The following is a 57,671-nucleotide window of genomic DNA, read 5'->3' as shown; positions in this document are numbered from 1 at the left end:
ATTGGTAATGGCATAATAATACTCTGTAGCATTGTCGGCACAAATGGTTCCGTTGGTATCTTTAATTACCGGGTTGGGCAACGGACTTACATCTACTGTGGCTAGGGTATCTATTCTGGTGGTATTACAAACAAGGGAGCCACTTGAATTGTCTACCTCATGAATAAAAGCCCGAATGTATACCTTTTCGGTACTGGTAAGCGAGGGAGTAAACCTATAATTTAGCGTGGCATCTGACTGCCCAATTAACCCTGTATTACAAATCACAAAAGGTCTTGAAGAAGATACAGGACCACCTGAAGAGCTTAGCCCATTGACCTGCTCCAGGGCTTGAATGTATACGATTTTATTGCTTGTTTTAGAAATGATTTTTTGTACCTCAAATGCATCAGGTACGTTGTCATCTTTACAGTAACCTGAGGCAAGCCCCGACACTGAGGTAGGGTTGGTCACATTGATTGTCACTGAGTCGGCACCTGCACAACCACTGCCGTCGGTATAGGTATACCTTAGTTGATGTACGCCTACCCCCACCAAACCAGGGTTAAACTGAGTGCCAACTACACCGTTGCCCGAAAACACTCCTCCTGTAGGAGCCCCGGTTAAATCAATGGCTACACCATTGGAAGGATGAGCCGCACCATCTGCCAGGGCTCCACCACCACCACTAATCGCCATTGTCAGGTTAACCACTGGCAAAGGGTTGATAGTAATGGTATATAACGCAGAAAAAGCTCCCTCTCCACAGTCTGTATTTACCCCTCTTACCTTAATGTCTACACTGGTAACCGAAGTAATTGCACTGCTGGCAGTCAAGGTTATCAAACTATTGGTAGTTACTACAGTATCTTGGTGGGCTGCGCCTGCTTCTGCCAATTCAGTTGGCAACACCCACTCATAATTAGTAGCTCCTTCTACCGAAGAAACAAAAAAAGTAGCGGACTGCCCGGCACACAAAGTGTTAGAGGTAAGCGCCTCTATAGTACCCGCAGTAGGTACCGATTTGATGGTGACATTTTGCTCTAGCCATGCTCCAGCACACCCTTCACTGCTTACCCCTCTTACCCTTACTACACCGTTGACCGCGTCGGAGGTAGCAGTTAAAGCAATGGTAGAATCGGTAGAAGACCCAGCTACATTTACTCCAGCTGGCAATTGCCACTCATAAGTAGCCGCACTGGGAATAGAGTCAATAGTAAAAGTGACGGGAGTACCTACACATAGCGTACTTACTGAAGCTACAAATGCAGGGGCTTGCGCCGGAACAGTCGCGGTATTGACAGTAGCAAACACCGTAGAAGTAGTGACCCCTTCTATATATGCAGTGCCAGAATTAGGCGTCAGGTTTACCGATGTTGCTGCCGAGGCATTGGCTGATACCTCAAGACCACTAATGGTCATAATGTTGTTTTGGGATTCGGTATCAGTTGCAAAGTCATAGTTGATTCTCAAGTTACCTGCACCGCCAAAAGAAGTTGAAAAGCTGCTGGTTCCTGAGGTATTGGTCACCGTTACTGTGGGGCTCCCTCCCAAGGTAAAGTCTGTATTGCTTAACGATAAGATCAATGTATTACTTCCTCCCGAATTGTGCCTAAAATCAGACAGAAATCTTTCTGTTACTACTATATCAGGCAATGTCTTGGCAGATCCTCCCCGGCATATAGTCACCAACGAAGGTGTCACGTCTACCCCGGTGGGGTTAATGGTAACATGAAATGGAGCAGAGTACGCCCCGTCTACGCAACCCGTTTTTTTGCCTTTCACACTAATGCTTACCGCTGTTGCAGCACTTACGGTTTGGGTAGTAAGGGTAATTGCATTGGTAGTGGTATTGACTACCCCAGCCGTACCTCCATTGAGCTCCGCTGGCAAGTCCCAATCATAGCTGTTTACTCCAGCGATTGCATCTACTGAAAAAGTAATCGATTCGCCCGAATAAACCACGCTGGGACCTACAATATTGGTTGCCTGTACTGGTGGGTCAATGGCGGTAACAGTCGCAAAAACAGTGGTTCCATCTACATTTGCCAACCCACCAGTACCACCAGTAGCTTTTAATTCAGCCACCCCGGTGGCACTGCTGTTGGCAGTTATTTGCAAACCACTTATCACCATCTCGTCAGTAGTGGCATCATACCCCGAAGTAAAATCATAGCTAATCTCTATAGAGTGGGCATTTACCGTAGTTGGTACCCCAGGCGAAACTCCATTGACCATCACAGTAATGGGTCCTGAGAAAGTATAATCTGTGCTACCCAGCGATAAAACGAGGTTACCGCTGGTACTAAAGTCTGTTTTAGCTTGTTCGTTTATCTTAATATCGGGCAATATTTGGGTACTGCCCCCCTTGCAAAGCTCCAGGCTGCCTGGTGTAACCAATACACCTACCGGATTCACTGTAATAGGGTAAGAGACATACGCACCATCGCAACCACTGGTAGTATTTTTACCCCTTACCCTTAAGTTTACAGTTGACGTGCTCGTAACCGCGTGCACAGTCAATGCTATAAAGTTGTTGGTACCAGTGTTGGTAACGGTGGCAGTACCTCCGTTAAGCTCTGCCGGAATGTCCCATTCGTACTCATCGGCATTGGCAATGGTAGGTACGTAGTAATTGACTGTCTCTCCGGCAAATACATTGTTGGCACCCAGAATAAATGAGGGGGTACCAGGGTGTACTTTTAAATTAATATTTGCCAGAGTTGTAGCCAGTGGAAACCCTACTATATCGCCAATGCCGGCGGTTACGCTTAGGGTAGTAGACGAGGCAGTAGACGCAGTAGGGAGGGCTTCTACCTGTAACCCGGTAATGATGATACTATCCAGAGTTGCTCTATTGACAAAGTTGTAGTCAAACTTAAGCTTGTTGTTTTCAATGCGTGCATTAATTGTGGCATCACTTACTCCAGGGCTAATGTATACTGTAGGGGTACCCGACAAGGCAAAGTTGGTTTCATCGCCTAATGAAATCTCCATAGTTTCACCAAAAGTCCAATTCCAAAAGTCATCGATGTTATTCTCATAAATGATGATACTGTCAAGGGTTACAGCCCCCGTGCCTGCACACAATTCTACGGCAGGGGTTTGTACTCCAATGGCAAACAAGGCGCTTTTTTTAGCCCGTGTCTTTTCAGGGGTTTTTACCCTCCCATTCACGGTAAGTGCCAAAGTAATACAGGTCGCCAATAACAGGTATTTCGTTTTTGTATAGAGTAGGTTTTTGGCTTGAGCAATGAGTTTACCACGTGGTTTCATTCCTCTGGTTTTGAAAATGTGTAACATACGTTTTGTGTTGTTGTGTTAAACAGGTTATAGTAGGTAACAAACCAATATCAATCGGCTAGTTTAGCAAGCAACAAAGCCGCATTAATGCTGGAAATCGTTCAAATATTTGATGAATATTAAAATAAGTTGTCTCAGGTTTTGTCAGGCAACTGCCCTCTAAAAATACCATAAGCAACCTTTGATCATTGAGTATATGGGATACCGGTGGTACTTGCGCTCAATGATCTATTTATATAAACAAGGGTGGGCGTTGACAAACCCTAAAAGGTGGGTGGATAGGTGTTGAAAAAAACGGTGAAATGTAAAGGCTTTTTTTGTAGTATTTTGGGCAGGTGTGTAACATAGTTAGTCAATAGTTAAGCAAAAGAGCAGTTTTTTAAACTTTGGCATAATATTATTTCAATAAAGCCACTTCGACAAATTTAATACTATTTTTAAGTATTCAAATATTATTTTCAAGAAACGTACTGAAACCAAAACTTACCATATATGTGGCAGATGGCTTGAGCCAAGTTGACTCAATTGGTGCTTCCACAAAATGCTTTGCCTCCTGACAATATTTGCATAGTGTTGCCCATAAAAAAAGGGCATTGCCCCACTGAAAAACAGCCGCAATGCCCTCTACTCAATCAATACTTGAATAAGTACTAGTGCTTCTCGAACCTCAACTGAGAAGTTTTGCCTTTGTCAGCCACTCTAAGAATATACCAACCTCCGGCTAGTGCTTGCACATCTATAGAGACTCGTTTCTTGCCTTGGCTCCAACTTCCTTGTTTTACCAACTTACCTGTTACCGACCATATCTGCCACTGTGCTTTGGGCGATAGTTGCGTTTTGATGGCCACGTTCAAACGGTCAGTAGTAGGGTTAGGAAACAGTACCGCACCACCCATCAACAATTCATCTTCTACGCCAGTTACTTCGTGTTCACTTTGCCCTTCGTGCTGTCTTTTTACACTTACTCCCCCTGTACCTGCTTGCCAGATTTCTTTGGTTTCGTAATCTTCTACAAAAACAATTACTTTAAAACCAGTAGGGTCCAGATTGCCATAATCCCAGCTAAAATCAAAGGTTTGACTATCTCCTTGTACCCAGGGAGCCTCCCAGTAGGTTCCGGCAGCATCTGGTAACATTTTTCGGGTTACATTATAATATACCTGCCCATTGGCAGTAGCCGCTGAGTCTACCACTGCTACATTGATGATTATTTTTCGGTCAAAATTCAACAATGCCTGTATCTTGGTAGAGATGTTGAGTTGCCCGCCACTGGTAGCAGCATTGGTGATATCAATGGTAAAAGGTGCCGGAATAAGGGTGCGGTCAGCAAAAATATCTTGTGTCCATTGGCCAATCAGGGTATCTTTAAAATAACCGTCTACTACCCCTCTTGGTACTTCGCGTATTCCGTGGTGAAACGCTCTGGCACTAGGATCTTTTTTGTTTACTTCGTTCAATGGGTCAATGCCAGGAAAACCAGTATGGTGATGAATCTTCACAATTTCATCCTTATTCCCTGTTTTCGGAAAGTTTTTCGCCGTTAAATCATATTCGGCCGCGTTGGGCAATCCGGTATTGATAAAATACTCAAGCAATACCAATCGGTTTCTATTACTAACAATCACATTGTCAAAAGCAAAACCATCAAACTTGGCATTAGGCAGGTTATCGGCATTGCTACCAAACGACATTCTAAACCTAACCATTCGACTTTTAATGCCCATTGCCTGCATTTTTATCAAAGCTTCGGTGAGGCTATACCGGGCTACTTGCCATTTGCCATTGACTGGCAACAGTTTGCCTGACCACCCCTGACTGTCAGGGTTAGCGTTTACATCTAAAGTACTACTGGTCTTGCCGGGTGCACCCAATATAGGTTTGGTATTGTACCAATTGATACCCAACTCTCCGGTACCCAAACGGTGCCAGGTTTTACCATCATCAATGGTATAAAGTAAAGTTACTCCATCTGCTCCCAGGTCGGTATCAGACCAGTAGCTAAATGAAATCATCGGCTTGTTCAAACCAGCAATGTTAAAACAAGGACTTTCTACATAAGACTGCTCGTTGTTGTTGTAGTTGGCGTCAGTATTTATTCTGTGAGGGTTGCTTCGGTTGTCGGTTATCCAAGCATTGCCATTGGGGTTGCGAATAAGAAAACCATCGGGGTTTTTCAAAGTCCAACTGGTGCTATCCACTTCTACCCTGTCTACATCTACTACTCCGTGCGAGATCCACCCGGCAGTCCCATTATCAAAACCTTCTACATAAAACTGCTCTGAGTTGACCTCAATCACTGGGAAAATATCCAACCGGCGACGCAACTTGTAGGTAGCTACTTCGTCGTCAGTTTGAATAGACAATGTAACCCAATAAGTCCCAGGGTTTTGATAAGTATGTCCAGGGTTGGTTTCGGTAGACGTTCCTTGCCCATCACCAAAATCCCAGGAAATAGCTCCAACAACATCGCCTGGCAACTCTGATTTATTGGTAAACCTGGTGACACCACCTGCACAATGACCAGTAAAATCAAAGTCCATCTTAAAGCGTTTACTCACCGAAGCATTACAGCCCAGTTCGGTTGTAGGAATGAGTTCATAATTGATTACCTGGGGCAAAGTAGCTGACAACTGTTTTGCCGGATTTTGCTCTTGGCTGGTCGTACCATCTTTAAAGTCCCAAGACCATGTCCATGTATCATTGACTCCATTGGCAGTCGCCGAAAAATTCAACGTTCTACTATTATAATCACGGCTGGCTACCACCCTGATTTGTTTTGGGGTAGGCTCTATTTTTATAGTTACCACACTATCGCGGTTAGATGAGTTTTGACAACCACTCACAGCGCTTTCCAGCATAATTTCATATTCGCCCGCCCCCCATTTGTTAGGGCTAAACGAATTACCTTGAGTAAAAGGAGTAAAAGTAGACTCAGAGAGTTTTCTATAGTTAAAAACTACTCCTGAAGTAATCCGAGATTCTCCATCAAATGGAATCAATGTTACCAATTCTACATCGTCGCAATAAGAAGCTGACAAGCCAGTAAAAGACAGTTGAGGCAACGGAGTAACCTTAATAATTTCAGAGGCTGACTCCTTACGACAACCATTGCCATCTTCGAAAACATACCTTACTTCGTACTCTCCCACTACCTGGTTCCATACACTGGTAGGAGCATCTGGTGGTATTGGTGGGCTACTCGGAAGCGGACGTTGAGGATTAAACTCATTGGTCAGGTCGGGGCTTCCCGGTGTTACCATGGTTACATAGTCATTGTCGCTGTCTTCTTTTCGCTTGATTTGAAAGTAAGCCTTGGTAGCATCTAAATCGGGTACATCTAGTTTTCCTGCCCCTGTGGTTATTTCAGGAATCAGTGTAATTACTGGGCTTTGTACACAATACTCTCCATTACTATTGATGTTTTTGATAGTGATAACAGGCAAGGGTACAATTTGAAAAGTTTGGTTAGCAGATGTACCTGTACAGCCCGCCCCATCGGTAAAAGTATACCTTACCTGATAGCTACCTATGTCAGAAAAACTGGCTAACTCTATCACATTCCCATCAAGGGTAAACTCTTCTCCTTTAGGGTTAGTCACGGTAAAAGTTCCCCCTGTATTTCCCGCATCTGGTTGCAAAGCAATATCTCCCCCTTTTACACAGTATTTATTGTCTGGGTTGGGGGCTACAAAACTAAACGTGGGTACTATAGCTTCGCCTACAGTAAACGGTTGTGCTGCGGTTACTCCCTTACACCCTCCAGTAAGCTGATACTCGTAAGTGATCGTAAAACCTCCTAAACCTAATACAGAAGGGTCAAATTCATTGCCTGTAAACGATGTTTGCTCTATTCCACCTGCATTGAATATTCTAAATGTTCCGGTGCCTTTGCTAACATCTGGCAAAGCGCCATCTACCGAAGGAGTTAACTGGACGTTGGTTACAGCTTTACAATAGAAGTTGCTTAACCCGGTGAAAGATACCACCGGAAGCTTTTTCAGGGTAAATGTTTGGGGAGCAGATGTTTGTTGGCAACCCCTAAAATTAGTGTAGACATACCTTACTTCATATACTCCGGCAAGCTCGTTCCATTCTGTAGCAGGTGCATCGTTTGCAATGGCAGTTTCGTTGTGCGTGATTGGGTATTTAGGATTAAAACGTCTACTCAAACGCGTGCCTCCAAAACCATTGTCTTCTTTCATTTCCTTAAAGTCGGTAGGAGCTCGGCTACCCGATACCCTTCTTATCTCAAAAAATGAATCGTCAGTGCTTAAAGGTGCCCACCGCGAAAACCCATCTATTGTCACAAATAAAATAAACTCGTCTTCTTTTACACAACTTTCTAAATCGATGCCATTGATGTCTACACTCACGGTAGGCAAGGCAAGTATCTCAAAGGTATCTTCATCTGATACATCCTCACAACCACTAGAGTTGCGGAAGGTATAAATGACGTGGTACTCACCCAAACCAGTACCCTCTAATTCCCCAAGTGGAATGGTAGTAGTAGTATTGGTGGCACCTACTGCAAAATCTTTGGCGGTGGATGCTATCAGATTACCACCTCCGTCTAGTTGGGTAATGGTAAAAAATCCCCCAGCAATAGAAGACGTTAACACCAGGTTATCTGACGCACAATACTTTTTTGCAGCGTTAATTCCACTAAAACTGGCATCAGGCTTTGCAATGACCTCAATAGGGGTGCCCGATGACTCGTCCTGACAACCACCTGCCGACACAGTAAAAGTATATTTCACCACGTATTTGCCTATCCCTATAGATGATATGTCCAGGTCATCTCCATTAAAAACCGCAGATGGTACAGGCGTCCCGTCTGGATTTTCTAGTCTGTACACTCCTGTGCCTGACGAAATATCGGTAGCACCGTTTACAGTTGGCTGAAAAGATGCCTTAGGGTCAGTCACACAATACACCGACGAGGAAGTAGAAATCTCTGCTACCGGCAGAGCATTGATGGCCACTATCTTTTCGTCCGACCCTTCACACACTGCCGATGTTTTCGTGACTTCAATCTTTCCTACAGGTCCTGGTCCCCAATCAATGGTAGCCGTTAACTTATCTGGAGAAAGTGTATGTGATGCATCTCCCGTAATTGTCCACTCCACTACATCGCCAGGGTCGGCACTGATGGTGTACTGTATTCCCTGCGCATTTGCACAAACGGCATCTGCTCCTTGCATGTCAGGGTCAGAAGCAGTATCAATGTTTACGGGCAAATCAACCGAACCCGTACAACCATCACTGTTGGTGGTACTCAATGTGAGGGTACCCGATTGCCCCCCCCATTTTACTTCTACGATATTTTTATCATCATCTGACTCTATGCTACCATTGGTTACCGTCCATTTATAGTCATTTCCATCTCCATTCAAGCCTCTATAGCGAACAGTTGAACCAGCGCAAGCCGTGTTTTTGTCTTTTCCGTCTACCCTTTCTTCAATCGTTGGAACGGGTACCTGATTTACATTGACAGATAAAAAAGTAGCCCCCGAACAATTGGCGTTGGTTGAAGTTACTTTTACCTGTCGATTATTACCTGCTTGATCCCATATTATTTTTACTAGGTCACCTGTATTTACGCCATCTGCTATACGACCACCAAAACCTGCATCCCATCTGTAAGTATGTCCAGGTTTGGGTACTACCGAATAGGTATGCTCAGTGGTACCATCGGCACACACTGTAATCCCTGCGGTACTTCTGATAACCGGAGTTGGAATATCCTCGATTTTGATTGTTGCCAAAGTTTGTAGTGATACGCTACAGTTGGTACCTATTCCTATGGGAGTAATTGGGCTGGTTAGCTTAAACGGGTCTTTGATAATAATATCCCCTCTAGTAAACACCGTTACTACATACGCTTGTATTTGGTATTCGCCAGGGTCAAGTACTCCAGGAGTAAAAGAATAGTTAAACTGGGCTGGGTTAGTTGCCGGAGCCGAAGTATTGCAAGGAGGAGTATTGGTCATAATGGGTCCGTTGCCCCCTACAGTCTTCAAACTAGCATTAGGCAAAGCTTTTAGACCGACAATGTATCGATGAGAAAACTTTCCTATTTGAGGGAATATTCTGGTAATATTAAAGTTCTGTACTACCGTGTTTCCTTTACAATAACTTGCTACTATACCATTAATCCCACTAGATTCGTTTACTACCACATTTACCCTGGCTATAGAAGGGCAATCTGGTCCGTTGTCGTAGGTATAAGTAATAGGAACGGTAACACCATCGCCTCCGGAAACGGATACGGCAGAGGGAGAAAATTTATTCCCACTTACACCTGTACCCGAAAAAGTTCCTCCAGTAAGCACGCTGCCATTTGAATTAAGTATGGCACCCAACGAAACTGCTGCATCTTTGGTAGTAAACGCTTGCCCATCGGTTACTCCAGTAATGGTTACTTCTGGAGCAGAGTTTAGAGTAATATTCAGGATGTCTGAGAATGTTCCGGTGCCACAGGTACTACTTACACCTCTTACTTTTACTGGCAATGCAGTAGCACTTGCTTCTACCGAAGCAAGGTTGATAAAATTGGTATTTGTAGTAATTACATCTTCGGTAGCGCCTGTTACCGTAGTGCCCTCTGTACTGGTAAATTTGCCAGTAGGTACTACCCACTCATAGGTGCTGGTTCCAGGTATGGCTGCTACATAATACAAGTTGGTGGTTCCCAAACAAACCTGAGCATCTCCCGTAATCACAGACGGCTTTTCGGGGGTGGTGTTTACGGTTACAGCGTGGGTAGCCCAAGGGCTGGAACAACCGCTACTATTTACAGCTCTTACTTCAATATCACCACTTGCGGCGTTACTCCCTACTTCTACTGTAGCCGAAGTTGCCATAGTATTTTTGATACCCATGCCTACGGGTAGTTTCCACTCATAAGTGACGTTTGTGTTGGTGGCGTCTATAATATTAAAAGTAACCTCAGTATTGGTACATACTGACGCTTGGGGAGCATCAAAACTGATGGCTACGGGCGAGGCACCTATGGCAAGTTTTGCCAATGGGGTAGCATTACTAATGCCCTCAAAGTTGGCACTCCCAAGTTTCATGCGTATTTGCCCACTTCCAGAGGCAGTAGTAGCTTTTACCTTTACACCTCTGATAATTAAGCTATTAAGCTCTGTTTCTGAGCCCACAAAATTATAATTTACCTCTAAAGTATTAGAGCCTGTTTGTTGAACATCAAATGTTTTTTGCCCTACCCCCGAAGCAGTAGTAAAAATGGCCTCAGAGTTGTCAACATCAAAATCAAAGTCATTATTATTGTCAAACCCCAACCGCAAAGTCCCAGAAATTGCCGAGAAATCTGCATAAAACTTTTCACTCAATACTATGTCAGGAAGGTTAATCAATTGTTGGTTGTCACATAGGGTAGTGGTTTCACCGCTTACTGCTACTCCTTTGGTACTGATACTTACCTGTTTGGTTAGAGAAGAGCTGCTACAACTCCCTTTTTTAGCCACTACACTGATATTGGCAGACGAAATAGCACCATTGGCTGTTACCACAATGAAAGGATCGTCAAGGTTGCTGCCTGCCTCTAAGGTAAGCTGAGCAGGAAGCGTCCACTCATAACTATCAACCCCCGCTACTATGGGCGTTGAATACACCGCCGTTTCTCCCTGAAACAAGCTCAAAGGACCATATATCGTGCTGGGCTCGGCAGGGGTTTCTTTTACAGTGATTGTAGCAAATACTTCACTAGCAGCGTCTAAATCTAACTCTCCTGCTGTTCCTGTTCCTTCACTGGCATTCACTTTTAGCTCATAACTACCTGCGGCAACGCTGTTAGCTACTTCTACCTGTAAGTTAGAAATAGTAATAGAGTTATTTTGAGCGGTAGTTGTTGGAGGGCCAAAGTTATATCCAATAGTAAGCTTATTTGACCCATCTACAGAAGCAGTCACGTCTGAGGATGGACTACCATCTAGTTTGATCTCAAGAGAATTGGTAGCTGGAAACGTAATATTTGCACCAAACTCTAGTACTAAGGTTTTAGCGCTTCCTCCTGTATTAAAGTCACCATTCTCGCCAGTATCTTCATCAATCACTATATTACCCAAGGTAACCGGTGCTCCCTGACATACATTTGCGTTGGGGCGTAGCGTCACATTAGAAAAAGTAGCCTGTTGGCGCAATGTTTCTTTAAAACTCCAGTCTGCCCAACTCAAGTCAGTCAGGAGAAAAAAGCAGACAGTAAAAAAGAGAATTTTGGATGGAGACAAAACAGCAGCTTTGCCACGCCATCTGTTGAAGGTAGCCTCCTTTTTAGCGTAATTCATTAACATAGTTTTGTAGTTGTTTATGAGTGAGTAACAGGGTTTAGCTGATTAAAATCAATTGCTTTAGTAGTAGATCAGCCAACCAATATTTATGTATAATTAAAGATAAATTCGAGAAATAAATACCTGAATCTTCCCCTCAAAACAGGGGCGATTCATCGAAAAATGCGCATAAAATAGCCACTTGGCAAAACTCAATTACCAAAAATAAGCTCAATAAAATCCTTATAGTGATTTTATGAAATTATAGTACTTTTCAACAGTAAATGGGGATTAAAAAAAAGAATGGAATAGTTTTTTTGAGGTAGTAATTGTACCAAAACTGGTACTTTTAACAGAGTAAAATAATTTGGTAGTATCATCAATTAGCTTTATTTGGTTAGTGGGGCAGATGAATAGAGTTATTGGGTTATAAACAATCTAGCCTGATCATCTACTTTTATAGTATAGTTTCTTAGTATATTTATATAGTTGTCTGAATGATTCAACTACATCACAGCTTTGTATATATTTAATTTTAAATTGTCTTTTTGTATAAAGTTATCCTAATAGTTCTGTAATTAGTAGCAAATATAATTGTAATTCAATAAAAATCCTACAACTTGGCCTCTACATGAGCAATACTAATAATTTAAACACTGACTTACAGTCATTTACACCTCAATAAAATATCTTATTTTGCATACATTACAATCAAGTAGGTGATGCGACTTTTTCCCTGGTTTGTTTAAGGGAAAGCATAAAAGCCTGAATGCTTTTGAAAATATCAACGATGCAAAGGAAGATAAAAGACCAGGTAATTACTTGGACGTATGATTAAAAAAATTGGACATATCGTTAATTCGCTGTAAAACAAGGGGTTATTTGAAGTATTTTAAATATTTTTCACGTTCTATTTGAACTCATACACCTACAAAGTGCAAGGGTTTTCTTATTGCTACAGCACCTGCGCTCACTCAAAACGCCCTATTTAAGGGTACCAACCAGAAGCATCACTATCAAGTGCTCATTTCATAATTTTTATCAGCAATCGGTCTTTATCCTTATTTCTGATAGTTTTTTAAAAAAGAAATAAACCAATAAAAAAGGGCATTGCCCCATAAAAACAGTGGCAATGCCCTCCAATATATCTATAAAACTTACAAGTAAGGCGGCTGTTTTAAACCGCTTTGTACAATAAGTCAGGTGCTCTTAACACCAATACTTAAAGTTTTTCAAACCTCAACTGAGAGGTTCGCCCTTTATCTGAAATCCTTAAAATGTACAAACCTTGTGACAGGTTATTTACATCTATTTTCATTGATTTTTTACCTGTCCCCCACTGTCCATGCTTAAGCAGTTTACCAGTGATTGACCATATTTGCCATTGTGCTTTTGGCGACAACAACGTTTTTACAGTCACCGTTACCTGGTCTGATACCGGGTTGGGGAACAACAAGGCGCCAGAAGGCAACAGTTCATCTCCTACTCCAGTAATCTCGTGCTCACTTTGGTTTTCGTCCAATCGCTTTATGCTCACACTAACGGTTGCTGCCTGGTGTACTTCTCTAGAGTTATAGTCTTCTACAAACACCACTACTTTAAAGTTTGTGGGGTCTAAGTCGCCTATATCGCTCCATTCAAAGTTCAAGGTTTGACTTTCTCCGGCAGTCCAGGCACTTGTACGGTAAGTTCCAGCGGCATCAGGCAACATCTTGCGGGTTACATTGTAAAAGGTTTTCCCGTTGGCAGTAGCTTCAGCATCTATCACCACTACGTGCATTACCACTGGGTGGTCAATGCTTTCAAGGGCAGTGATCGTAGCCGAACCTGTCAGTTTTTTGCCTGTAACCGAAGGTTGTGTAATGGCTATACTAAAAGGCGACTCCACCAAAATACGCGTAGCCAGGGTATCTTGGGCCCAGGTATCCAGCTCAGTGTTATCTTGGGCATAGCCGTCTACTACACCTCTGGGTACTGCCCTTATGCCGTGATGAAACGCCCTTGCACTAGGATCTTTGGTGTTTTGCTCATTAAAAAAGTCCGCAGCAGGAAACCCAGTATGGTGATGAATACTAATCACTTCATTGGCATTGCCTCCAGTAGAGAAATCTTTGGCGGCTTTGTCCATGGCTTCAGCATTTGTTACACTTTCGTTGATAAAGTATTCGAGCAACACAGTACGGTTACGGTTGCTTATTCTAATGTCATCAAAAGCAAACCCTTCATAACTATTGGTTTGTGAGTTATCTGCATTGCTACCAAAGGCCATTCTAAACCTCACCATTTTTACTCCCTGATTAGCAGGCATATCGTTTAGCACGCTATTTATCCCAAAACGAGCCACTTTCCAGGTTTTTGTGCTCCTTACTTGTGCGTTGCCTGTCCATCCCTGATCACCACTGTTTACATCTGCTCCGATACCAATGCCTGGTTTGCCCAGCACCCCTTTAGCATCATACCAATTGAGTCCATCGCCTTGTTTACCCAGTCTTTTCCAGGTTTTGCCATCGTCTACAGTATATAACAACACTACTCCATCAGACCCAGGGTCAGTATCAGACCAGTACTTAAACGACAACATGGGCTTGTCAAGTGCTGTAATATCAAAACAAGGGCTTTCCACATAAGACTGCTCATTGTTGTTATAGCTTGAGCTATCACTAGAGTGAGGGTTGTCGTTATTGTCTGTAACCCAAACATTGCCTTGGTTAGCAGGGATATTTTTGCCTTTAGGAGTTTGCCATTTCCAGCTTGTGCTATCTTTGGGTATTTGATTTACTTTTACGCTCCCTTGTTGTATCCAAAAACCATTATTTGCCTCAAAGTTTTCAAAGTAAGGTGCTTGTGGAGTAACAGTAACGACTTTGAAAATATTTACCCGACGACGCAGCACGTAGGTAGCTATATCGTCATCGGTAGTAATAGTAAGGGTAACCCAATAAGTACCTGGCGTGGCGTACGTATAGTTTTGTACCGAATGGGTAGCCTCTGTACCCATCGTTTCCGTATTTTTATCTCCAAAATTCCAGGTAATGGTTTTAACCTTATCGTCGTTAAACAATTTACTCTTGTTTTCAAACGTAGTAACACCTCCTGCACAAAACCCTGTCACATCGAAATCAAGCAAAAACTCTTTAGTTATTTTTTTCTCACACCCCCCTTGTGCCTGGGTGCGTACACTTAGGTCATAACTTACATTTTTTGCCTCTGTGTTGCCAAACTCTTTCGTAGGGTTTTGCCCATTCAAGGCACTCCCGTCAATCAACCAACTCCATTGCCCACCCATACTGAGGTTGTTAGACGAAGCTGTAAACTGTATGCTGCTTTCGTGGTATACCTTAGTGGCAGTTACTTTAATATCTTTGGGTACAGACGTTACAGTGACCACTTCTGGCATATCAGAGCTGTTTGAACAACCATCTTCGGTGTGCGACACTGATATTTCATAAGTACCTGCTCCTACAGTTTCTGGGCTAAACACTCCATTCTGAATAGGTTCTGCATTTCCTTTAGAGCCATCAGAGAAGACCTTCTGATAAGTAAAGACTGCACCTGGCACAATATTTTGCCCGTCTCTGGCTTCCAATGGAACACTGGCCACGTCGTCGCAATAGGTTTTGTCCTTGTTTAAACCAGTAAACTCTATCTCAGGCAAACGTTTAAGAACAACTGTAAACTCTGCCGACTGATTGGCACAGGCCACACTACCCGAACCTCCATTGATATACTTTACCGAGTATTCACCATAGTTTGTGTTCCACTCTTGAGTAGAGGCATCCGGTGCTACTGGGGTTTCGTCAAATATAGGGTTGCTTACATCCAGCACATTGGTCAAATTTCCTGCAATGTCCTTTAATAGTTTAAAGTTGGTCATTCTACCTTTGGGTCCAGACAATCGCCTGATCATAAAATAGGTTTTACCATCTTCCAATACAGGATTTAACAACTCGTTGGTTCCTACCACTGGCACCAAATACACCGAAGGTGTTTCACGCACACAATAGCTGGTCAAATCTTCGGTGGTATTGTCTTCTTTTTTTGCTTTAATCAAAATCGCTTCAGGCTTGGTTACCTGAATAGTTCGCGAGGCGCTTCCACCACAACCAGTAGAATATGTATAAGTAATAGTGTACTCGCCACCTTCTGTAATAGATTGATTGATATTAAATGTATTGCTACCATCAGGCAAAGTCTTGATCACTGTCGAACCTTTTTTCACTTCAATAGACCCATCATTACTGCCAGGGATAGAGGCTACAGGTGCCGTAATTTTAGGCTCTAGAGTAATGTTACCCTGACTAATACAGTACACTGGTACTACTGGGTTACCTAAAGGATCAAAATCACTTTCTCCTGTAATGGATAGTAACAATGTAGGCGGCTCTTCAATTTTAAAAGTTCTGGGATCAGAATCTATAGAGCAGTTTCCATCATCGGTAGTATAACGATACACAATGTTATGCTCGCCTATCGACAACGCATTGGGCTGAAACGGATTATTAAAAGGAATATCATCGATGATCGTTCCACCAGCGTCTTTGATAAGCTCACGGAACTGACCTGTACCCGCAGGCAAAGTATTAGAAATAGCCAGGGTGATGTCACTGTTATCATTTTTACAGTATGAATTTTCCACAGCAAAAACAGGTTTCACTGGTTGCACAATCTCTATTGATACGTTTTCTACTCCATTACAACTTCCTTGATTTTCTTCAATGACGATGGTACCATTGGCATTATTTGCCCAAAGCACCGTGATCTCATCTACGGCTGTAATGGTTCTTGGGGTAGTAGAATTCTCAGCGTTTGCATCTTGTATAGTTCCTCCGGTAACTTTCCAGGTAAGCCCTGCTTGGTTGGTAAATGAAGATAATTTATACACCACCTCACTTCCAGCACAAGTTTTCTTTTTATTCCGGGCTTTAGCACCTGTCGATGGGTTAGCGTCTACTTCGGTACCCAATTGGGGTTTAAGCGAAGTACTTACTGTGATTGGTATATCGCCAGTAGTATTTGAGCAAGTGCCTTCAGAAGCAGGTGAAACCACCTCCAAAGCAATAATACCATCCAACACGTCCCAGGTAACATCTATTTGAGACACTCCAGAGGTTTCTCTTTTTATCCCATCGCCTTTGTCAACCGTCCACTTATAAGTATACCCCGCCCCAAATGGAGTACCACTCGCATCTTGCGCAGCTTTATAAGTGACAGTAGTATTGGCACAGGCATTGGTGCCCGCATCGCTTACAATGTGAGGAGTAGGCAAAGACTTGACTGCTACATTAAAAGTAGTTGCCGGAGTATTACAGTTACTTGGTGTTAAGGTATTTGTTTCGGTTACATCTACCTTATAGTCGTCTCCATTGGCTACTGTCCAGTTTACTTTTACTTCTGCTCCTTCATCAATGCCATCCACAAAAGTTCCTCCTTCTGGCAAGCTCCATTGATAGGTATGTCCCGATTTAGCAGGTATTTTATAAGTAGCTGTACTTCCATAACATACTATAGCCGAGCCACTAATTGCACCAGGAACAGGTCTTTTGTATACAGTAATTTTGTCAAGGTCTATAATATCAACATCACAAAAACTACCATCACGCACCTCTACTTCTACCGCTTGGATAGTTACTGATTCATTGACTAAAGAGGGATCAAAGGTATAGAACATATCTTCATCAGTGACCAGGGTGGCCTGAGTAATGATAGAAGGGTCGTTGCCACAACTACGTGGAATATTCGTGGCTATTTCTCCGGGCACCCCTACATCGGTGGGGTCTAAAGGATCTTTAGAAGCCAAACCAGGTACTGCTATTAGCTTATGAATGTATTTCTTCCTGCCTCTGGTATCGTCAAAAGTGACCCTTTTGATGCTAAAACTTTGCTTGGAGTCGTACTCACAATAAGATAAACTCAACCCGGTTTCAGTAGCTTTTACTACCACTACTCCTACCTCTTTGGTTACCGAGCAACCATTCTCTGTATAAGTATACTTGATAGTTTTACTGCCTAAACCTGCTTTTTCCGGGTCAAACGCGGTTTGATTTCCGTCGGTAGTCACTATTCCTTCAGTAGCAGCAAATACTCCCCCAGCGGGTTCACCTGTTAAGATGATAGGGTCAGCATTAGAAGCAAAGGTTTGTCCTTCGATCAGGTCATTGTCACCTACTTTTATTTGTACATCTGGTGTATCAAAAATAGTAATCTCATACTCAGCAAAAGTTTCGGTGGTAGCACAACCTCCTTTGATACCACGCACTCTCAGTTTTACATTAGGGGCATTAGTTCCGGTAGGAACACTGTTGGCGCTCACAGTTAATATATTGGCCGCAGTAGCAAATATACTGGCATCAGCATTGACATCCACATCACTTGTAGACAACTCCGTAGGAATCTCCCATTGATATTGATCTGCTCCGGCAATAGGTGGTACAAAATAGATAGCAGATTGTCCTTTACAAATAGAAAGTGCGCCTATAATGCTGCCTGGAGCATCAGGGGCAGTCTTAATAGTGACCGTTTTTTCCAACCAATCACCCTTACACCCCGCATTGTTTACGCCTCTCACCTTTATGGTTACATTGCCATTTTGGGCACCAGAGCTTACCTTTAATTCAATAGACTGGGTAGTAGACACTGGGGTAGTCACTGGAGCAAGCCCGGCAGGAAGTTGCCACTCATAACTATCTACATTGTTCATACCTGTTACCTGCAAAATAAAGTTGGTATTTTCACAGGCATCTGTTCCTGTCTCGAACGTTGTCTGATCGGCCGCAGAAATCGTGGGAGGCACTACTGACGACAAATCAGCTACTTTAGTGTTGTTTGCCAGGTTTTTCATACCGCCCGATGTGATGTCTACATTTAGTAGCTTGAGTTCGGTAGAGGTAGCATTGGTGCCTGCTTTTACTTGTACTTCCAGGTTTTTGATTACCAACGCACTCAATTCATTTTCTGAAGCAGCATTAAACTGGTAGCTCAACACTAACACTTTACGTAAATCTCCTACAACATTTTCTTCCTGAATAGTAGCCGTAAAGTTACCGTTAGATGCCACCACTTCTGGCGTTCCTGCCAGCACGAAATTGGCATCATCAGGTAAAAACTTGAGCGTTCCTACTCCAGTAAAATCTTTAATGAAGGTTTCTTTGATAGTAAAGTCAGGTAAAATACCAGAGAAACCAGCACATATTCCGTTGAGTGCTGAGGCTTCTATTACCGCACCTGAAGGTTTGATCGTAATACTCTGGGTAAATTCTCCTCCAGCACCACAATCGTCCGAAAGTGCTTTTACCTTGAGCAATGTAGGGTTCTGGGCTCCGCCTGGTACTGTATTGGCAGCAGTCACGGTGAGTTTGTTGGTAGTAGTGGTATAGATAGTAAGATTGGTATTACCAGGGACTCCAGTTACATCACTACTCGTCAGTCCATCGTTAGATAAAGTCCAAACATATTTGTCAGCACCCTCTACCGCCCTTACTTCATAGGTAGCTTGTTCGCCTACAAACAGTTCACTGGGACCAATAACAGTGGTAACCACATTGGGGGCACTGCGTACTGTTACTTGTTGCTCAAGCCAATTACTTTTACAACCACCCACGTTCACTGCCCTTACCCTTACTTTGCCATTAACGGCTCCGGTTCCTACTCTTAAGGTGACCGTTGGACTACTGGTGGATACTGGTGAACTGGTAGAGTTGGCAGTAATACCATCAGGAAACTCCCATTCGTACTCTGCCGCACCCGTCACTGCACCAATGGTAAAGTCTACATCGGTATTTGTACAAAGTACTGAGGCAGAAGTAGTAAATGATCCTGGATCAGGCAATGCATCAAGTCTTGACACCCTTGCCAAGGTAACCTTGTCGTTGATACGGAAAAAGTCAGAAGTACCTTTTGGAATGATTGCAATATTTGCATTAGTAGTATTAAAAGCTACCGCTCGTATTTTCAAACCACTGATAATCATTTTATTTAATGCAGCCAACGAGGCATTGTCAAACACATAGTCTATCTCTAGGCGTTGTTTGTTATTGCTAATTCTGGTGGTAAAGTTGCCCAAAAAGCTTCCATTGTTTTTTTCACTAAAAATAGTGACTGGGTTTCCCCCAAACTCATAACCAGTACTGGTCATTTCTAACCTGAAAGTGCCACTCGCAGCAGTATTGGGAGACCCACGCGAACTCAAGTCATCAGCATTGATCTCACTCAATACAATATCTCCTATAGAATGATAGTCTCCACCAATACACAAATCTTCTACTTTGAGGATGTTTTCTACTACTACTCCACTCAGGTTTCTTACATTGATGTATTTATACGTATCATTGCCCTCACTACATACATTGCGCCCCTTCAACTCGGCTAACACCCACGTATTACTGGACACTTCGCCCGCCTTTATCGTAAGTCTGGGGGTTTGGGTAATCACCTGGAACTTGTCAGTTCCTGCATCATTTACTACAGTGTAAGCATTTTCAAAAGGAATCAACAATTGGTCAAGTATCCATACGTACTCATCAGCACCAGTTATAGGGTCTGACGTCAAAACAGTTACTCGCCCTTCATATGGTTCGTTATTAAGCGTTGATATACTCCCTGGATTGCCTACTTTTTCTATCACAGTTACGCTATGGTTTAGCCAGGCACCTTTACACCCATTGCTATTTACCTTACGCACTTTGATAGTGGCATTGCCCAAAGGCACACTATTGTCTACATCAATAGTAATAGAATTTGCCGTAAGGCTGGCCTGAGTAATGCCATTAGGCAGCTCCCATTCATGGGTCATTCCAGTTTCAGCATCTACTTCCAAGGTTTGTCCATTGGTATTCAGGCATAAGCTTGCCTGCGAACTGGAAGAGATGGTAGGCTGACCAGTGGGAACTTCAATCGCACTAATATTGGCAAGTACATCATTTTCATCCAAACCAGCTATATCATTGGTAGTACCAGATTTCGGTTTTAATTCTACACTGGTGGCAGTTCCACCTGCTGTTGATTTTACTTGCAAGCCAGTAATTTCAATAGAGAGAAACTCGTTTACAAAACCACCAAATACATAATCTATCTCTAAAGTGTTACCTCTAATTTCTGTAGTGAAATTTCTTTGATATGTTCCTCCTCGATAATACTTGGTTTCGGGAGAACCTGCCATTTCAAAATCATTGTTAGAAAAAATCAAAATAAGCTTACCACTCTTATTTAATGCAAAATCTGTATTTCCCTCTTTAATGGTGATTTTACTTAAGGGTTTAGCTTCTCCTCCCCTACAAACTTCCAGGTTAGCCGCAGGGGTAATATTCACAGCAAAAAATCTCTTATACAAGGTAGTACCACTTGCCAGAGCTACACCACCTACCAGTAACAATAAGCTTGTTTTGATCAACAAACTTCGTTTGATTCGAGCAGCAAACCGTCCTCCCAGACTGGTTTTATCACTTCGTTTTAAATTTAACATTTTACGTTTTGTGTTTTAAAAATAGGTTATCATGTATTCACAGTGCTGTATCGAATTAATACACAATAGTTTGTATGCCTGATAAAGCCTGTTTTGTATATATATAGAATTACTAAAAAAAATCTTGGTAAAGTCTGTTCATTTCCATCAAGCGTGCTTTGAGCGAGTTTATGTAGCCGGATTTGATACATTTGTTACAAAACAATGATAAGATTATTTATAGATGTGATGATTTTAAAAAAGGGGAGAATAATAAATGCAGGGGTAGTTTAAACACAGATTTATTGACACTATCTTCAAATATTTGGATAACTAACATAAGCAGTACGTAAATTTGGCACTATCAACAATAATTGATAATTGTTGTACAATGATTCAGGATTTTTTAATTACAATCAGTTCGTGGTTGTTTCAAAGTTTGCTCAATTTTAGCGGTCACAAATGTACTCCAAAGTAGTTAATATTGCAACATATACAGTTAATGCTCGTATAATTAAAGTTAGCTCCAGCTACATTATTCAATAACTACTAAAAAAAATCATATTCTATTTATGGCAGTGCTATCAGTAGTTAAATTGTTGCAGACAAAACATCATCTCTCAACCTTTACTAAGGCCTAAACAAACAATTTCCCCACCTCAAAAAGGATATCGAGTCCGTAAAAATTATTTGTATTTTCTGGTTAATTTCACCATCATCGCACCGCACTCTGTTGGTGCTATAACACTGAGCTCATCCTGCATTTGAGCTTTCTGGCAAAGCCTTCTTTTTAAATGCAAAGTCAGGACATACCCATCACAAACCATTAGGAACATTTTATGTGTTCAGGTAGTTTGAAAATAAGCATTCGCTAAAACCATTAAAAATGAATAACAAAGTATACGACCTCATTATCATAGGTGGTGGTCCTTGTGGACTAGCCTGTGGCATTGCTGCCCAAAAAGAAAACCTCGACTACCTCATTATTGAAAAAGGTAGCCTTACCGAATCTATCAGGATGTATCCTCGAAATATGCATTTTTTCTCTACTACAGCAAATATTGCCATTGGCGATATACCATTTGCTGCTTCAGGGCGTAAGGCAAGCCGGGTAGAGGCGCTCCAGTATTATAGGGCAGTAAGCGAATATTATGCATTACAAACCCAGCTATATACCGAGGTAATCAATGTCAAAAAAACAAACCAATTATTTGAAATACACACCTCACGTAATGAGCCCCTACAGGCACGTCATGTAGTAGTAGCCACTGGGTATTTTGGCTTACCCCGACAACTCAACATTCCGGGCGAAAACTTGCCTCATGTCACACATTACTATGAAGAAGCTTTTCAATATGTACACCAAAAAGTGGTAATGGTTGGTGGGGGCAACTCAGCGGTAGAAGCTGCTCTTGACCTTTATCACCACGGCGTAGATCTTACAATGGTGGTACGTAAAGATGATTTTAAAAGAACAGCCAAATATTGGCTCATTCCCGATTTACGCAACCGGATTAAAGAGGGAAAAATTAAAGTGAAGTTTTACACTGAAATTGAAAAAATAGAACAAGATTGGGTATGGCTTCGCAACCACCAAACCAGCACCGTAGAAAAGTATCCAGCCAACTTTGTCGTTTTGCTGATTGGCTATACTCCCGATGGCCACTTTTTACAAAAAATTGGTCTGAAACTGAATGAACGAATGGTTCCAGAGTTTGACCCCAACACTTTCGAAACCAATGTACCAGGACTATATGTAGCAGGCACTGTTCAGTGTGGTATACATACCGAAAAAATATTCATAGAAAATGGCAGGCATCATGGCACCAATATCGTTCAACATATCAAATCCAAAGTTTTGGTTAACAAATAGTTGTTAAATCGTAGCTTTGTGGATAATATTGCAGCATTTAACAAAGTAAGTACCCATAATATTGGGGTAAACACCTCTAACAAACAGGTGTAATTACCTTATTATAAATAACTTAAGTATGTTTGCCGCTCATTGCTCGTTGCTTGGCGAGTTATCAAAACATTACTTGATAAGGTGCAATGAACATAAAATATCACTATAATAAGATAGCCTTATTTTAAATTACTTAGTCGAATGACAAAAATTATTGAATACATACAAAATTCGGAAAAACCGCTTTTTTCTTTTGAAATCATCCCACCACTCAAGGGACAAAGTATCCAATCATTGTTTAACTCTATTGAGCCTTTGATGGAGTTTAAGCCAAAGTTTATAGATGTTACTTACCACCGTGAAGAGTATGTATATCGTAACCGGGGCGAAGGTTTACTGGAGAAACATGTAACCCGTAAACGCCCTGGTACTGTAGGTATTTGCGCTGCTATTATGCATAGGTTTCAGGTAGACGCTGTTCCTCACTTGATATGTGGTGGTTTTAGCAAAGAAGAAACCGAGAATGCCTTGATAGACCTTAACTTTTTGGGGATAGACAATGTACTTGTGTTGCGCGGAGATGCCATCAAGTCAGAAGGAAGGTTTACCCCAGATCCTAATGGACATCAGTATGCTTCTGAACTACTAGAGCAAGTAGTAAATATGAACAATGGCGTATACATCGATGATGAAATCAAAAATCCGTTTCCCTCTAGTTTTTGTATTGGGGTAGCTGGTTACCCAGAAAAACACTTTGAGGCGCCTAACTTTACTACTGACCTTAACTATTTGAAAATGAAAGTAGAAATGGGTGCAGAATACATCGTAACTCAAATGTTTTTTGACAATCAAAAATATTTTGACTTTGTAAAACAATGTCGCAAAGAAGGCATCAATGTACCTATTATACCAGGACTTAAACCACTTACCAGCAAAAAGCAATTGACTGTTTTGCCTAGTATCTTTCATATAGACCTGCCACAAGAACTGGTAGATGAAGTAAGCAAATGTCAAAACAACGAGCAAGTTCGTCAGGTAGGCATCGAGTGGGGCATCAAGCAATCTAAAGAATTGATCAAATTTGGCGTACCTGTGTTACATTATTACTCGATGAGCAAATCTAAGGCAGTCAAAGAAATTGCAAGCGCACTTTTTTAGTAAGCCAACAGTGACAAACCATAGGTGTACAACCACAAAGTATAACCAAAGCTTGTACACCTATGGTCTACTCTTCTCGTTTTTTTAGCTGTATACCTAATGATCCAATAGTATGAAATACATAGAATGCCCAAGAGACGCCATGCAAGGTCTAAGTGAGTTTATTCCTACCCACCTCAAGGCTCAATATATCAATACTTTGCTTGAGGTAGGTTTCGATACCATAGACTTTGGCAGCTTTGTATCGCCCAAAGCCATTCCTCAATTACGGGATACCGCCGAAGTGCTCAATCAGCTTAAGTTAGACAATACTCAAAGTAAACTATTGGCAATAATTGCCAACAAAAGAGGTGCCGAACAAGCAGTTCAGTTTAATGAAATTAGTTATCTGGGTTTTCCTTTATCTGCTTCCGAGACTTTTCAAAAACGCAATACAAACAAGTCTATTGAGGAGGCTTTTAAACTAGTAGAAGAAGTACAACACCTTTGCCAAAAACATAATAAAACCCTGGTTACTTATATCTCTATGGGATTTGGTAATCCTTATGGTGATCCTTATGATGCTGAAACTATTGAGAAGTTTACCCAAACTCTGGTAGACCTTGACGTAAAAATCATTTCTTTGGCCGATACCATTGGAGTATCTAATCCCAGTAATATTGGCTTTTTGTACCAAACTTTGATTCCTCGCTTTCCAGAGGTAGAGTTTGGCGCACACCTACACTCTACCCCCCAAACCATTACCGAAAAACTACGAGCCGCTTATGAAGCTGGTTGCCGAAGGTTTGACGGAGCTTTGCGTGGATTTGGTGGTTGCCCAATGGCAGAAGACGACTTGGTAGGCAACCTTGCTACCGAGGTGGTGTTGGATTTCTTCGCCAAAAACTTTGAAAGCATTCCCGTTAACCAACAAAAATTTAAGGAGGCTTACGCACTAAGTGGTCAGGTATTTCCCATGCATTAAATACTTTGGGTGGCTGACTGGATGGCTAAATAACCATACACCAATTGTATGGTTGCCACACTCACCTCCATACATCATCATTGACTTTTAATCATCACACCAAATGGTTGTAGATATTTTTATTCCCTGCTTCATCGATCAGGTTTTTCCTAATACAGGAATGAACATGGTGAAGATTTTAGAAAAACTAGGTTGTGAGGTTCATTACAACCCCAAACAAACCTGTTGTGGTCAGCCCGGATTCAATGCGGGTTACTTTGAACACGCCACCGAAATAGCCGAAAAATTTGTGGGTGACTTCCCTCACCCCGACCGCTATGTAGTGGCTCCTTCTGCTTCCTGTATTGGTATGATCCGTAATCAATACGAAGACCTTTTACGCAATAGCACCAAACAAACACAGCTTCAACAACTTCAGAAAAACGCTCTAGAGTTTACCGAGTTTGTAGTAGATGTATTGGGTGTAGAAAAAATAGAGGGGGCAACACTTGAAGGTACTGCCACCTACCACGATGCCTGTAGTGCCCTACGCGAGTGTGGAATAAAAGAAGCTCCCCGTAAACTGTTGAGCAATGTGGCAGGGCTCGAACTGGAAGAAATGAAAGAATCGGAAACCTGCTGCGGATTTGGGGGAACGTTTGCAATCAAGTTTCAGGGCATATCAGTAGGTATGGCAGAGCAAAAGATAGACAATACTACAGCCACACAAGCCCAATACCTCATTTCTACCGATTCATCGTGTTTGATGCACCTGGACGGCTACATCAAACGTAACCGCAAACCCATAGAAGTCATGCATATTGTAGATGTGCTTGCCAGCGGGTGGTAATGCCAGGTATGCCTGTTTATCAAATCCAGCAAACGATATGATACGGTATTTGCCGAAGCTAAGTACATTGTAAATTAAGTAAGTTGTCATTCAGTTCGAGTTTATTTTGTTTGCTGGCGATCTTTACAAATAGAGCATAGCCAAAGCTACGCGATTTTTGTAAAGAGAAGTCAGAGGGCAAAAGAAGCCGAAAAAAGCATAAAATATTTATTTTACAGTGTACTAAGCTCGACTTTAGCCATTTAAAATTACTCCGCAATCGCCTAAATAAAACCAATGACCTGATTATCTGAGAGCCGTTACTTTTTTCTCCAGGTAAAAAAGTAACCAAAAACCCCGCAGCTGTATTTTGTTGTTGCTAAAATTTGTTTCATTACGCCGAAACAGCTCAAACTCGCTTCGCTCAAACAGTGATCTGTTTTAACGGCTTCATTACTCAAATTTCTTAACGCCAACAAAATAAGGCTGAGTCCAGCTGACGCAGCTACTGTTAATATTTGAGATGTTTTATTACCAATACCTTTGTATTTAATTTCTTACAGTTGTATAACCGACTTTCCGCACCTGTGTAGCTAAAACCGAGTAATTTATTAAACCACTGTTTATGAGGCGTTTATTCAAGGAGATAGTATTTCCTAACTTCTTGCCCCAGTAACCTAATGACCTTTGTATGCATCTCATTCATATTAAGAATGAGCATAGGTTGTTCTTGATTAACCCACAAGCAGTGAATGCCTCTAAAAAACTCGAAAATCCATTTCATTGTGGGTTTTTGAGTTTCTTTTTTAGTTTGATCCAGGACAAACTCCTTTTCCTGCTGCAGGTTTTTTCTTAATTCTCTCTCCAAAGCTGCATACACCATCAGCGACAATGCCATAATCATGAGTATAGCTTCAAGTCTCTCTGGCTTTTTTACAAAGAAGCTATCAGCAAGGAAAGCTTTATCTTTCAAAAACCTAAAACCTTTCTCGACATTAGATTGTCCTTTGTAAGCCAGTAGTTTATGTCCATTCCCCCACCTTTGTGCTGTATCATTGGAAGCAATCACAAACTTGCCCTGTTTTTGTCTTAGTTGTTCATAGTGTGTGAGTTTGGTTAGTGGACACCCTGTAATACGATACCCTATGGTCTGTTTTTGAGCTCCTTTGGGAGGTTTACCTGGTTTTTTAAACCCCTTGACTTGTTGAAAATTCAGGTCTTCTATTGACAAGTACTGGCACTTTTTTGAAAATTGTTCCCAGGCTTTTTCTGCATCCTGTTTACAGCTAAAAACCTTTTTGCAAAGCTTGATAAAGTCTTGGTGCTCTTCACTGCTTTTTTTTAGGTAACGTTTTTTCAAACTATGAACATCCCGCTTATAACCTGCCTCAGAAAAGACAACCATCCATTCTTGTCTTACACCTCCATAGCTGTTGCATACTTTCTGGTAGCGGTAGTTTTTCAATTTTTCTTCTGTGAAGAATTGCATATGCTCTGGCTGTACCTGTAGGAGTAATTCTTGAACAGCAGTAAGCTTGGAAGGAACACGGGTGATCCAATAATGCCGACCTGAGATTTTACCGATGGTTTCCTCAGTGTATAAGGCACTATCTGCCACCCAACATATAGGCTGACCATTATTCTGCAAACGTTCTACATAATCATCAATGGTTTGACCAAAGCTTGTTTGGTCACTTGTATTGCCATGCAAACCTTCCATAAGCAAAGGTATGCCTGAGGAGTTTTCTACTACCAAGTTAAGCATTACCTGATTTAGGTCAGGGCGGTGATCCCGGCTGTAACCTTGGGTGATGTGAAGGCAAGAAACCTCTGCTTCGTTAAGTTCACTATTATATTGCCCTTCCAACCCAAAACTGGTCGCATCCAAGTGGCGAAACTCTGAGTCTACTTCTTCTGACAAACCCAGTATTTCATAACTCTGTGCAGCCAAATGGCTGAATAACTCACTTACACCAAAGGCATACAAATCATCCAAGCAACGACCAAGACGATCATCATTGAACATTTCTGCGCTTAGATTTTCTCCTAATAAGTGAGCAACAGGCTTATCAGAAAAAAAATGAGGACTCAGGTATAAGCGACGCTCGGCAAAACCTAAACCATTTAAAATCAAGGCTTTGACGCAAGTACCTGTGCTTACTTGATGAAGCCCATTGGTGTTAGGTAAAAGCTCATCTATTTTAGAGCTCAAGTTTAAACGATCACACATGCCACTTACCAACCCTAAGTGGTCAAGGTTTTTACTTATGGGAAATGATTGCATACCAAAAAGTAAAACTTTTGGTCGACATAAAAAAATAATGCTTTTGCAATCAAGTGATTACATCAATTATTTGTTTTCCCGAACATACGTGCGGAAAGTCGGGTATAAAAAAGACGACTGTAAGAAAATGTTCGTATTATTATTTAGAGGCATTTGAAGTAATTTAGCCAATATCATAAAAGGCTAAAGTCGAGCTTAGTAGGAAAACTAAGTTACCTTTCAGTTAAGAGTTTGTTGGGGTTTTCGTTTTTGAGAGTAATTGTGATGAATTTGCTAGTAGTACTTTGTTAGGCAAAGTCGTGCTAGGACTCCAAAGGATGAAGCCCCAAGTTGTAGAGTAGTTTTAATGCCCCTGCTTAGCTTTGTTTACGTGCCTGGCACAAACACCAGGAATTGAGTTTACTGTCACGCATACCTTTCTCTAAATATTGATTATTCAAAAGCTCTAAAATCAGGGCTTTTATTGTTTTTTGTCTTTCTCACCCTTACAAAGCAATACTTTTATTTAAAGTGTACATATAAATTGTCAAACAAAGGCAATTGGTATGATTTTTTAGCATAGCAAACCAACGACTAATACACTTTTAGAGCAGCACTATCACACACTCTATTTGTGAACATTCCCTAAATAAAAGTAATTGACAACCAACATAAATAAAGTATTATCGCTAAATACTTGTGATTGCTAAAAATTAGTGATATAATTCATTTTGTAAAGGGGTATTCTCAGATGATACTGGCTGAAACTCAATGAAATCTGAGGATTAAATACCTGATTTATATTTTGTTGGAAAAACATTTATTCTATATCTTTGGCAGATAATAGGCAGGTGGACTACTAATATGAAATAGTTGTTATTTGTATATTGAGGGGAGGTTTTAGTCAAGTATTTGTTGATGTCATCTGTGATTGAATAGCTGGATTTATGCTTGAAATACACAAATATTATAAAATGTTGAAGGATGAGAGCATTATATTGTCTCACAACGGAGCATTAGATAGCGAAGTCATCGACCTTCTCTTAGATTTGACAGATAAAAAACTGACCAAATTAAAAATAAGAAGAGGAGTTAGAAAGAAAATATTTAACATACTCGTAGAATGCCTACAAAACACCCTTCATTATATCAAAGAATTCGACGAAGATATTCCCATTGTTCATTCGCCTTTCTTAATTGTTATAAAAAAAGAGAATAGCTTCATAATCTCAACCGGAAACTTTGTAACTGAGGACAGAGCTGAATTTCTGAAAACTAAGTTAAGCGAGATTAACACCCTTTCTCAAGAAGACCTACAAAAACATTATATACAAGCTTTGGATAAAAAAACCCTCCCTACCGAAGGTGGCGCTGGTTTAGGGCTGGTAGATATCGTGAGAAGGTCAAAACACAGGGTATTGTTTGATTTTCAGGAAATTATTACCTCCGGCGACCGCCTACCCAACGACAATACAAGTGATGTAGGTGTAATGGAAGACAAGGAAACTTACTTGCTCTTTAATCTTCAAATTGAAGTGGCACGTTAAATTTTGCATTTTGTAGAAATTTTTGATTGATTGTAATATATGGAAAATATTTCAATACAAGGTACTTCTAAAACTCCTAACGTAAACTTTGATGTGTCATCAGGTATATTAGAGATCAGTGGACGATCGATACCTGAAAACTCATATCAATTTTATGAGCCCTTGCTATCGTGGTTAGACAAATATGCATCTCAACCACAAGGAACCACCGAACTAACATTCAAACTGGATTACTTCAATACCAGCTCTTCTATGTATATTTTGGGTATTCTAAAAAAACTTGAAAAGTTATATCTTGCGGGGCATAAGGCAGAAGTAAAATGGTATTATGACATAGATGATGAGGATATGCTTCAAACAGGTGAAGACCTGAAACAGATAGTTAAACTACCCATTGATATGGTAGAACTGGATGCAGAAGAAGACGAAGATTAAAGGCAAATAACATTTGCCTTTTTTTTATCGCCCCCTTATCATTCATTTTATATATATAGGCACATTTTCTTCGTCCTTATCCATCCACTCAATAAGAGTGTAATACAAATATAGTAGGCTGCTTGTGCAAATCAGGTAAGCTCCCCTTCCATTGTCCTATAGTTTTAGTAGCAATAAAAGCCTCTGGCGCAGTAATGTTGGCTGCCACACACAACAAAGTATTTTTTCGGCAGTGTTGTACCAAGTCTTTCATCAATTGATTATTACGAAAAGGAGTTTCCATAAAAATCTGGGTTTGCTGCTGACTTGCCGATGCTTTCTCTAGCTGCTTAATCGCCTTGCTTCTTTGGTCTTTGGCAATGGGCAAATAACCCTTAAAAGCAAAAGACTGCCCGTTCATGCCTGAAGCCATTAACGCCAAAAATATAGACGAAGGCCCTACCAAAGGCACTACATCCACTCCCAACTGATGCCCAAAACTCACTACTTTTGCCCCTGGGTCGGCTATGCCAGGGCACCCTGCCTCTGAAATAATGCCCACATCTTTGCCTTGCAACAATACTTGAGTATTTTTTTTGATCTCATCGGTAGCAGTATGTTTATCTATCAGATAAAAGGTAAGCTGAGAAATATCAACCCCCAACTTAAGACTACTGATAAAACGACGTGCTGTTCTCACATTTTCCACAAAAAAATGGGTAATATCAGCCAATTTATGAATGGTATACTGAGGCAATACTTCTGCTTGAGTATCAGGTGCCAGTACGGTGGGTATCAGGTATATTTTACCTTTGTCAGACATAGAGTATATTAATTGAGAATGATATTTATCCTTGTAAAAACGTAAGTAACATTTCCAAAAACTCCGCTGGACTTTCGGCATGTACCCAATGTCCGGCATTCTCTACAGTTTGTAGTGTTGCCTGTGGAAAATGCTGATGAATCACCGCTTCATCATCCTCTTTAATATAGTTTGATTTACGCCCTCTGATAAACAAAGTAGTTCCTTCGTACTGCTTGTCTTCGGTAAGTCCTCCGCTTACATTGGTCAAATTTTCACCAATGACTGGTAAGTTAATACGCCATTCAAAGTTTTTCTCCTCATTACGATAAAGGTTTTTCAACAAAAACTGTCTTACCCCTACCTCATCTATATAAGCCGCCAATTGCTCATCGGCTGCTTTGCGCGAATTAACCTGGCTTAAATCAAGCGCATTTAGCCCAGCCACAATTTTATCGTGATGAATAGGGTAAGTCTTGGGAGCAATGTCCACTACAACTAGTTTTTCTATTTTAGAGGGAGTGTGGTTCACCGCATAGTTCATGGCTGTTTTGCCACCCATCGAGTGCCCAATCAACACAAAGTCTTGCAACTGGTGTTGTTCTACAAACTCGTGCAAATCGTCACTCATTGCCTCATAGTTCCATTGATCGCTCCAGGGCGAACGTCCATGGTTGCGTTGATCTATCAAGTATACCTGGTATTGTTCAGCAAGTTTTTTACCTATAGTAAGCCAGTTATCAGACGAACCAAACAAACCGTGTAAAATCAATAAGGGCGTGCCTTCGCCAAAAGTTTTATAGTGTAGTTCCATGTTTCTTAAAAATAGTTACAAGCTACAAGTCACAAGCTACAAGTATTTACAAAATAAAACTTGTCACTTGAAGCAGCTCTAAGTTTGAGCCTCAAAAGTAACAGATAAGCCTCGAAATAAAAAAGCCCCCTGCAAAAGGAGGCTTTTTTGTTGATTATTTAAGTAATTACTTTATCACTTGTAATTACTCTACCCAGCTTTTAACTGAGCTCAGCACAGTAAAACTGTAGCTTCGGTTTTTCAAAAGTATCGTCATCGCCTCAGCTCGTGGAGACACGAGCTGATCGAAACCCTGAAAAACACTATTTACAGACGCTAAGACGAGGCGATTTAACTTTGCTGAGCACCGATATTTATCGGCATCTAAGGACTCGTAAACTCGGTTGTGAAGACACAAACCGAGGCGAAAAAATAGTAGGATAGAGTAACTTGTAATTTCTTTGGCTTACTTGAAAATATAACGTACGCCAACTTGCATTTGCCATCTTGAGCTACGGAAACCGCTGTCGTCAAAGTTAGCATAAGCAGGATCGTTTTTTTGTACACCGTTGTAAGTAAACTGAGGAGTAGTGCCATCGGCTGCTCTTCCTTCGTAGTTTATCAACTGAAACTCAGAACTTACCGTGCGAAGTTGTCCCCACTCGCTGTTTAGCATGTTACCCCAGTTAAAAATGTCTAAGGTAAATTGTAGGATGTTTTTATGACCCTTGGCTGTTTTTACATAAAACTCTTGCAAGAAACGTAAGTCAATAAAGCTTAAGAAAGGAGCACGGTTCATATTACGTTCAGCATACTGCCCACGACGAGTGCTTAAGTATTTATCGCTTTCAATAAATGAATCTAATTCCGTCCATTGCTGTGCCGCAGTTTTGGTTACATTATTATTATCATCGGTAATGTCTACTAGGTTGATCTCAGAAGCATTACGAGGCACGTAAATCAATGAACGCTCACGAGAATCTTCGTTGGTAAGGTTACCGTTGTCGTTGTATATATAAGAATAAGGACGTCCAGACTGTCCGGTAAATACCAAGCCAATTTGAGAAGCACCAAACCCAGCATACTCTTTTCGGTAAGATACCTGTGCTAACACACGGCTACCTGCCGAAAAAGCAGAACGTTGAATTTCGTTCATATTGTTACGTCCATTCACTGTATGTAAACCTCTCCACTGTGAGGAGTTTTGAGAAGAAGTACCATCAAATACACTGTAAGAGTCACCATAAGAATAAGAAACAGCAAAGCTCAAACCATTGTCAAATGGCTTTTGAATTTGTGCCACAATGTTATAAGCATACCCTTTGTCGGTAGAGCTCGCCAATAAAATACGCCCATAAGTATCATCAATCTCATCACGACGATCATATACCGGACGGTTATCAGCTCCAGTTAAATTACTCGTAGAAGGCTTAAGATTTACGTTTTGATAAGTAGGTGCACTTAATACTTTGGTATACAAGAATTCAAGCGTACCAATCATTCCCCAAGGAAGCTTATAATCTACTGCAATGTCAGCTTTTAATACCTGTGGAATTTTGAAATCCTCAGCAAACAAATCTATAGAACCTGAGGGTGTTACATTGCCAGGGTCAATTGCTCCAGGAGATTGGCTGTTCACATCAGGGTTAAACACATCGGTACCATTAAATACACCACCTACGTTCAAACCGTAGTTGTTAAAAGCACCACCTGGCCATACCAAAGGTACCCGACTGGTAAACACACCCACTCCACCACGCAATTGTAGGGTTTGATCTCCGTTTACGTCATAGTTAAATCCAAAACGAGGAGAAATCATTACCTGTGGCTTGATAAATGACCCGGTTCTGGCACCTTTCAAGTCATAATTTTGTGACAACAAAGGAACCGTGGTATTGTTGAATGCCTCGTTGGTAGGCGTATTCTGAAAGATAGGAATATCAACTCTAATTCCTGCGGTCAGTTTTAAACGATCATTTGCTTGGTATTCGTCTTGTACATAAAAACCAATTTGCCCAGCGTTGAACTTAGCAATGGCTTGTGAGTTATCCCCTACTATATTGTCTACCTGCGAATAGTTTCTGCTATAATCAGTAGATGGCTGATCGGTTAAGAAATCGTTGAGGCTACTGAACTCATAACTTCCGTAGTTGAAGGCAATAAATAAGTTACCAATGCTATAAAACTCATTGTGCGTACCAATAGTGATGGTGTGTTTGCCTTTGTAGATCTCAAAGTCATTAGTAATTGTAAATACATCTTGAGTAAGCAGGTTGGCAGTAGAGAATGGCTCAGAGCCAAAAGTAATTGTTCCCTGACCATCACTTATTTCTACCCTTGGAAATGGGTTACCCGTAGGGTCACGATCATCTTTTACCCTGGTGTAGCCTGCGGTAAATTTATTGGCGTAAGAGTTTCCAAAAGAGCTTCTCAATTCTAAAGCAGCAGAGGTAGTGTTAGAGGTAAAAGATTCTGCTCCATTTTGGAAGTTGATATTTTGGGTTCCAGACTGGAATCGTTCTTGGTTACGAGCACCAGTGTTAGAAATACGGAATGTTAAGCGGTGATTTTTGTTAATGTTATAGTCAACACGAGCTAAAAACCTTTCAGCATTCAAAAAAGAATTATTTTGAATGTACCCACCTGGATCATAACCATAACCATTCAACTTGGATACCAACTGGTTTAAGTCAGTAATAGAAGAGTTTCCTTGGTAAGTACTGGCATTGAATGGCAGAGGAGTTTCGTCTCTTTGCAGCTCGGCGCTTAAAAAGAAAAACAACTTATCTTTGATGATAGGCCCACCTAAACGTACCCCATAAGTCATGGCCGAAAAATCAGGCAAACCAGCACGTTGGGTTGCAATGTCGCCTTTTTCTATGGGAGTGATACCAGCCATGTCCTGATTACGGAAAAAACCATACACAGAACCTTCAAACTTGTTAGAACCACTACGGGTTACGGCATTGATAGAACCACCCGCAAAACCAGATTGGCGTACATCAAAGGGAGCTACCGATACCTGAAACTGCTCAATGGCATCGATACTAATGGGAGCTACACCAGTTTGTCCACCGTTGGTACCACTACCCGACAAGCCAAAAACGTCGTTGTTTACGGCTCCATCAATATAGATGGCATTATAACGGTTGTTTTGTCCGGCTACTGATACCGAAAATCCATCGTCGCCTTCTGAAAGATTGGCGGTAGGCTCTAAACGGGCAAAGTCGGCAATAGAACGCGATACAGTAGGCGTTTCGTTGATTCGCTGCTCGTTTACAATGGTTTGAATACCTGTACGGTTTCCATCAAACACATCGTCTTTACGACCTACTACTTCTACTGCCTTCAATGTAGCAGCATCAGAAAGCATTTTAATGGTAAGGTTCAAGGTTTGCCCCAAAGCCAATACTATTCCGCTTCTTTCATTGTTTTTGAAACCTATGTAAGAGACGGTGATTTTGTAAGGTCCTCCTACTCTCATATTTGAAAGTCGAAAGCGACCATTTACATTGGTAGCAACCCCGTACTGGGTACCTGAGGGGATATGCACAGCTACTACAGTAGCTCCCACAAGGGCTTCCCCCTTATCATCCTCAATTTTCCCCGAAAGGGCTGAGGTAGTGACCCCTTGAGCAAATGTTTGGTTTGCTCCTAAAATCAATGCCATGATGAATGACAATGTAAGTAAAACTTTTTTCATAATATGACGTTTAAACATTCCTTTTGTGATATTGGCTGCAAAACTACAGTATTTGGTTCCGAGAAAAACAGCATCTCATATTAAATAATTGTTAAGGTAATAAAGATATGAATTTACCCTGCTTTATTTGGGAAAAAAGTTGAAGTTTTCTAAGTTCGGGGGTTTTTATCCAAACATAAAATTGTATCTAATGAAGAAAGATTTGAACACACCCAAATTTCTAAAATATGCGCTTACACTACTCCTATCATCAATATATTCAGGTACTCTAGCTCAGAATAACCAAATTTTAAACAATAAAATCCGCAAAATCACAGAAAATAAATATAACAACCTTGACAAACTCTACAAATATCTTCACGCCAACCCGGAGGTTTCTTTTCAAGAAAAAAACACGTCAAGACGGGTAGCCAATGAACTAAAGAAACTTGGTTTTCAGGTGACCGAAAATTTTGGAGGTTATGGTGTCGTGGGAGTTTACAAAAATGGCAATGGACCTACTATTATGGTCAGGGCTGATATGGATGCGCTCCCAGTGAAAGAACAAACAGGCTTGCCTTATGCCAGCAAAAAAACCACTCAAGATGATTTGGGCAAGGTGGTACCTGTCATGCACGCCTGTGGGCACGACATTCACATGTCGGTCATGATTGGAACAGCCCAAACCTTGATTGCGCTAAAATCATCTTGGAAAGGCACTTTATTATTTATAGGACAACCTGCCGAAGAACGCAGCGGTGGAGCCATTGCCATGCTTAAACAAGGGTTGTTTGAGAAATTTCCCCGTCCCGACTATGTATTATCTTTGCATGCCTCGGCAAGCCTGGCCGCCGGAAAGGTAGCCTACAAAACCGGTCCGGCACTTGCCAATGTAGACATGGTAGATATTTTTGTCTATGGTGAAGGCGGACATGGGGCTTACCCTCATACTACCAAAGATCCTATAGTGCTTGCTTCACGCATTGTTATGGCTTTACAAACTATAGTGAGCCGGGTAATTTCCCCCTTCGAACCAGCCGTAGTTACTGTAGGAGCCTTTCACGCAGGTACCAAACATAACATTATTTCAGGCGAAGCCCATCTTCAACTTACTTTGCGCTCTTACAGCGATGAAGTACGTAATAAAACAATTGCTGAGATTAAACGAATGATTAAGCACATTGCTATTTCGGCAGGTATACCCAAAAACAAACTACCTAAAATGGTGTTACGTGACGAATACACGCCTGTTACTTTCAACCATGTGGCATTGACCAAACGCCTGAAGAAGGTGGCAACGGGTATATTGGGTAAACAAAACACTGAAGACGCCAAAGCAGTAATGGCAGGTGAAGATTTTGGTAGATTTGGACGAACTAAAGCCAACATTCCAATTTGTTTGTTTTGGTTGGGCACCGTTGACCCTGCAAAAGTAGCCAAGTATAAAAAAGCAGGTAAACAGTTGCCATCACTTCATTCAGCCTTTTTTGCCCCTGTACCCGAAAAATCTATCAAAACTGGAGTACAAACCCTGACTGCGTCGGTAATTGATTTATTGAATAATAAATAATACTCCATAAAAAAACGCCTAAACGAGCGTTGCTCTCGCTTAGGCGTACATTCAATCAGTGCCTGATTCCTGATTGTAATAAATGTATAGCTGAATATATATAGTTCGTTATCCTTTGTTAGAGTATACCCTCTCCCTACCCCAATGGTTAGCTTTTTTCGGTAGATACACCCATACCGTCGGTAAGTACCCAACTAGCATAGATAAGTGGAAATAGAGCAAATTCAGCCATTAATAAACCTTGGATTCAGAGAAATAATTGCCCATAAAAAAACGCCTAAACGAGTGTTGAGCTCATTTAGACGTACATTTTAAATGTCAACCAGTGCCTGATTCCTGATTGCAATAAATATATAGCTTTAATATATATAGTTCGTTATCCTTTGTTAGAGTATACCCCCTACCCACCCCAATGGTTGGCTTTTTTCGGTAGATACACCCATACCGTCGGTAAGCAACCAAACAGGGTGGACAAATGAAAATCCAATAAGTTCAACCATTAATGAACCTTGGATTCCGAGAAATAATTGCCCACAAAAAAACGCCTAAACGAGTGCTGCGCTCATTTAGACGTACATTTTAAATGTCAACCAGTGCCTGATTCCTGATTGTAATAAATGTATAGCTGAATATATATAGTTCGTTATCCTTTGTTAGAGTATACCCCCTCCCTACCCCAATGGTTAGCTTTTTTCGGTAGATACACCCATACCGTCGGTAAGTACCCAACTAGCATAGATAAGTGGAAATAGAGCAAATTCAGCCATTAATAAACCTTGGATTCAGAGAAATAATTGCCCATAAAAAAACGCCTAAACGAGTGTTGAGCTCATTTAGACGTACATTTTAAATGTCAACCAGTGCCTGATTCCTGATTGCAATAAATATATAGCTTTAATATATATAGTTCGTTATCCTTTGTTAGAGTATACCCCCTACCCACCCCAATGGTTGGCTTTTTTCGGTAGATACACCCATACCGTCGGTAAGCAACCAAACAGGGTGGACAAATGAAAATCCAATAAGTTCAACCATTAATGAACCTTGGATTCCGAGAAATAATTGCCCACAAAAAAACGCCTAAACGAGTGCTGCGCTCATTTAGACGTACATTTTAAATGTCAACCAGTGCCTGATTCCTGATTGCAATAAATATATAGCTTTAATATATATAGTTCGTTATCCTTTGTTAGAGTATACCCCCTACCCACCCCAATAGTTGGCTTTTTTCGGTAGATACACCCATACCGTCGGTAAGCAACCAAACAAGATGGACAAATGAAAATCCAATAAGTTCAACCATCAATGGGCTTTAGATGCAGGAAAATAATTGCCCACAAAAAAACGCCTAAACGAGTGCTGCGCTCATTTAGACGTAAACAAAAATTTGAAACCGTACACTTTTTTATAGCAGATAAGTCTTGATTTTTTTAATACAGTATAAAAATAGCTACTAATCTACTGAGTTGTAGAGTAAAACCTGGTTTCGTTTCCCTCAGGCATCCGTTCATTTCCCCGAATCAAGTTCGGGATCATGGATTTTCTTTAGCCAAAAAAACGAACCAAAAAAAGCCACCGCTTATATCTTTACCTTATCTTAAAATAACACATAAATCATTATATTAGATAAAACCTAAATGGTAGATGATTACAATAGTTCTTACATAGCCGCCGCTAAGTACTATCACAAGATAGATACAGCACTACAGAGATCACAATCATCTACCTTTCTACTCTAAATTGAATTAAGTATCCAAGGCATAGATGTGTTCTATAGCCTGCATCTCATAAGTGAAGTTGAGTAAGAAGTAGGTGATTCATCGTTTAATTTTATGCCTTATGAAAAAAATAACTTTCGTTCAAGTTGGGATTGCTTTAGATATATCCAAAGCAGATTTTAGAGCTTGTATTATGGGTAGCAATGGTCAGAAAGTTTTTAAAGTAATTGCCAGCCGGAAGTTTTCAAATAATACCAAAGGTTTTAGCGAATTTAACCATTGGGTACAAAAAAACCTAAATAAACACTCAATAACAGAGGCTGAATATTTAATGGAAGCTACAGGTGTTTACCACGAAAACCTAGCTTGGACACTTTATGAAAAAGCACATAAAGTAATCGTGGTGTTACCTAATCAAGCAAAAGCATTCTTGAAAAGTGAGGGGATCAAGAGCAAAACTGATAAGATAGATGCCCAAGGTTTGGCAAAAATGGTGCTCGTCAAAAACCTTCGTTATTGGAAACCAATTAGTCCTGTTTTAAAGGAATTACGCACAATCACGCGTTATTATGAGGTTATTCAAAAAGAACTCACTCAAAATTATAATCGCCTACATGCGCTTGAGCATAGCCATGACCCTAATAAGTTTGTCCTAAAACAACTTAAAAACCACCTCAAATTTCTCGAGAAGCAAAAAGAAAGCGTTCATCAACAGATTTTAGAAACTACCAAGAAAGATGAGGTGTTACACGAAAAAATGAAGCGTTTAACTACTATTTATGGAATAGGTATTTTAACTGTTGCGGTGGTTGTCGCTGAAACTAATGGCTTTGAGCTATAGCAGCCAGAAACAACTTACTAGCTATGCAGGGTATGATATTGTTGAACATCAATCAGGAAAATATGTTGGGCAAACACGTATATCTAAAAAAGGAAATACACATATTAGAAGAGCTTTACACTTTCCTGCCCTCAAGACAGTCAAGCAAGAAAATATTTTTCAGGAATTATATTCAAGAGTATTTGAACGAACCAAGAAAAAGATGAAAGCCTATACAGCAGTACAAAGGAAACTTCTGGTAGTGATGTATACTTTATGGAAAAAAGAAGAAAACTTTGATCTCAACTATGCAAAACAAAAAGTTGTAGAAGAGCAAGAATGCCCTCCTACACTAGGTAGTTATTAAATAACTCCTTTTGGGTAAAGTAAAGATAAAACCGTTTTTTAAAATAAACTCAAAATCTTGAAAAAATTATATCAAAAAGCTTGATTTCGCAGATAGTATCTGTAGTTTGCTTGGCTAAAATTTGTTTCATTACGCCGAACCGCAGGGCGAAGCCCAAGTTTTAAAATCCCGAACTTGATTCGGGGCTCTGCCTTTTCGGCTAAACAGCTCAAACGTTCCCTCGTTCCTCGGTCAGTGATCTGTTTAGCTTACGCAGAGCTCGGCGCAGCAAAGCTGCAGCCTCGGTTTTACGGCTTCATTGCTCAAACCGATAGCTACAGCTTCGCTGTGCTGAGCTCACCGAAGGTAATTTCTTAACGCCCACAAACTAAGGCGGAAAGTAAAGGCGCTGTTTTTCAAGCACTTTTGAGACTGATAAAATTAAACTCTATAAAAGTATTAGTAGTGAAAAATTAGTGTACGGTTTTGAAAAACAAAAATAAGAAGGCTTGTTTTTTAGTTTTTTATGCCTTGCTGTTTTTGTTGAATCTTTTCTTTAAACTTTCCTGCCATTTTATCAAAACGTCCCTTTTTAAAAATGTTAGTACCTAGATCAACGCCTTTGCGCAGTTCTTTTTGCTCTTCTTCGGGCAGCGCTATAAAATCTTTACATTCGTCAGAACAACAGTCATTGTATTTTTCAGCGCACTCTTCACACTGAATAAATAGCAGATGGCAAGCATCATTTACACAGTTAGTATGGGTATCGCAAAGTTTGCCACACTGATGACAATGGCTGATTACGTCATCAGTAATACGCTCGCCCAAGCGTTCGTCAAATACAAAGTTTTTTCCAATAAACTTATTTTCAACTCCTTTCTTTCTGGCATCCTGGGCGTATTTTATAATTCCCCCCTCAAGCTGAAATACTCGTTTAAACCCCTTGTGCTTAAAATAAGCACTGGCTTTTTCGCAACGAATGCCCCCTGTGCAATACATCAACAGGTTTTTGTCTTCTTTGTGCTCCTCGATCATGTCTTCTATAATGGGCAATGAGTCGCGGAAAGTATCTACATCGGGGGTGATGGCTCCTTTGAAATGCCCCACTTCGGTTTCGTAGTGGTTGCGCATGTCTATAATGATGGTATTGGGGTCTTCAGCAAGTTGGTTAAACCCTTCAGCATCTACATGTTGTCCTTTATTGGTTACGTCAAAAGTTTCATCATTGAGTCCATCGGCAAGCACTTTTTCACGCACTTTTATTTTAAGCTTATAAAACGATTTACCATCATCTTCTACTGCTACATTTAGGCGAACTCCATCTAGCCAGTGGGTGCTGTATAAGTCAGCTTTGAAAGCCTCAAAATTTGAAGCAGGCACGCTCAATTGAGCATTGACACCTTCTTTGGCAAGGTAAATACGCCCAAACACGCCTAACTTGTCCCAACGCAGGTACAAATCGTCACGAAAGGTTTCTGGGCTTTCTAATTGATGATACTGATAAAACGATATGGTCAACCGTTCTTCTTTGCTTTCTTTCAGCTTTTCCTTAAGAACGCGTTTGTCTATTTTGTTATGTAATGCCATAATAACTTGCAAGGTTATCAGCCTGCGCCCTATTGAGCAGCAAACCTTAAATGATTTATTTGAGCAACAAAATTACAAATTTTAGGAGAACTATCTGTGAAAGGTAAGGTTTGATTGTAAAATGGGGGTATCATGCAGTGATTTGCCCACTATAATATGATGGCTACATACTACACCCAAGTACGCACTATAAGGGGTGACCAATGAAAAGTAACAAGAATAAGGATTGATTACTACAACTAATGTAACAAAGCCGAAAACTCAGGAAAATACCACTTATTTTATCACCCTACCCCTGTTTATTGAGATAGACGTTTAGTATATGAAATAAACAGTTGCAATACTCAACTTCACTTATTTCAACCAATACACATCTCGTGACTATTTTGTAAAAAAGTACTTTTTTAAACTAAAGTTGTATAAATTGCTTTCAACAAAGGGTATTTATATAGATACCCTACTGATTCATCAAATTAATATTTTATTATTTATGAAAAATTTTAAACAATTACAAAATGTAACTACGCTTGATAAAAAAGCGCAACAAAATGTAAAAGGTGGTTGGCTCGATAGAAGCTGCCCTCGTCCTGGAATGTGGTGGTGTGAGCCCGGTAGATGTGTACCTCGTGGTTGGCAATGTCCTTAATCTTGGAGCATTAACTCCTTTAATAATTCCACAACACAATTATTCACCATTTTTATATTATACACTATTATGAAAAATTTCAAGAAAAATCAGATCGACAAAAAAGATTTACAAGCAATCAAAGGTGGACGCTACCCAATTAGCGAAGCTGATTGCAGGAGATTTGGTGGTTACTGGGATCGCAGACGCAGATTTTGCATCTTTCCCTAAGTTTTTAACAATGGTTAGTAATCACTACTGATCTTTTAGTTAAAAAAAACAAGAACTTATTATTCACCATTTTTATATTATACACTATTATGAAAAATTTCAAGAAAAATCAGATCGATAAAAAAGATTTACAAACAATCAAAGGTGGGTTTTACCCAATTAGCGAAGCCGATTGCAGAAGGTTTGGTGGTTACTGGGACCGAAGACGCAGATACTGTGTTCTTTACTAAGTTTTTAACCGTGGTTAGTAATCATTACTGGCCTTTTAATTAAAAAAACAAGAACTTATTATTCACCATTTTTATATTATATATACTATTATGAAAAATTTTAAGAACGCTGAAAAGCTTGACAAAAACGCACAAAAAGAAATCAAAGGCGGACGCTGGGGACGTTGTGACCGTCCTAACATGAGGTTTTGTGAGCCAGGTATTTGTGTACCTTACGGTTGGCAGTGCCCTTAATCTGATATACCATTACAATAGCCGCCTCCAAAGGCGGTTATTGTATTCAATTATATATAATAGTATTTAAAATCTCCAACAACCAAACTACGCACAACATACTATAAGTTTAAAATTTTTTCATGAATCTAAGAACACCTCAGGATGTGGCTATAATCCGGAGGTGTTTTTTTTGTTCGAAATAAACTAGAATCAGCATTTATAACTACCTGAAAATAAGCATACCATGAATTTTTAGCTACTTATAAACTGAGCCTGAAACTTGTTATAAGAGCTCAACAGAATGTAATGCTTTGGTATCTAAGGACTTGCCCCTAGAGCTATGAATTAATTACATTGAGTGATTGAGAAAAAAGAAACCCCCAAAAGACATAAAATCCTTTGAGGGTTTTGCTTATTGCTAGTGCATCAGGTACTAAGTTACTCACATATTATTTGGCGTCCCCGAATCAAGTTCGGCTCACAGCTCCGAGCTTGTTCTCGGAGGACTGTGAGCTTTTGCCCCCTGACTTCCTCGTAAAAAAATTAGATAGCTAAGGTTCCGATATGCATCGGAATTCAGAAAGCGAACTATCCGCCATTTTAACGACTCGTCAGAAAACAAAACCGAGCTTTTCGCGAGCTCAACGAAGTTAATTCATCCAAATTAATAGGCAACTTATTTAATCCCTAATGCACTAGGTACCGATTTACATCGGCACCTAAAAATTGATTATGTTTTCATTTACAATAGTGTAGTGCTTTTTAAGTCGATTAGGTCAAACTAGCCAAGCCTTATAGATTATTGGCTCAATAAAAGCCACGTTTAGGGCTTTTAAGCAAAACAATCAAAAAACTCAACAGCTACCGACCACCGATTAAACACTATTAACTAACAAATCCATAAACCATTGAAAATAAGCATACTATGAATTTGTTAGTTGTCTATGGAACAGGGCGCAACTTGAAGCTTATCGCTTAAAGCTTGCCCTTGTGGGTGCTATGGACTATTTAGTATTTAATAAACTTCTTAGTCACGGTTTTGCCTCCACCGATGATACGGATAAAGTAAGTACCAGCTGGCAAGTCTGCAATGTCAATAGCAGTACCTGGGTTCATCTTTACAGTTTTAGCCAAACGACCATACATTGAAAAGATCATTACCTGACTTGCATCTTTGGTTTTACCGTTGGCTTTTACATACAACACCTTGTCGGCAGGGTTAGGATATACCGTATAACTGTCTGATTTGGTGTTTAGGTCGTGCGTTACAATATCGGTACCACGACTTGCCTGCGCACTGGTATTGTTGTTTTGCACACAGAAAACAATAGATTCTTCTCTGCCAAATTCTCCACCAGTAGCAATCATACCATTGACACCTGACAAGCTATAAGCACCTTCACCATAGCTACAGCAAATACCATCTCCGATACGGTCTTTGATAGTAAAAGTATAGTTACCAGTAGGCAGCTCGCTAAATACTTTGGTGATGTTAGAACCATCAGGCGTATTGTCAGCAGTATAACTCGCTGAATCTATAATATTACCTTCGGCATCTTTCAATTCCCAAGAAGTTTCCTCTGGGTAATTGTCAAAAGTAAGGTCAAGCGTAATGTCGCCCGCAGTACAGCTTCCTTCAGTGTTCAACAACATATCATCTACTGCTATGTTTGCCCAAAGGTAAGTGTTGGTAGCGCCTACAAATCGTAATTGAATACGTTTGCCAACATACGCTCTCAAATTCATACTTTCAGATTTCCACTCGGCTCCTTGGTTGCCGGTTTTACCCCATATAGCTGTCCACGAAGTACCATTGTCTACACTTATCTCCAGGTTCAACGTACCTGTTTTATAAGGAGAGTTCATGTAGTATTTGAAAGTAAATACTGGATTGTTGGCCTGTGAAAGGTCAAAACACGGAGAAGTAAGAATTGATGGTTGAAATGGGTTCCCTCTCCATGGGTGTACATAAGCATATCTTTTACCTTCGGTAGCCGGAGGCGCAATATTAGGGTTAGAGTAATCTCTTGGTCGAATAGAAGCCCAGCGTAAACCCCTGCTGTTGTTCTGTGTCCAAGCACCCAAACCTTTCTCAAAACCTTCGGTATAAGGGAAAGTAGTAATGCCATTGTCACAAGAAGCTACAGAATTGCTGATACAGAAAGAAGTAGACTCTTCTGTTCTGAATTTACCTCCGGTTACGATTACCCGATCGCCAATAGACAAAGTATAGAAAGCGTTGCCCAATAGACCATCTCCGTAAGAATCTTTGAAAGTAAAAGTATATTGACCATCAGGCAATTCAAAAGTTTTGCTGGTAGACGAACCATCAGGCGTATTGTCAGCCGTATAGCTTGCAGAATCTATCACATTACCTTCAGCATCTTTCAACTCCCAAGAAGTTTCTTCTGGGTAATTGTCAAAAGTGATGTTTAGAGAAAGTTTTCCTTCTAAACAAATCACAGGCTCTCCTAAAGAGATGCCATCAATTGCTACATCAGCTCTGGCGCCAAACTTCAATAAACGGTTGAATCTTAGCTGTACATTTTCGCCTACATATTGTGACAAGTTCAATTGCACCGAATTCCAATCGCTGCCTTGGTTACCTTTTTGTACCCATAATAGTTCCCAGGTTACTCCATTGTCTTTACTAATATCAAGGCTCACACCGCCTGGCTCGAAGAAGCCCTTCATGTGGTATTTAAAGCTAAAGATAGGATCTTTCAAATTGCTTAGGTTAAAGCAAGGCGAAATCAAAGACGCGCTTTTGCCAAAGAAACCAAACTTACGGGTCACATACGCATACTTTTCACCTTCAGCCGCAGCATCAGGTCCTGTGCTAAACTTTGGAGTAGATCCTGATCCAATTTTCCATTTCAGGGTTTTGCCATTTACAGGAGTCCAGTCACCAAAACCATCTTCAAATCCTTGAGTATAAGGGTAGTTCTCTATGCCATTCAAACAGAAAGGGCTGTTCAAAGTAGTAACTTCCAATACCTCACTCATTTCAGATTTGTTGCCACCAAAATCACGGGCTTTCAGAGAAAATTTATAAGTAGTAAGTGGAGTCAAACCAGTAGCTTTGTAAGTAATACCACTGATGATATCAATCAATTCACCATCGCGGTATATTTCATAACTTGCCACTCCTTGATCATCAGTAGCAGCAGTCCAGCTAATGGTTACATCTGAATAACCAGTGTCTATAATTGCCAATTGAGTAGGCGCAGAAGGAGGAATGCTGTCAGGCGTGCTTGTACCAATACGGAAAGAAGCCACTCGGCTACGGCGGGTACCTTCACCTTTGAAATACTCTCCAATGTGCCAAAACGTCAAGTCGTCCAAAGGATCAACCGTCAATTGAGCATAGTCACCATAACGACCATCGCCACGGTTTTCACGAGAATCGCCATCAGCAATTACATTTTCACCATAAGTCATTACACCTAATGGGTCTGAAGCCAAACGACCAGTGTAACGCAAAGAAGTGTGCTTGGTGCTACTTACTATAGTATACCCCAATCCAATGTTACCTTGTTTGTCCATCGCGATACTACCGCAATAAGCACTATGTCCATCAGGCTGAACATAAGTACCCTCTTGGTATATAGTCCAAGGCTGTCCGTCAGCACTTTGGCGCAACTCATACCAGCGAATACCCGCTTTAGTATCGTCTCCGCTAATATCTACTACAAAGTTGATCACCACCGCATTGTAGTTTTCAAAACGACGGTAGTTGGTCATGTACATCATAGTTGCCTGAATAGCATCCAGATTTGGTCCACTGCCTGGCTCATCAAGGTTTTGGAAAGAACCACCATTGAAGACTCCGTCAAAAGCAGTAGTAGTTAATTTTTGTGGCTCAGAGATGGTAGAATTTTCAGGGTTTGCCCAGTCTACATCAGTTGTCCATATTTTTAGGTGATCTTCGTCTACTCCAGCCCATCCATCATCTTGCATATAAATAATAGAGTGACCTACTCCTGCCGGAGGCAAAGAAGTACCTGTGGCATTGAAACCACCTGGGCTATAAAAACCGTTGTTGCTAATTCCAGGTAAAGGGAAACCAACAATAGTAGCTTCTTCTCCAGTCAACATTTTATCGCGCTCAAGCGCATATACTACTTGGCTAGTAGAAGGGCTGCTTTGGTCTTTGTTGGCAGTGATGTAATAACCATCATTCCAAATAGATAATTTCTCATAATCGGGGAAAGTACCCGTGTTAAATCGGTAAGTATGCCATCCATCGTTTACAGGGTCGGCACCTTTACATACTGCCAGTAATATGCCGTTAGGAGTATTACTAAACTGCATGATGATAAAACGGTTGGCAAAGTTGTCGTACACTACGATAGGATCACCAAGGGTTTCGCCAGGAAACAAAGTACCCAGTGAAGCTTCGGGCACCAATACGTTGCCGCTACGATCAAGTATACCAAAACCAGAGTTAAACGCATACACGTAGTGGTTAGGACCAATAGCCCCAGTAGGGTCATTGAGTACTGTACCTACGTGGGCATCAAAATTGGCAAGCGGTGTCAATGACCTGGTTTGCCCTTGAATTTGGCTTTGGTTTTTTGCCGCTTTTCTTGCCTGGTTAAGTCGGATTTGCTTCTCTATCAACAAGTCTTTGCCTTTAGGATAGCCTTTACCAGGTACGTAGTTGTTTTTACCTCTCCTCTTAGGAGGCGCTTTATGCTCCTGCCCTTTGGCAGAAATAATGTTATCCATTTTCGCTAGTGCTGGAATCTCTCGCACATAGGTACTGGACGCATGATAGTTTGCTTTTTGTGTGGTTTTCTGAGCATATACTCCATAACTACACGTAAGCAGGATAAAAATGAAACTTAGGATTTTTAATCGCATAAGTGAAAATATAATTTAGTGGTTTATTATTCTAGCAGGGTTAAGGCTTATTATTACCTTAGATTTAGTCCTTATGATTGGACTTTAAGCAATATAACTGCAACATATTACTTAACAGACTGGGAGACTCATTGCTCATACAGTCTGGTTAGCATAGTCTATGATCGTTTCATTATGTGCTGGCTTGAAGGTACACGAAATACAAATTGGCTGCATAGATAAGGTATTTTATTGAGTATGCAAAAAACATTGCAATAAAATACATATAACAATATACTTAAAAGTTAAATCTGCTTACTGTATTTTTTGCAGTATATTATTTGGCTCTAACAAATAATTTGGGTAGCATTTAAATGAACTATTCTATGATTTTTTTAATACTTTGAAGTAGATAATCCTATTTATAAAGTACTGACTAACAATATATTGGCTAAGAAAAATTCAATAAAAGTGTCAAAAAAAACAATAGGCTAAATTATATGAATCTATGATCATATATAGGTTATATTATGTTGCTATACCTGACTGCTTTCACTAAGTAATGTAGTACTATTCCAATATTGTACACTGTGTAAAGTTTTTTTTTCTTCAAACATCTCTTTTTACTCCATAAATAAGAGCTTGTTTAAATTTTCGTTTAAAGGAGATTTTGTGACGAGTTTTTGGATTAGATGCGTCAAACCGAGCTCTGTTTCACCTTTGAAAATTAGCATTTAAACTAATTTTGAAGACGACAACATCTGGTAGATGTTGGGCGAGCCCCGTGTGACGGTAGCTATTGCTGATAAATTAACTTTGTTGAGCTCACCACAGCGAAGCTGCCCCGATGAATCGGATTTAGAGATAGGTTCGGTTTGACAATATATAATCTGAAAAGTCGCGTAAAAGACCTAATCAATGAACCGAGCCGAAGGCGAGTTTATAAATCCCGAACTTGTCTTCGGGGCCCAGCCTTTTCGGCTAATTTTAAACAAGCTCTAAAATGATCCCAAAGAAGGTAATCTCTGTTTGTTCCGTCTTGCGGAATCTCTGATTGAAGAAATACAACAATCAAAGGCAAAGTTCAGTGGATTAGCTGCATAGAGCTTGACCTTTTTCGCTCTGCGATGAAGTGGGCTTTGTAGCTTTAATCACTCTTTTTGCTCCACTTTTTATCTTTTGAAGAGGCTTTACAAACAAGTAAGGTTTTCGTGTAAACACCTAAGCATACCCAAAAGTATCATAAGTGCTATATAAGTAACCAACTGACCACACCAGACAGTGGCACCCAACAAAGAGCCTATATGCACTGAATGCCTCACGTTATTTTGGATAAAAACAACCTTACAAGTGGTTTGACCTTTTTACTGCCTTCCTTATAAAACACCCCATTACTTGTACAATATTAACTAGGTTACACTGTATATTAGCATTCACTATAAATAGTATAATTCAGACATTTTTAGTTGTAGAATAAAGTCTACATTTGCCTACGAAAACAAAAAAGACGTGAGTAGATCAAGTAGTATTAATGCTTTAAAATAATGCTTAGGTTAATGCTATTAAATATTGATTTACAACTACTTAAACATTTTAAAACTCAATAAATAATGCTAGCAGAAATACAGCGAAAAAAGTTGCGTTTCAATGATTCACCAACTTTTTAAGAGGCTTATTTCTCAGTAAACAAAATTTAATTATTATAAGAATGAAAAGGACTATTCAACTTAGGCTCTTAGTTTTATTTGTATTGGTGTTACAAATAGGTTGTGTAAAAAAGCAAACCGAAGTACAGCCGGGCAATGTCACACAAAAAGCTGATCTTGTAACGGAAACAGAAGCAAGAAAAATTGCTCAAAACTACAACTTAAGTGGGGCAAAGATTGCCTCAATCACCACGGCAAAAGTAAACGGATTGGCAGCAGTATATCTTGTCAATTTTGAGCGCAACCAAGGCTATGTGTTGGTATCTGCCGAACACAAAATGTCGCCAGTGCTTGCCTTTAATGACAAAGGTAGTTTTACTCTGGAAGACACTAAAGCACCAGGAGTAAGCGATTGGTTTCAACAAAGCAAGCAAGCTATAGCTCAATTGCGTGAAAACGGTAAGCCAGCCGATGCACAGATAAAAGCTCGATGGGAATGTGCTGTTAGTCTGAAAAGAAACGCACGTACTACTGGTTTTGAATATGTGCCTGCACTTACTTACTCTAAATGGGGGCAAGGTTGTTATTACAACGCTCAAACCCCTGTAAAAGAAAACCTACCTTGCGAACGTGCTTATACAGGCTGTGTAGCCACGGCAGTAGGTCAGGTACTTAGGTATTATTATGGAAACATTTGGCGTGAAGGCTACGAAGAAGCTAAAAACACGTCTATGGGACGCAGGTATGACTGGACCAAAATGAAGGATAAACTGACAGAGAATGAGTCTGATGGTATCAAAGGCATAGCCAAACTAATGAAAGACATTGGCGAAGATGTAAACATGTATTACACCGATAATGGATCTTTTTCGAGTGCACGTTTTTACGCTTACCCACGTTTTCATGATACTTACGGGTTTGACGCCAACACTTTACGTTTCATGAATTATTCGGCTGACCCAGCTGAGGTAAGTAAAAAATTAACTGAAGAACTTGACCAAAAACAGCTTTCGGTACTAGTAGGATACAACGACGAAGGAGCTGGCCATGTGTGGGTGTGTGATGGCTACTATAAGTACGATAACAGCGAATTGTTTTTACACATGAACTGGGGTTGGGACGGCAGACCTGACGATACCAATGGCACCAATGGTTGGTATTTATACAATAGTTTTAAACCAAGCGGACGTACATTCAACAACCGTGTAGGGGTAATCACAGGATTTAGAGTAAAGCCTTAAGCGCTTACTATTTATTTTACCAAAGCAACAACGGGGTAAGCTTTATAAGTTTGCCCCGTTTTTTTACGTTTCACTTTTGAGTGTCTTTTTCATTTAAATGGTAATCAACACTCTAAAATAGAGTTTACACAAACCCTGAAACGTTATCGTTTTTTGTCTCTCTCACATACCAATTAAGTAACCGAGGTGTACGGGCGCTAATTATTCTCCTCATTCATTTCAGCCACTTTATCTACAATCCCTTCCAATATCTGAGCGTCTTTTTCTATAGCATTGCCCACTACTATTACATCTGCCCCCGCTTGAAGGGCTTTCTGAGCGCGTTCGGGAGTATTGATACCTCCACCTATGATAATGGGTGCATCTACGCTTTTTCTAATCATACTGATCATTTTGGCACTAATAGGGTGCTCAGCACCGCTACCTCCATCGGCATAAATAAGCTGCAAGCCCAGCATTTCGCCTGCCAATGCAGTACACGCGGCTACTTCGGGTTTGTCGTGAGGAATGGGAGTAGTATTGCTAATATAAGATACGGTAGTTTGTCGTCCGCTCTCTACCAACATATACCCAGTAGGCAATACCTCCAGGTTGCTACGTTTAAGGATAGGTGCCGCTACTATTTGTTGTCCAATCAGAAAATCAGGGTTACGCCCCGATATCAACGACAAAAAGAGGATAGCATCGGCTGCCATATCGATGTGCATGTTGCTGCCTGGAAAAATAATGATGGGTTTTTGAACATGTTGCCGTAACCACTGTACAGTTTGCCCGAAGTTGTCGCCAGTAATGAGACTACCTCCCACAAAAATAAAATCTACTTTGGTAAAGGCAGGCATTTGTAAAAAAGCCTGCCCGGTATTTTCATCAAATTTATCAGGATCAATCAATAAAGCAAATGATTTAATCCCTTGTTTCCTTCTCTGAATGAGTGTTTGCAGTATCCTCTTCGACATTTTTTTCTTTATTGATTAGCGACTGTACGTAGTCATGCGCTACATCTCTTACTTTTTCGGCAGCATACGAAACTACTTCTCTGCCAACCCACATAAGCACTAACTTGCCCCAACTTTCTTTTTTTTCTACAGGAGGACAAATTATTGGAGCAGGCTCATCTACCTCATCTACTGGTTCATCCTTGCTTTTAGTAAGCGCACGTATTATCTGAAAAGTGACAAAAGCAGTTCCGGCAGCTAGTAATACAGTGCCAGTATCTTTTTTTATTTTGGTCAAATCATTTGTGACCAAAGCTTTTTGTTCTTTTGCCTTTTCTTTCAGGCTAGCACGCATTTGCGATACTTCCCCTACCGGGTTAGCAGCAAGCATTGACGATTCACTCTGGTAAGCGTTTGGGTTGTTGTTTTCGTTCTTTTTCATTGGAGTCTTTCTTTTCGGTTTGTGTTATCATTTGATACATGGTATGTTCAAAGCCACGCCTGATGGCGCGCTTTTTTAACCATAACAACGCCAAGAGCATCAAGTGGACTCCAGCTACTATCATAAATCCAATGTAGGATCCACCCAGTACTGAGTTGAGATAGTAAGCCAAGGTAAGATTCAAAAATACCATAACTATGGTTACAATTACCACCACAATGAGTAATTCGAACATTACAATTACCGCTTTGATAATTTGCTCTTGAGTATCCAGTTTTACCAACTCTACCTTGGTATCGATATAGTCAGCAAGATTATTGGTAAGCTTGTTAATATTGAATAATCCCAAAATTTGATAATGTGTTTGATATATCCCTAAATAAATTTTACCAAAAGTACAAAATAATAAATTATAGGAGTATGCATTCAGCACTAAATTTTAACTAATCACTGACAGTCAATTACTTAATAAACTACCCACACTTCTTTTTGTTTATGAGCAATCCAGGTCATTATTGAGTTAAAACGCCCCAAGGGCAACTTAAGCATTATTTATTTCGTAAGTTTCTTGCAAACACATAAGAAAATTATGCATCTTTGTTTTATGTATAACTCAGGAAAACTATAATCAATAAATTTTATGCGTTTAAAACTTTGGCAAAAGCCAAGCCCTGCTAAAAAAAAGGACTCTCCAAAAAAGCAAAAGAACAAAACCAAAGAGTGGATAAACTCTATTGTGTTTGCTGTAGTAGCAGCGACCCTCATTCGTTGGCTTATTATGTCGGCTTATACCATCCCTACTCCATCTATGGAAGGGTCATTGATGGTAGGCGATTTTTTGTTTGTAAGTAAACTTCATTATGGGGCACGTACACCCAACACCCCACTACGTTTACCCCTTACTCATAATACCATCTGGGGTACCAGTTTACCTTCTTACCTCAGTTGGATTCAACTACCTACATATCGTTTGCCAGGGTTTAGTCATATAAAAAACAACGATGTAGTGGTGTTTAACCTTCCATCTGACAGCATAGCCCGCCCAGTAGACATGCGCACCAATTATATAAAACGGTGCATGGGCATTGCGGGTGATACCCTCAAAATACACGACGCTGAAGTATACATCAATGGTAAAAAAGCGGCGTTGCCAACCAAGCTCCAGTTTCGCTACAAATTAGTAACCACCATACAAGTATCAAAACGTGCATTGGGCAAATACGATGTTTATTTTGGGGGCGAAAACAGCAACTTGCATTACCAAACCAACAATGGGCACCATGTATACCTTATATTTGCCACTCCCCAAAACATGGCTGCACTCAAAACTCAGTTAGGAAGTACGCTTCGTTCGCTCAAAATGCTTAAAGCAACCAAGGGGACATTATCTACCGAGATATACCCCAACAGCTATTGGAGGCACCTCAATAAAAAAGCCCGTCACCAAGCACAAGGCAAAAGGTATGCTTTGACGAAAATTCGTTGGAACATAGACTACTTTGGCCCCTTGGTTATTCCCGCCAAGGGCATGCGTGTGCACCTGACTAAAGAAAATATTATAAAATATGCTCCCATCATCAAAGAGTATGAGTACCACCAGGCGGTGGTGGTAGCTCCCGATTTTTCGCGCATAACCATTGAAGGCAAACCCGTAAAAACATATATTTTTCGCCAGAACTATTATTTTATGATGGGCGACAACCGCCACAACTCTATAGATTCGCGCTACTGGGGCCTGGTACCACAAGATCATGTCTCAGGCAAAGCGTGGTTTACCTGGTTATCGCTGAACCCTAACCGAGGCTGGCTGGAAGGGAAGCTCAGATGGGGACGTTTTTTAAAAAAAATATAACATAAGTAAGTGTTTTTTGAAACTTATCTATTATTTTTTCGTAGCACGTTTGTTTATACCTAAGATTTTGATGTATCTTTGCCCTATGTATTCGAAAGAACTCCTTAAAGGAACACTAAAAACCATCATCCTCAAGCTTTTATCTGAAAATGAAAAGATGTATGGATATGAAATTACCCAAAAGGTAAAAAAACTGTCAGACGACAAGATTATTATTACCGAAGGGGCTTTATATCCCAGTTTACATAAGCTCGAAGCCGAAGGACTGCTTCAGACCGAAACAGTAAATATAGGCAAACGAGTACGTAAGTACTATTCATTGACGCCACAGGGTACTTCTACTGTCCGTGTAAAAGTAGAAGAGTTTACAGAATTTGTAGAAACCATGCAAACATTACTATCACTCAAAGCAACAACGTAATTATGTTTTATTTATCTGAAGAAAAGGTTAACTGGATACTCAACAACCTCCGTACACAAGGCTTAAACGATGACCGTTTGGAGGGAGAATTATTAGACCATATATGCTGTGCAGTAGAGCACGAAATGCAAGAAAATCGCTTGTCGTTCGAAGAAGCTTACGCCCAAACCATTGCCGCTTTTGGCAAAGAAGGAATTCTTAAAGTTCAAAAAGATACGCTCAAAGCCCGCAAGACACGCTCAATTTCACGCCGAATTACTCACTTGAGCGCCACCATTGCAGCTTGTTTGATTTTATTTATTGGAGTAGTAGTACAAGCCCAGGAACGCCCCAATGCCCACCCTTTACTTAAGTCTATCCCGGTTTGTTCGGGTTTTGGCAAACGCCACCACCCTATGAGCAGCAAGCTTAGATTCCATTCAGGTGTTGATATCAGAGTACCCGTAGGCACTAAAGTGTTTGCACCTGCCGGAGGCAAAGTCATTGAAGCTAAGTTTCACCAGGGTCGAGGTTATTATGTGGTGATTCAACACAACGATGTGTATACTACTACTTACTGGCATTTGTCTAAAATACTGGTAAGAAAAAACCAATATATAAAGAAAGGAGATAATATAGCACTTACCGGAAGTACCGGATTCTCTACTGGTCCTCACCTGCATTATGAAGTAAAAAAACACGGCAAAGTGGTCAATCCACAGCAATACTTTGGTAAGTAAATAATAAAACAAGGCGAGCCTCTGATTCACTTTTCATGGCTCGCCTTGTTATTTTTTATGTAATATTTAAACTGTTTATGCAATTACTTTCAAAAATCAGTTATTTTTGCGCTCAGTTTTAAAAAGTCATAGATATGCGTTTGAAATTTTGGAAAAAAAAGGACAAGGAAAATAAAAAGAAAAAAAGTAAAGCCAGAGAGTGGATTGACTCTATCGTATTTGCGGTAGTAGCGGCTACTCTTATCCGTTGGTTGATCATGTCGGCTTATACTATCCCTACTCCTTCTATGGAAGGAACCCAAATGGTAGGTGACTTTTTATTTGTGAGCAAGCTTCATTATGGGGCACGTACCCCCAAAACATTGTTGCACATGCCACTGACTGATAACAAAATATGGGGTACCAATATTCCCTCTTACCTCGACTGGATTCAGTTGCCTATCCGACGCATTCCGGGGTTTAGTGATGTAAAAAACAATGATGTGGTGGTTTTTAACTGGCCTGCTGATACTACCAAAAGCCCGGTAGACATGAAGGTAAACTACATTAAACGATGTGTAGGAATACCCGGCGACAAACTGGAAGTAAAAAATACTCAATTATATATCAACGGTAAAAAAGCAAAAGATCCTGAAAAGCTTCAGTTTTTGTACAGATTGGTTTCAAGCATGAGTATTTCACAAAAAGTACTCGACAAACTGGATATTTATAGAAATAACAGTTATTATGTAACACCTACCAACGATAACAAATTCATTTACCAGATTTTTACTACTCCTCAAAATATCAAGCTGTTAAAACAACAACTAGGGCCTGCTGCACTCTCCATGCAGATACTTGCCAGAGAAAAAAATGAGTTTGCAGCAGAGATTTACCCCAACAGTTACTGGCGAGACCAAAACATGCGCAAGGGTGGGCAGTATAACTATAAACAAAATCCCTGGAACCAAGACTATTTCGGTCCTTTGACTTTACCCAAAGAAGGCATGAAGATAGAAATGACCAAAGAAAATATTATCAAGTACGGACCTGTAATTAAAGAGTATGAATACCACAACAAAGTAGAAGTGGCCAACGATTTCAGCAAAATCACCATTGATGGCAAAGAAATCAAAACGTATACTTTTGTGCAAGATTATTACTTTATGATGGGTGACAATCGCCACAACTCGCAAGATTCACGTTATTGGGGTTTTGTGCCCAGAGACCACGTTGTGGGCAAGGCTTGGTTTACTTGGTTATCGCTGAACCCCAACAAAGGATTATTTAGTGGTAAAGTTCGCTGGAACAGAATGTTCAAAAGCATTGATTAGTAACTCCTGCCACCAATATAAAAAGCCTAATAAGTAGCATTACTTGTTAGGCTTTTTGTTTTTTATCAACAAAACCTTGGGCCAAGCAAAACCAAAGTAGCTAAAACTAAAAGACACCTGATAAAAACTTGCTAAAAAAAGGCTTTTTACCCAAATTACAGGAAGTTGTTCTACTCATCAAAAACTCGTTCTATATGACTGATATCCCATATATTTACCACATTGTACCCACCACCGAATGGGCGCAAGCCGAGCAAGTTGGTATGTATGCTCCCGCGTCTATCAACACTGAAGGTTTTATTCATTGCTCAAAACTAGAGCAAGTAACGGGGAGTGCCCAACTGTTTTTTAAAGGACAAAGTAACTTAAAGTTGCTACAAATCATTGTAGCCAAACTTGATGCTCGCCTCGTATATGAGAATACCACTGGAGGCACCGAGCTTTTTCCTCACTTATATGGCTCGCTCAACCTAAATGCTGTACGCCAGGTTTTTGACTTCAACACCGATGCCAACGGGCAATTTGTCCTGCCTGACACTATGGGCTCTCAGTAAGTATTATACATCACCAAAAGTTATTGTATACACACTCATGCAGAAAATAATCCATATAGATATGGATGCGTTTTATGCTTCGGTAGAGCAACGCGACCACCCTCAGTACCAAGGCAAGCCTCTGGCAGTAGGTGGTAGCCGTGAACGGGGAGTAGTGGCAGCGGCAAGTTACGAAGCCCGCAAGTTTGGAGTATACTCGGCCATGTCGTCGCGGCTTGCCTACCAAAAATGCCCACATATTATTTTTGTACGCCCTCGGTTCGACGTATACAAGGAGGTGTCACAACAAATCAGGGAAATTTTTCACGAGTATACCGATTTGGTCGAGCCGCTTTCGTTGGATGAAGCTTACCTTGACGTTACCAAAAACAAAGTAGGCATGCCCTCAGCTACCATTATAGCTCGTGAGATTAAACAAAAAATTTTTGACGCCACTCAACTTACCGCATCGGCAGGCATTTCGGTCAATAAGTTTTTGGCAAAGGTGGCTTCTGATATGGACAAACCCAATGGGCTTACTCTAATTTCGCCCGAAGAGGCGGCAGATTTTGTAGCCAAACTGCCCATCAAAAAGTTTCACGGCATAGGCAAAGTTACCGCCAAAAAAATGCAACAATTGGGTATTTTTACTGGAGCCGACTTGCGTAGATGGGACAAGGCAAAACTTGTACGGCAGTTTGGCAAAGTAGGCAATTATTATTTTAACATTGCCCAAGGCATTGATCAACGCAGCGTAAACCCGCACCGCATTCGTAAATCTATTAGCACCGAAAACACTTTCGATCACGACCTTGCCAGTCTCGAAGAAATGGAAACAGCACTACACCAACTCGCCGAAGAACTCATGAGACGTATGGAAAAAACCAAGTCGTTTGGGCAAACCATTACGCTTAAGGTCAAGTATGACAATTTTCAGCAAATTACCCGTAGCAAAACCTTGGCTTACCCTATCAACACACTCGACCTGATCATACGTTTGTATCAGGAACTGATCCGGGGGTGTGATTTTTCGGA

At 40.5% G+C, this 57,671-nt stretch carries 31 protein-coding genes (1 of these 31 running past the window's edge); 19 read left to right on the top strand and 12 right to left on the bottom strand.

Annotated elements, in window-relative coordinates:
- The 3 genes from M23134_RS23300 to M23134_RS23290 form a co-directional block, all read right to left on the bottom strand.
- A protein-coding gene (locus M23134_RS23300; RefSeq protein ID WP_002700113.1) for a T9SS type A sorting domain-containing protein crosses the window boundary here: on the bottom strand, positions 1–3,282 show its 5' end (the start). 4,107 nt of this gene lie to the left of the window's left edge; 3,282 of the gene's 7,389 nt are visible here — the first part of the coding sequence; the start codon lies at positions 3,280–3,282; its stop codon lies beyond the left edge, outside the window.
- A gap of 650 nt (positions 3,283–3,932) precedes the next feature.
- A complete protein-coding gene (locus M23134_RS23295; protein WP_002700108.1) occupies positions 3,933–11,597 on the bottom strand; it encodes a PKD domain-containing protein in 7,665 nt (2,554 codons plus the stop codon).
- Positions 11,598–12,795: 1,198 nt separating this feature from the next.
- A complete protein-coding gene (locus M23134_RS23290) occupies positions 12,796–21,030 on the bottom strand; it encodes a T9SS type A sorting domain-containing protein (protein ID WP_002700107.1) in 8,235 nt (2,744 codons plus the stop codon).
- An 865-nt stretch (positions 21,031–21,895) separates the two neighbouring features.
- Here M23134_RS23290 and M23134_RS23285 point away from each other — a divergent pair.
- The 4 genes from M23134_RS23285 to M23134_RS23270 all read left to right on the top strand — a co-directional run bounded on the left by M23134_RS23285 (position 21,896) and on the right by M23134_RS23270 (position 25,866).
- Positions 21,896–22,882: a YpdA family putative bacillithiol disulfide reductase gene (locus M23134_RS23285; RefSeq protein WP_002700105.1), complete on the top strand. Its 987-nt coding sequence runs from the start codon at positions 21,896–21,898 to the stop codon at positions 22,880–22,882.
- Between the two features lie 234 nt (positions 22,883–23,116).
- Entirely contained in the window at positions 23,117–24,073 is a 957-nt protein-coding gene (gene metF / locus M23134_RS23280; RefSeq protein WP_002700102.1) for a methylenetetrahydrofolate reductase [NAD(P)H], read from the top strand.
- A gap of 112 nt (positions 24,074–24,185) precedes the next feature.
- Complete coding sequence (locus M23134_RS23275; RefSeq protein ID WP_002700101.1) at positions 24,186–25,037, top strand: hydroxymethylglutaryl-CoA lyase; 852 nt, start codon at positions 24,186–24,188, stop codon at positions 25,035–25,037.
- 103 nt (positions 25,038–25,140) lie between these two features.
- Positions 25,141–25,866, top strand: a complete 726-nt coding sequence (locus M23134_RS23270; protein ID WP_002700098.1) for a (Fe-S)-binding protein — start codon at positions 25,141–25,143, stop codon at positions 25,864–25,866.
- 613 nt (positions 25,867–26,479) lie between these two features.
- Here the strand turns inward: M23134_RS23270 and M23134_RS23265 are convergent.
- Positions 26,480–28,129: an IS1634 family transposase gene (locus M23134_RS23265; RefSeq protein ID WP_002695583.1), complete on the bottom strand. Its 1,650-nt coding sequence runs from the start codon at positions 28,127–28,129 to the stop codon at positions 26,480–26,482.
- A 953-nt stretch (positions 28,130–29,082) separates the two neighbouring features.
- On the opposite strand from M23134_RS23265, the gene M23134_RS23260 reads away from it, so the two are divergent.
- On the top strand, positions 29,083–29,655 hold the full coding sequence (locus M23134_RS23260; protein ID WP_045114184.1) for a SiaB family protein kinase: 573 nt from the start codon (positions 29,083–29,085) through the stop codon (positions 29,653–29,655).
- A 39-nt stretch (positions 29,656–29,694) separates the two neighbouring features.
- Positions 29,695–30,090: a DUF1987 domain-containing protein gene (locus M23134_RS23255; RefSeq protein ID WP_002700094.1), complete on the top strand. Its 396-nt coding sequence runs from the start codon at positions 29,695–29,697 to the stop codon at positions 30,088–30,090.
- Positions 30,091–30,178: 88 nt separating this feature from the next.
- On the opposite strand, the gene M23134_RS23250 is transcribed toward M23134_RS23255, so the two are convergent.
- The 3 genes from M23134_RS23250 to M23134_RS23240 all read right to left on the bottom strand — a co-directional run bounded on the left by M23134_RS23250 (position 30,179) and on the right by M23134_RS23240 (position 35,367).
- The gene (locus M23134_RS23250; protein ID WP_002700093.1) at positions 30,179–30,892 is read right to left on the bottom strand and encodes an SAM-dependent methyltransferase; all 714 of its coding nucleotides are present in this window, start codon (positions 30,890–30,892) and stop codon (positions 30,179–30,181) included.
- A 25-nt stretch (positions 30,893–30,917) separates the two neighbouring features.
- Positions 30,918–31,685 carry an alpha/beta fold hydrolase gene (locus M23134_RS23245; protein WP_002700091.1) on the bottom strand — a complete coding sequence of 256 codons (768 nt, stop codon included), beginning with the start codon at positions 31,683–31,685 and terminating at the stop codon, positions 30,918–30,920.
- Positions 31,686–32,130: 445 nt separating this feature from the next.
- A complete protein-coding gene (locus tag M23134_RS23240; protein ID WP_045114183.1) occupies positions 32,131–35,367 on the bottom strand; it encodes a TonB-dependent receptor in 3,237 nt (1,078 codons plus the stop codon).
- 190 nt (positions 35,368–35,557) lie between these two features.
- On the opposite strand from M23134_RS23240, the gene M23134_RS23235 reads away from it, so the two are divergent.
- The 3 genes from M23134_RS23235 (at position 35,558) to M23134_RS42215 (ending at position 39,821) form a co-directional block, all read left to right on the top strand.
- Positions 35,558–36,916: an amidohydrolase gene (locus M23134_RS23235; RefSeq protein ID WP_002700087.1), complete on the top strand. Its 1,359-nt coding sequence runs from the start codon at positions 35,558–35,560 to the stop codon at positions 36,914–36,916.
- Positions 36,917–38,755: 1,839 nt separating this feature from the next.
- The gene (locus M23134_RS23230) at positions 38,756–39,475 is read left to right on the top strand and encodes an IS110 family transposase (RefSeq protein ID WP_002700085.1); all 720 of its coding nucleotides are present in this window, start codon (positions 38,756–38,758) and stop codon (positions 39,473–39,475) included.
- Positions 39,459–39,821, top strand: a complete 363-nt coding sequence (locus M23134_RS42215) for an IS110 family transposase (protein ID WP_002700083.1) — start codon at positions 39,459–39,461, stop codon at positions 39,819–39,821. Before M23134_RS23230 ends, M23134_RS42215 begins: the two co-directional genes overlap by 17 nt.
- Before the next feature lie 495 nt (positions 39,822–40,316).
- Here M23134_RS42215 and trhO read toward each other — a convergent pair whose 3' ends face one another.
- Positions 40,317–41,387 (bottom strand): oxygen-dependent tRNA uridine(34) hydroxylase TrhO, encoded by a 1,071-nt coding sequence (gene trhO, locus M23134_RS23225; RefSeq protein ID WP_002700073.1) that lies wholly within the window; start codon positions 41,385–41,387, stop codon positions 40,317–40,319.
- Positions 41,388–41,877: 490 nt separating this feature from the next.
- Between trhO and M23134_RS23220 the strand changes: the two genes are divergently transcribed.
- From M23134_RS23220 to M23134_RS41315, 3 genes are all read left to right on the top strand, one after another.
- Positions 41,878–42,033, top strand: coding sequence for a hypothetical protein (locus M23134_RS23220; protein ID WP_157558613.1), 156 nt, complete (start codon positions 41,878–41,880; stop codon positions 42,031–42,033).
- Between the two features lie 69 nt (positions 42,034–42,102).
- Positions 42,103–42,243, top strand: coding sequence for a hypothetical protein (locus M23134_RS41320; protein WP_157558612.1), 141 nt, complete (start codon positions 42,103–42,105; stop codon positions 42,241–42,243).
- A 320-nt stretch (positions 42,244–42,563) separates the two neighbouring features.
- Entirely contained in the window at positions 42,564–42,707 is a 144-nt protein-coding gene (locus tag M23134_RS41315; RefSeq protein ID WP_002700070.1) for a hypothetical protein, read from the top strand.
- 990 nt (positions 42,708–43,697) lie between these two features.
- On the opposite strand, the gene M23134_RS23215 is transcribed toward M23134_RS41315, so the two are convergent.
- A complete protein-coding gene (locus M23134_RS23215) occupies positions 43,698–47,555 on the bottom strand; it encodes a T9SS-dependent choice-of-anchor J family protein (RefSeq protein WP_053337363.1) in 3,858 nt (1,285 codons plus the stop codon).
- 1,687 nt (positions 47,556–49,242) lie between these two features.
- Between M23134_RS23215 and M23134_RS23210 the strand changes: the two genes are divergently transcribed.
- Entirely contained in the window at positions 49,243–50,421 is a 1,179-nt protein-coding gene (locus tag M23134_RS23210; RefSeq protein ID WP_045114182.1) for a C10 family peptidase, read from the top strand.
- A gap of 197 nt (positions 50,422–50,618) precedes the next feature.
- Here M23134_RS23210 and M23134_RS23205 read toward each other — a convergent pair whose 3' ends face one another.
- Genes M23134_RS23205 through M23134_RS23195 form a run of 3 tightly spaced genes read right to left on the bottom strand, consistent with a single transcriptional unit; the run spans position 50,619 to position 52,147 of the window.
- The gene (locus M23134_RS23205) at positions 50,619–51,377 is read right to left on the bottom strand and encodes a geranylgeranylglyceryl/heptaprenylglyceryl phosphate synthase (protein WP_045114181.1); all 759 of its coding nucleotides are present in this window, start codon (positions 51,375–51,377) and stop codon (positions 50,619–50,621) included.
- Entirely contained in the window at positions 51,325–51,798 is a 474-nt protein-coding gene (locus M23134_RS23200) for a hypothetical protein (RefSeq protein WP_157558611.1), read from the bottom strand. Before M23134_RS23200 ends, M23134_RS23205 begins: the two co-directional genes overlap by 53 nt.
- On the bottom strand, positions 51,755–52,147 hold the full coding sequence (locus M23134_RS23195; protein ID WP_002700059.1) for a phage holin family protein: 393 nt from the start codon (positions 52,145–52,147) through the stop codon (positions 51,755–51,757). The genes M23134_RS23200 and M23134_RS23195 overlap by 44 nt, the downstream gene beginning before the upstream one ends.
- A gap of 291 nt (positions 52,148–52,438) precedes the next feature.
- Here M23134_RS23195 and lepB (M23134_RS23190) point away from each other — a divergent pair, with 291 nt between their 5' ends.
- The 6 genes from lepB (M23134_RS23190) to dinB all read left to right on the top strand — a co-directional run.
- A complete protein-coding gene (lepB, locus tag M23134_RS23190) occupies positions 52,439–53,650 on the top strand; it encodes a signal peptidase I (RefSeq protein ID WP_002700057.1) in 1,212 nt (403 codons plus the stop codon).
- A gap of 85 nt (positions 53,651–53,735) precedes the next feature.
- The gene (locus tag M23134_RS23185) at positions 53,736–54,071 is read left to right on the top strand and encodes a PadR family transcriptional regulator (RefSeq protein WP_002700055.1); all 336 of its coding nucleotides are present in this window, start codon (positions 53,736–53,738) and stop codon (positions 54,069–54,071) included.
- Positions 54,072–54,073: 2 nt separating this feature from the next.
- Positions 54,074–54,790 carry a M23 family metallopeptidase gene (locus tag M23134_RS40055; protein WP_002700053.1) on the top strand — a complete coding sequence of 239 codons (717 nt, stop codon included), beginning with the start codon at positions 54,074–54,076 and terminating at the stop codon, positions 54,788–54,790.
- 134 nt (positions 54,791–54,924) lie between these two features.
- Complete coding sequence (gene lepB, locus M23134_RS23175; RefSeq protein WP_002700048.1) at positions 54,925–56,103, top strand: signal peptidase I; 1,179 nt, start codon at positions 54,925–54,927, stop codon at positions 56,101–56,103.
- A gap of 194 nt (positions 56,104–56,297) precedes the next feature.
- A complete protein-coding gene (locus M23134_RS23170) occupies positions 56,298–56,657 on the top strand; it encodes a DUF952 domain-containing protein (protein ID WP_045114180.1) in 360 nt (119 codons plus the stop codon).
- Positions 56,658–56,694: 37 nt separating this feature from the next.
- On the top strand, positions 56,695–57,671 hold a 977-nt coding region (dinB, locus tag M23134_RS23165; RefSeq protein ID WP_002700045.1), incomplete at its 3' end, for a DNA polymerase IV.

It is taken from the genome of Microscilla marina ATCC 23134 (assembly GCF_000169175.1).
Lineage (GTDB): Bacteria > Bacteroidota > Bacteroidia > Cytophagales > Microscillaceae > Microscilla > Microscilla marina.
Note: the sequence above shows the minus strand (reverse complement) of the source record. Positions and strands in the feature narration are given on the sequence as shown.

Bases quoted from the DNA above. Each gene is read 5' to 3' on its own strand.
- M23134_RS23170 (WP_045114180.1), top strand. From the start codon at position 56,298: ATGACTGATATCCCATATATTTACCACATTGTACCCACCACCGAATGG.
- M23134_RS23250 (WP_002700093.1), bottom strand. From the start codon at position 30,892: ATGTCTGACAAAGGTAAAATATACCTGATACCCACCGTACTGGCACCT.
- M23134_RS23235 (WP_002700087.1), top strand. From the start codon at position 35,558: ATGAAGAAAGATTTGAACACACCCAAATTTCTAAAATATGCGCTTACA.
- M23134_RS23270 (WP_002700098.1), top strand. From the start codon at position 25,141: ATGGTTGTAGATATTTTTATTCCCTGCTTCATCGATCAGGTTTTTCCT.
- M23134_RS40055 (WP_002700053.1), top strand. From the start codon at position 54,074: ATGTTTTATTTATCTGAAGAAAAGGTTAACTGGATACTCAACAACCTC.
- M23134_RS23220 (WP_157558613.1), top strand. From the start codon at position 41,878: ATGAAAAATTTTAAACAATTACAAAATGTAACTACGCTTGATAAAAAA.
- M23134_RS23215 (WP_053337363.1), bottom strand. From the start codon at position 47,555: ATGCGATTAAAAATCCTAAGTTTCATTTTTATCCTGCTTACGTGTAGT.
- M23134_RS23230 (WP_002700085.1), top strand. From the start codon at position 38,756: ATGAAAAAAATAACTTTCGTTCAAGTTGGGATTGCTTTAGATATATCC.
- M23134_RS23205 (WP_045114181.1), bottom strand. From the start codon at position 51,377: ATGTCGAAGAGGATACTGCAAACACTCATTCAGAGAAGGAAACAAGGG.
- M23134_RS23260 (WP_045114184.1), top strand. From the start codon at position 29,083: ATGTTGAAGGATGAGAGCATTATATTGTCTCACAACGGAGCATTAGAT.
- M23134_RS23295 (WP_002700108.1), bottom strand. From the start codon at position 11,597: ATGTTAATGAATTACGCTAAAAAGGAGGCTACCTTCAACAGATGGCGT.
- lepB (WP_002700048.1), top strand. From the start codon at position 54,925: ATGCGTTTGAAATTTTGGAAAAAAAAGGACAAGGAAAATAAAAAGAAA.
- M23134_RS23245 (WP_002700091.1), bottom strand. From the start codon at position 31,685: ATGGAACTACACTATAAAACTTTTGGCGAAGGCACGCCCTTATTGATT.
- M23134_RS23275 (WP_002700101.1), top strand. From the start codon at position 24,186: ATGAAATACATAGAATGCCCAAGAGACGCCATGCAAGGTCTAAGTGAG.
- M23134_RS42215 (WP_002700083.1), top strand. From the start codon at position 39,459: ATGGCTTTGAGCTATAGCAGCCAGAAACAACTTACTAGCTATGCAGGG.
- M23134_RS23210 (WP_045114182.1), top strand. From the start codon at position 49,243: ATGAAAAGGACTATTCAACTTAGGCTCTTAGTTTTATTTGTATTGGTG.
- M23134_RS23290 (WP_002700107.1), bottom strand. From the start codon at position 21,030: ATGTTAAATTTAAAACGAAGTGATAAAACCAGTCTGGGAGGACGGTTT.
- M23134_RS23255 (WP_002700094.1), top strand. From the start codon at position 29,695: ATGGAAAATATTTCAATACAAGGTACTTCTAAAACTCCTAACGTAAAC.
- metF (WP_002700102.1), top strand. From the start codon at position 23,117: ATGACAAAAATTATTGAATACATACAAAATTCGGAAAAACCGCTTTTT.
- trhO (WP_002700073.1), bottom strand. From the start codon at position 41,387: ATGGCATTACATAACAAAATAGACAAACGCGTTCTTAAGGAAAAGCTG.
- M23134_RS23240 (WP_045114183.1), bottom strand. From the start codon at position 35,367: ATGAAAAAAGTTTTACTTACATTGTCATTCATCATGGCATTGATTTTA.
- M23134_RS23200 (WP_157558611.1), bottom strand. From the start codon at position 51,798: ATGAAAAAGAACGAAAACAACAACCCAAACGCTTACCAGAGTGAATCG.
- lepB (WP_002700057.1), top strand. From the start codon at position 52,439: ATGCGTTTAAAACTTTGGCAAAAGCCAAGCCCTGCTAAAAAAAAGGAC.
- M23134_RS23285 (WP_002700105.1), top strand. From the start codon at position 21,896: ATGAATAACAAAGTATACGACCTCATTATCATAGGTGGTGGTCCTTGT.
- M23134_RS23185 (WP_002700055.1), top strand. From the start codon at position 53,736: ATGTATTCGAAAGAACTCCTTAAAGGAACACTAAAAACCATCATCCTC.
- M23134_RS41315 (WP_002700070.1), top strand. From the start codon at position 42,564: ATGAAAAATTTTAAGAACGCTGAAAAGCTTGACAAAAACGCACAAAAA.
- M23134_RS23265 (WP_002695583.1), bottom strand. From the start codon at position 28,129: ATGCAATCATTTCCCATAAGTAAAAACCTTGACCACTTAGGGTTGGTA.
- M23134_RS41320 (WP_157558612.1), top strand. From the start codon at position 42,103: ATGAAAAATTTCAAGAAAAATCAGATCGACAAAAAAGATTTACAAGCA.